The sequence below is a fragment of the Pseudomonas sp. Tul2A7 genome (assembly GCF_054790505.1).
This window is the reverse complement of record NZ_CP186499.1, coordinates 1892657-1950327: the sequence shown is the minus strand read 5'-3', so window position 1 is coordinate 1950327 and position 57671 is coordinate 1892657. Positions and strand designations below refer to the sequence as shown.

At 61.0% G+C, this 57671-nt stretch carries 35 protein-coding genes; 30 read left to right on the top strand and 5 right to left on the bottom strand.

From position 1 onward, the window contains the following. The first annotated feature begins 15 nt into the window (after window positions 1-15). Window positions 16-708, top strand: a complete 693-nt coding sequence (gene lapG / locus ACOYXJ_RS08680; protein ID WP_095122342.1) for a cysteine protease LapG — start codon at window positions 16-18, stop codon at window positions 706-708. A gap of 14 nt (window positions 709-722) precedes the next feature. Further along, on the top strand, window positions 723-2669 hold the full coding sequence (lapD, locus tag ACOYXJ_RS08675) for a cyclic di-GMP receptor LapD (protein WP_460368978.1): 1947 nt from the start codon (window positions 723-725) through the stop codon (window positions 2667-2669). 456 nt (window positions 2670-3125) lie between these two features. Here lapD and ACOYXJ_RS08670 read toward each other — a convergent pair whose 3' ends face one another. Next, window positions 3126-3464: a hypothetical protein gene (locus ACOYXJ_RS08670; RefSeq protein WP_007918987.1), complete on the bottom strand. Its 339-nt coding sequence runs from the start codon at window positions 3462-3464 to the stop codon at window positions 3126-3128. Window positions 3465-3613: 149 nt separating this feature from the next. Further along, window positions 3614-20752, bottom strand: coding sequence for a LapA family giant adhesin (locus ACOYXJ_RS08665; RefSeq protein WP_460368976.1), 17139 nt, complete (start codon window positions 20750-20752; stop codon window positions 3614-3616). 359 nt (window positions 20753-21111) lie between these two features. Between ACOYXJ_RS08665 and ACOYXJ_RS08660 the strand changes: the two genes are divergently transcribed. The 11 genes from ACOYXJ_RS08660 to ACOYXJ_RS08610 all read left to right on the top strand — a co-directional run bounded on the left by ACOYXJ_RS08660 (window position 21112) and on the right by ACOYXJ_RS08610 (window position 36260). After that, window positions 21112-22464 carry a TolC family outer membrane protein gene (locus ACOYXJ_RS08660; RefSeq protein WP_150708662.1) on the top strand — a complete coding sequence of 451 codons (1353 nt, stop codon included), beginning with the start codon at window positions 21112-21114 and terminating at the stop codon, window positions 22462-22464. 34 nt (window positions 22465-22498) lie between these two features. Continuing rightward, entirely contained in the window at window positions 22499-24655 is a 2157-nt protein-coding gene (locus tag ACOYXJ_RS08655; RefSeq protein WP_095122335.1) for a type I secretion system permease/ATPase, read from the top strand. Continuing rightward, window positions 24645-26012, top strand: a complete 1368-nt coding sequence (locus ACOYXJ_RS08650) for an HlyD family type I secretion periplasmic adaptor subunit (protein ID WP_007918311.1) — start codon at window positions 24645-24647, stop codon at window positions 26010-26012. Before ACOYXJ_RS08655 ends, ACOYXJ_RS08650 begins: the two co-directional genes overlap by 11 nt. A 362-nt stretch (window positions 26013-26374) precedes the next feature. Continuing rightward, window positions 26375-27271, top strand: coding sequence for a TauD/TfdA dioxygenase family protein (locus tag ACOYXJ_RS08645; protein WP_460368973.1), 897 nt, complete (start codon window positions 26375-26377; stop codon window positions 27269-27271). Between the two features lie 22 nt (window positions 27272-27293). Continuing rightward, window positions 27294-28154, top strand: coding sequence for an ABC transporter ATP-binding protein (locus tag ACOYXJ_RS08640; RefSeq protein WP_460368971.1), 861 nt, complete (start codon window positions 27294-27296; stop codon window positions 28152-28154). Between the two features lie 20 nt (window positions 28155-28174). Then, the gene (locus ACOYXJ_RS08635) at window positions 28175-29041 is read left to right on the top strand and encodes an ABC transporter permease (RefSeq protein WP_460368969.1); all 867 of its coding nucleotides are present in this window, start codon (window positions 28175-28177) and stop codon (window positions 29039-29041) included. A gap of 202 nt (window positions 29042-29243) precedes the next feature. Continuing rightward, window positions 29244-30161, top strand: a complete 918-nt coding sequence (locus ACOYXJ_RS08630; protein WP_016985559.1) for a LysR family transcriptional regulator — start codon at window positions 29244-29246, stop codon at window positions 30159-30161. 223 nt (window positions 30162-30384) lie between these two features. Then, window positions 30385-31923: an MFS transporter gene (locus tag ACOYXJ_RS08625; RefSeq protein WP_460368967.1), complete on the top strand. Its 1539-nt coding sequence runs from the start codon at window positions 30385-30387 to the stop codon at window positions 31921-31923. Window positions 31924-31949: 26 nt separating this feature from the next. Then, window positions 31950-33020, top strand: coding sequence for an HlyD family secretion protein (locus ACOYXJ_RS08620; protein ID WP_460368965.1), 1071 nt, complete (start codon window positions 31950-31952; stop codon window positions 33018-33020). Beyond that, complete coding sequence (locus ACOYXJ_RS08615) at window positions 33017-34624, top strand: efflux transporter outer membrane subunit (protein WP_460368963.1); 1608 nt, start codon at window positions 33017-33019, stop codon at window positions 34622-34624. Before ACOYXJ_RS08620 ends, ACOYXJ_RS08615 begins: the two co-directional genes overlap by 4 nt. Window positions 34625-34679: 55 nt before the next feature. Then, a complete protein-coding gene (locus tag ACOYXJ_RS08610; RefSeq protein ID WP_460368961.1) occupies window positions 34680-36260 on the top strand; it encodes a glycosyltransferase family 39 protein in 1581 nt (526 codons plus the stop codon). 45 nt (window positions 36261-36305) lie between these two features. On the opposite strand, the gene ACOYXJ_RS08605 is transcribed toward ACOYXJ_RS08610, so the two are convergent. Further along, complete coding sequence (locus tag ACOYXJ_RS08605) at window positions 36306-37064, bottom strand: slipin family protein (protein ID WP_007917711.1); 759 nt, start codon at window positions 37062-37064, stop codon at window positions 36306-36308. 2 nt (window positions 37065-37066) lie between these two features. Next, on the bottom strand, window positions 37067-37597 hold the full coding sequence (locus tag ACOYXJ_RS08600) for an NfeD family protein (RefSeq protein ID WP_460368958.1): 531 nt from the start codon (window positions 37595-37597) through the stop codon (window positions 37067-37069). A 174-nt stretch (window positions 37598-37771) separates the two neighbouring features. Between ACOYXJ_RS08600 and ACOYXJ_RS08595 the strand changes: the two genes are divergently transcribed. The 15 genes from ACOYXJ_RS08595 to pgaD all read left to right on the top strand — a co-directional run bounded on the left by ACOYXJ_RS08595 (window position 37772) and on the right by pgaD (window position 53543). Further along, window positions 37772-38233 carry an aminoacyl-tRNA deacylase gene (locus ACOYXJ_RS08595; protein ID WP_322845474.1) on the top strand — a complete coding sequence of 154 codons (462 nt, stop codon included), beginning with the start codon at window positions 37772-37774 and terminating at the stop codon, window positions 38231-38233. Between the two features lie 128 nt (window positions 38234-38361). After that, on the top strand, window positions 38362-38607 hold the full coding sequence (locus ACOYXJ_RS08590; RefSeq protein WP_460368955.1) for a DUF2789 domain-containing protein: 246 nt from the start codon (window positions 38362-38364) through the stop codon (window positions 38605-38607). Between the two features lie 94 nt (window positions 38608-38701). Continuing rightward, window positions 38702-38947, top strand: coding sequence for a type II toxin-antitoxin system Phd/YefM family antitoxin (locus ACOYXJ_RS08585; RefSeq protein WP_095122322.1), 246 nt, complete (start codon window positions 38702-38704; stop codon window positions 38945-38947). Then, a complete protein-coding gene (locus ACOYXJ_RS08580) occupies window positions 38937-39218 on the top strand; it encodes a type II toxin-antitoxin system RelE family toxin (protein ID WP_095122320.1) in 282 nt (93 codons plus the stop codon). The genes ACOYXJ_RS08585 and ACOYXJ_RS08580 overlap by 11 nt, the downstream gene beginning before the upstream one ends. Before the next feature lie 143 nt (window positions 39219-39361). Next, complete coding sequence (locus ACOYXJ_RS08575) at window positions 39362-39790, top strand: MarR family winged helix-turn-helix transcriptional regulator (RefSeq protein ID WP_150795222.1); 429 nt, start codon at window positions 39362-39364, stop codon at window positions 39788-39790. After that, window positions 39787-41850 (top strand): FUSC family protein, encoded by a 2064-nt coding sequence (locus tag ACOYXJ_RS08570; protein WP_460368952.1) that lies wholly within the window; start codon window positions 39787-39789, stop codon window positions 41848-41850. The genes ACOYXJ_RS08575 and ACOYXJ_RS08570 overlap by 4 nt, the downstream gene beginning before the upstream one ends. Continuing rightward, window positions 41847-42056 (top strand): DUF1656 domain-containing protein, encoded by a 210-nt coding sequence (locus tag ACOYXJ_RS08565; protein ID WP_007917703.1) that lies wholly within the window; start codon window positions 41847-41849, stop codon window positions 42054-42056. Before ACOYXJ_RS08570 ends, ACOYXJ_RS08565 begins: the two co-directional genes overlap by 4 nt. Next, window positions 42053-42955 carry an efflux RND transporter periplasmic adaptor subunit gene (locus ACOYXJ_RS08560; RefSeq protein ID WP_460368950.1) on the top strand — a complete coding sequence of 301 codons (903 nt, stop codon included), beginning with the start codon at window positions 42053-42055 and terminating at the stop codon, window positions 42953-42955. Before ACOYXJ_RS08565 ends, ACOYXJ_RS08560 begins: the two co-directional genes overlap by 4 nt. Then, window positions 42952-44394 carry an efflux transporter outer membrane subunit gene (locus tag ACOYXJ_RS08555; protein WP_460368948.1) on the top strand — a complete coding sequence of 481 codons (1443 nt, stop codon included), beginning with the start codon at window positions 42952-42954 and terminating at the stop codon, window positions 44392-44394. The genes ACOYXJ_RS08560 and ACOYXJ_RS08555 overlap by 4 nt, the downstream gene beginning before the upstream one ends. Before the next feature lie 93 nt (window positions 44395-44487). Then, the gene (locus ACOYXJ_RS08550) at window positions 44488-45123 is read left to right on the top strand and encodes a hypothetical protein (RefSeq protein WP_016987623.1); all 636 of its coding nucleotides are present in this window, start codon (window positions 44488-44490) and stop codon (window positions 45121-45123) included. A 292-nt stretch (window positions 45124-45415) separates the two neighbouring features. Then, complete coding sequence (locus ACOYXJ_RS08545) at window positions 45416-46921, top strand: YdgA family protein (RefSeq protein ID WP_150795219.1); 1506 nt, start codon at window positions 45416-45418, stop codon at window positions 46919-46921. 250 nt (window positions 46922-47171) lie between these two features. Further along, window positions 47172-49652, top strand: coding sequence for a poly-beta-1,6 N-acetyl-D-glucosamine export porin PgaA (pgaA, locus tag ACOYXJ_RS08540; protein ID WP_460368945.1), 2481 nt, complete (start codon window positions 47172-47174; stop codon window positions 49650-49652). Between the two features lie 12 nt (window positions 49653-49664). Beyond that, on the top strand, window positions 49665-51662 hold the full coding sequence (gene pgaB / locus ACOYXJ_RS08535; protein ID WP_460368943.1) for a poly-beta-1,6-N-acetyl-D-glucosamine N-deacetylase PgaB: 1998 nt from the start codon (window positions 49665-49667) through the stop codon (window positions 51660-51662). Between the two features lies 1 nt (window position 51663). Next, window positions 51664-53019, top strand: a complete 1356-nt coding sequence (pgaC, locus tag ACOYXJ_RS08530; protein ID WP_460368941.1) for a poly-beta-1,6-N-acetyl-D-glucosamine synthase — start codon at window positions 51664-51666, stop codon at window positions 53017-53019. Beyond that, on the top strand, window positions 53016-53543 hold the full coding sequence (gene pgaD, locus ACOYXJ_RS08525) for a poly-beta-1,6-N-acetyl-D-glucosamine biosynthesis protein PgaD (protein ID WP_460368939.1): 528 nt from the start codon (window positions 53016-53018) through the stop codon (window positions 53541-53543). The genes pgaC and pgaD overlap by 4 nt, the downstream gene beginning before the upstream one ends. 114 nt (window positions 53544-53657) lie before the next feature. On the opposite strand, the gene ACOYXJ_RS08520 is transcribed toward pgaD, so the two are convergent. After that, window positions 53658-55181: an FAD-dependent oxidoreductase gene (locus ACOYXJ_RS08520; RefSeq protein WP_460368937.1), complete on the bottom strand. Its 1524-nt coding sequence runs from the start codon at window positions 55179-55181 to the stop codon at window positions 53658-53660. A gap of 139 nt (window positions 55182-55320) precedes the next feature. Here ACOYXJ_RS08520 and ACOYXJ_RS08515 point away from each other — a divergent pair, with 139 nt between their 5' ends. Beyond that, complete coding sequence (locus ACOYXJ_RS08515) at window positions 55321-55881, top strand: YbhB/YbcL family Raf kinase inhibitor-like protein (RefSeq protein ID WP_460368935.1); 561 nt, start codon at window positions 55321-55323, stop codon at window positions 55879-55881. A gap of 87 nt (window positions 55882-55968) precedes the next feature. After that, the gene (locus ACOYXJ_RS08510) at window positions 55969-57648 is read left to right on the top strand and encodes a vWA domain-containing protein (protein ID WP_460368932.1); all 1680 of its coding nucleotides are present in this window, start codon (window positions 55969-55971) and stop codon (window positions 57646-57648) included. The last annotated feature ends 23 nt before the right edge of the window (window positions 57649-57671 follow it).

Below are 57671 nucleotides of genomic sequence, written 5' to 3'. Positions count from 1 at the left end.
CTCTGGAAACCTGCTGTGGCGGTATGTTTCGCGATCCCCCGGACACTGCGCTGGCTAGGCTGCGCACTGCTGCTGGCCGGCGTCATGCTGGGCGGTCTGCATGCCGATTGGGATTTTTCCACGATCAGCCGCAAAGCCACGGCTCTCTATGGGCCACTGGGTGCCGGGCAGCAGCGCATCGATGCCTGGCAAAATCTGTTGGCTACACAGAAACAAGTCAACGAGATGGAAAAGCTCAAAGTAGTGAACCTGTTTTTCAACAAACAGGTGCGCTACGTCGAGGACATCGATCTGTGGCACGAAGTCGATTACTGGGAAACGCCCATCGAGGCGCTGTGGAAAGGCGCCGGCGACTGCGAAGACTATGCGATCGCCAAGTATTTCAGCCTGCGCCACCTCGGGGTTTCCAGTGACAAGCTGCGCATCACCTATGTCAAAGCGTTGCGCCAGAACCGCGCGCACATGGTCCTGACTTACTATGCCACCCCCGATGCCATGCCGCTGGTGCTCGACAGCCTGATCGACCCGATCCAGCCGGCGTCGCAGCGAACCGATTTGCTGCCGGTCTACTCTTTCAATGCGGAAGGGTTGTACCTGCCGGGCGCCAAGGGCAACAAGAAGGTCGGTGATACCAAACGCCTGTCACGCTGGCAGGATGTGTTGAAGAAAATGCAGGCCGAAGGTTTCCCGGTCGAGACGACTAACTAGGAGCACGCGCTCAGATGTCTTTGTTCAAACAGCTGTTGATCGCTATCTGTCTGTTCCTGGTGGTCGCCTTCACCGGCAGCTTCATGGTCAGTCTGGAGAGCTCGCGCACCCAGTACGTCAACCAGTTGCGTTCCCACGCGCAGGACGCCGCGACGGCGCTGGCCTTGTCGCTGACGCCGAATATCGACGATCCGGCGATGGTCGAGCTGCTGGTCAGCTCGATTTTCGACAGTGGCTACTACGCGAGCATTCGTGTGGTGGATCTGAAGACTGATCAGACGATTGTTGAGCGCAATGGCATTCCGGCCGTCAGCAATGTGCCGGACTGGTTCGTCAAACTGATCGGTCTGGAACCGGCCGGTGGCGATGCGCTGGTCAGCCGTGGCTGGGAGCAGGCGGCGCGGGTCGAAGTGGTCAGCCATCCGATGTTTGCCGTGGCCAAGCTGTGGCAGAGCGCGTTGGGCAGCCTTGGCTGGCTGCTGATCTGCGGTGCGATCAGTGCAGTCCTCGGTGCGCTGCTGCTGCGCCGGCAGTTGAAGCCACTGGATTACATGGTCAAGCAATCCCACGCCATCGCCCGCCGCGAATTCCTCAGCCTGCCGGATCTGCCGCGCACGCCTGAGTTGCGCCGCGTGGTGCAGGCGATGAATCAGATGGTCGAAAAGCTCAAGGCGCTGTTCCAGGAGCAGGCCGAGCGCAGTGAAAAACTGCGGGCCGAGTCTTATCAGGACAACCTGACGGGGTTGGCCAACCGCCGTTATTTCGAGATGCAGTTGAACAATCGGGTGAGCAACCCGGAGCAGGCCAGCTCCGGTTATCTGCTGCTGTTGCGGGTCAAGGATCTGGCCGGGCTCAACCAGCGTCTCGGTGGCCAGCGCACCGATGAACTGCTGAAAGCAGTTGGCGAACAATTGTCCCGCGAATGCGCCAAGTACCCGGAAACCCAGAATCTCGTCACCCGTATTCGCGGCGGCGAGTTTGCCGTGCTGGCGCCGGGGCTGGTTCGTGAAGAAGCGCTGCAACTGGCGCAGAACCTCGACAATGCCTTGAGCAGTCTGCATGCCACCGGTGCGACCGACGTCGCGGCTGTGGCGTCGATCGGCCTGGCGCCATTCACCCACGGCGATTCGCCGCAACAGGTGCTGACCCTCGGTGATCAGGCGCTGGCGCAAGCCGAAGGGCAGGGCGAGCAGAACTGGGCCTGCATCGATCAGAGCCTGACGGCGGATGTCGGCGACGATCACCACGCCTGGCACCGCTTGCTTGATCAAGCCTTGAGTCAGCAACGTTTCGAGCTGTATTTCCAGCCGGTGGTGGCTGCCGCCGACACGCAACTGGTGCTGCATTACAAAGTGCTCTCGCGCCTGCTCGATGATCAGGGCCAGACGATCCCGGCCGGGCGCTTCCTGCCGTGGCTGGAGCGCTTTGGCTGGACCGCGCGGCTGGATCGGCTGATGCTTGAGCGCGTGCTGGAGCAGATGAAAGAACATGAAGATTCGCTGGCGCTGAACCTGTCTTCGGCGACCCTGGCGGATCCGCAGGCGTTGAATAAAGTCTTCGAGATTTTGCGCGCGCATTCCAACCTCGGCGAGCGCCTTACCCTGGAAATCGGCGAGGAGCAGTTGCCGGAGCAAGCGGTGCTGGAGCAGTTGACCCGGCGCCTGCGTGAACTCGGTTTCTCGCTGAGCCTGCAGCGCTTTGGTGGTCGTTTCAGCATGATCGGCAACCTGGCGCGGCTGGGGCTGGCGTACTTGAAGATCGATGGCAGTTACATTCGTGCGATTGATCAGGAGAGCGACAAGCGCTTGTTCATCGAGGCGATCCAGCGGGCGGCGCACAGCATTGATCTGCCGCTGATTGCCGAGCGGGTCGAGACGGAAGGAGAGTTGTCGGTGATTCGCGAGATGGGCTTGTATGGGGTTCAGGGGCAGTTGTTGGGTGAACCGAAGCCTTGGCGGTGAGTCATCGCAAAAGCAACCCTCACCCTAGCCCTCTCCCAGAGGGAGAGGGGACTGACCGTGGGATATTGATGTAATACGCCGACGTGAAAGAGCTCCGCTGAATCCATAATCGACTTATAGCGCCAGACACCTCGGTCGGCCGCTCTCCCTCCGGGGGAGGGGACTGATGGGGGGATATTCGGGAAGTACGCCGACGTGAGCGATTTGCGCTGAATCCATAATCGCCCCGGTTTTTCAGGTCGATGTATGACGCCAGACACCTCGGTCAGCCCTTCTTCCAGAGGGAGAAGGGCCTGATTGGGGGATATTCGGGAAATACGCCGACGTGAAAGATGTCCGCTGAATCCATAATCGCCCCGGTTTCTCAGGTCGATGTATAACGCCAGACACCTCGGTCGGCCCCCTCTCCCTCGGGGAGAGGGCTGGGGTGAGGGTAGGCTTTTGATACCGGGTGGATCAGATCAACCCGCCCTCATCCTCATCGATCAACTGACTCAACCCGCCCAATGCTTCCCGCGCCTGAGTCCGGTCCATCAGCTTGGCCTGAGCCGCCGGTGGCAGGTCGGTGACACGGATCACGCCTTTCTGGGTCAGCACCTGAATCAGGTCGTCGAGGACCCGAATCATTTCGAAGTCACTCTGCTTGAGCTGTTTCAGGCTGGTTTCCACCACTTCGTTGGCGAACCAGGCCTGGATTTCATGGCTGTCGGCCGGCAGGGTTTCCGTGGCCTCGGCGTAGGCCGCGGCTTCCACGCGAATCAACAGACCTTGCGCATCGCGTTGCACGTAAAACATTGAGCATCCCTCAGAAATGAACCAGCGTCATGCTGTCAGCAGCATAGCCAACTGCGCGCGAGTATGCGGGGCGGCGACGCAATCGTCACCGGTCCGGACCGCACAAACGTGACGGCCGCCCCAGAAGGGCGGCCGTTTTTGTTCACGTATCAGCTGTTGTTGTGGTCGACCTTGATGGTCGGGTCGCTGCCGGCAATCAGGTTGTGAATATTGGCACTCGACCAGTTGTTGCCTTCCAGTTTGATCGTCACATCCGGGGTTGCCGCAGCGGCGTCGCCGGAGTTGAACTTGCCTGCCGAGCTGACTTGCAGCGACGACGTGCCGTCGACCGTGGTGATCTTCAGGAAGTTATCGATGGTGCTACCGGTCTCGCCCTGCAACAAATCACGCAGGTCGATGCGGTCGCCTTCGCTGGCCTTGAAGTCCTTGATCACGTCGTTGCCGGTATCGCCCGCCTTCCAGACGAAGGTGTCGGCACCCGAACCACCGATCAGGATGTCGTTGCCCTGACCGCCGATCAGCGTGTCGTTGCCGGTGCCGCCGAGCAGGATGTCATTGCCTTTGCCGCCATCGAGCCAGTCGTTGCCGCCCGAGCCGAAGAGGATGTCATTGCCCGCGCCACCCAACAGCGTGTCGTTACCGTCATGCGCGCCGGAGACATCGAACGCCTGATAGTGCTCGGTGATGTACTGGTGCACGTTGCTGGTGGTGACTTTGCTGACGTCAACCCCGGTTTCCTTGGCCACGAACGCCTGCATCGCCTGATAACCCTCACCGGCAATGCCGTTGAAGCTCACCAGGTCGCCGAACAGGATGTCGTTGCCGTCGCCACCGCTGACGGTGTCATTGCCCGGCATCGTCGCTTCGGTGTGGCCGATGATCGAGTTGGCCAGGTCCTTCGGATCGATGTTGGTCTGCGGCGTTTTATCCGAATCGTAAGGCTTCAGATCGTTGAGGCTGACATCGTTGTTCAGTCCGATAGCCTCGACGTTCGACAGACCGCTGAGCAAGGCAAAGCCACTGGTCGAGTTACTGGTCGTTGACGAGTTGGTGCTGTTGCCGGTACCCGCCAGACTCGACAACTCATAAGTGCCGTCGCCCTGCGCGTGGATGGTGCCCAGATTAGAGCTGCTCCAGCCCCACCACGAATTGTAGGTTTGCAGGGTTACGGTGCCGGCGCTGTTGATCGTCAACGCGTGGGTGTTGTCGATGTAGGTGCTGAAGGTGTCGCCCGGCTTGTAGTTGCTGGTTTTCACCACATCGTCGAGCTTCACGTTGCCGTACAGCGTCGGGTTGGTCTGCTCGCCGCTCTGGTAGTAGGTCGGCTGGCCGTCGGTGATGAAGTACGTGAGGTTTTTCGCCCCGGTGTTGGCCACAGCGTCAGCGCTCTGGAACCAGTTGGCCGTGGTCTTGAAGACGTCCTCGTAGTTGGTGCCGCCGCCGGAGGCCATCGAGTCCAGTACCGCTTTGAGTTGCGTCAGCGCGTTCGGATCGTTGAGGTTCACCGACACCGACTTGTTGACCTGGGTATCGAAGTCGACGAGGAAGATGTTCACCGTGCCCGAATTGCTGCCGCCCAGGCTCTGCTTGAGGCTGTTGAACACCGAGGTCAGCGAGTCTTTGGCGGCGTTGAGCGACGACGCGCTCATGCTGCCGGAGCTGTCGACCATGAACGCGATGTTGTAGTTGGTGCCCGGCACCACGGTCAGGCCACCGATGTCGGCGACCATGATGTCGTTGCCATCGGTGCCGCTGAAGGTGTCGTCACCCGAAGTCGCGACGATGGCGTTGTAGACCGCCGGCACCACGGTGACCGGAATGGTCGCGGTGCTGCTGGCCGAGCCGCCGACCATCTCGGTGGAGGTCGAGGTCACGGTCAGGTTGAACTGGCCGTTGTAGTACGGCGGCGGGGTCACGGTCAGGCTGCCGAGGTTCCAGCCGGTGACGTTGGCGTCGCCGCTGCTGGCGGTGACGGTGAAGGTATGACCCGCGCCATCGCTGAGCACCGAGCCGACCGGTGCGCCGCTGATCTTCACGCTCAGGGTTTCCGAGCCGTCGGTGTCAGTCAGTGCGGTGGTGATTGCCGACAGTTTCACCGTGGTGCCTTCGGCGCCGGTGTTGAGTTTGTAGCCGTCGTAATAGCCTTCGCCGTTGCTGCCGTGCAGATCGGAGACGGTCACGCCCGAATTCACCAGATCCTTCACGCCGGTGTAGATCGGTACGCCAGCGCTGCTCAGGTCGATCGGCGTGCTGCCGTTGACCGACAGATTGACGTCGTAGCTGCCCGGGCCGCTCTGGTTGTGGTGGTAGATGTCCAGGGTGTAGTAACCGCTGGTGGTCGGGGTGAACGAACCGTTGAGGTTGCCGCCCACGCCCCACGTGGTCGATGCCACATTCTTGCCACCAATAGTCACCAACAGGCTGTCATCACCGATGCCGCTGAAGGTGTAGGTCTTGCCGGCTTCCAGATAGATCAGGCCCGAGGTCTTCGACGCCGTACCGGCGGTTACACTGCCGTCGGACTGCACGTTGTTCACGTTAGTACTGGAGTTCGGCGTGCCGGCGCCGTCGATGACGTTTTTCAACGTGGTCGAATCCGCGCCATTGCCGTTGGTGCCCAGACCCGACAGGCCGGTCCAGACTTCCTTGATCAGCCCGGTGGACTTCACGCTGTTGTCGGCCACGCTCACGGTCGGCGCATCCGCCACTGGCGTGATGTCGATCTTCACGGTGCCGGTGTTGCCCAGCAACTGGCCGTCGGTTGGCTGGAACTTGATCTGCGCGTAGTCCGCCTGGTTGTTGCCCAGACCTGTGCCGCCGTAACCGTTGACGCCCGACTCGTTGGCATCCGGCAGGAAGCGCAGTTTGCCGGCGTCGATGTCAGCCTTGCTGAAGGTCTGGTTGTTGGCGACGTCTTTCCAGGTCGAGCCGTCCAGATACTGCAGTTTGCCTTCGCCCGGCAGCTGGGTGATTTTGATGCCGAGGCTGCTGGCCGGGCTGTCGACATCGGTCACGCCGAAGGTCGACCAGCCGAGTACCAGCGGAGTGTCTTCGGTGCCAGTGACGTTGCTTGGTGCTGCCACCGGAGCGTCGTTGACCGCCACCACGTTGACCGTGGTGGTCGCGGTGTTGGAGTAATTGCCGCCATCAGTCACGGTCACGGTGATGATCCGTGGCACGGTGCTCGGGTTTTCGCTGCCGTTGGTGAAGTTGATGTTCTTGATGGCCTGCATGTAGTCGGCCAGTGTCGCGTTACCGGACAGCGTCAGGGTCACGGTGCCGTTGGTGCTGTTGGCATTGATGGTGATGCCGTTGACGCTGTTGCCCAGGTTCAGCGCATCGCCGTCCTGACGGTTGGTCAGGACCACAGTGGCGCCGGTGAGCATGGTGCTGTCCGGGTCAGTGATGCTGATATCGGTGTCGGCAATCGACACACCCGCGCCCGGGGTGTTTTCGGTGAAGGTCACCTTGTAGTCGGCACCGGTGGCGCCGCTGGAGTTGTTGGCATCGAGGTCGAGCACCGGCGGCGCATCGTTGTCGATGATCGAGGTGCTGACGCTGCCGTTGGTGCCGCTGACCGCGAGGTTCTCGAAGTTGCCGCCGGTGGCGGAATCGATCTTGACCACGAAGTTCTCGGTGCCTTCGGTGATCTTGTCATCGATGGTGGCGACGTTGAACTGCGCGCTGCTCGCACCTGCCGGGATCTTCACGGTGTAAACACCAGTGAAATCCGAACCGTCGGCGGCGGTGCCGCTGTAGACGATTTTCAGGGTCACTTCGGTTTGCGCCGGGTGGTTCAGGCTGACCGTGTAGCTGGCGGTCTGGCCTTCGGTCACCGAGTTGCTGCCAGTGATGCTGACGGTGGTGGTGTCGACGGTGTCGGTGACGTTGGTCACGGCTGGCGTGGTGTTGGTCACCAGATTTTCGAAGCCGCCGCCGCTGGTGCCGGTGATGGTCGCCTGCACGGTGCCGGCGTCTTTGTAGACGTCGTCAGCCGGTGCTGGAACGGTCACGGTGCCAGTGGTTTTGCCGGCGTCGATGGTGATTACCGAGCCGTTGCTCAGGGTTACGGTGACTGGCGAGCCTGCGGCGTTGGTCAGGGTCGCGGTGTAAGTGATCTGACCACCTTCGGCCACGGTGCCGGTCGCGGACAGCGACAGGTTGGTGGTGTCGACGGTGTCGGTGACGGTGGTGCTGACCGGGGTTTTGTCGGCTACGAGGTTTTCGTAGTTGCCGCCCGTCACGTTGGTGATCGAGTTGGTCAGCGGTGCATGGCCGGTCAGCGCATCGTTTGGTGCGGTAGTAGTTGCTGTGCCGGTGGTCTGGCCGACGCCAATGGTGATGGTCTGACCGTTGGCCAGGGTCACGACAACCGGCGAACCGGTGACTGGTGCGCCAACGGTCGCGGTGTAGACAACGTTGCCGCCCTCAGCTGCGGTGGTGGTCGCAGTGAGTTTGACGGTGGTGGTGTCGATCGTGTCGGTAACGCTGGTCACGGCCGGAGCTGTGCTTGGCACCAGGTTTTCGAAGTTGCCACCGGTGGCGGTGCTGATGGTCGCCTGAACGGTGCCGGCGTCTTTGTAAACGTCGTCGGCCGGGGCAGGAACAGTCACGGTGCCGGTGGTTTTGCCAGCGTCGATAGTGATCACGGCACCGTTCGACAGAGTAACGGTCACTGGCGAGCCAGCGGCATTGGTCAGGGTCGCGGTGTAGACGATCGAGCCACCTTCAGCAACCGAACCCGTCGCGCTCAGCGACAGGTTGGTGGTGTCGACGGTGTCAGTGACGTTGGTCGAAACCGGCGTCTTGTCGGCTACGAGATTTTCGTAGTTGCCGCCAGTGACGTTGGTGATCGAGTTGGTCAGCGGTGCATGGCCGGTCAAAGCGTCGTTTGGCGCAGTGGTGGTCGCGGTGCCCGTGGTCTGGCCGACGCCGATTGTGATGGTTTGACCGTTGGCCAGGGTCACGACAACCGGCGAACCGGTGACTGGCGCGCCAACAGTCGCGGTGTAGACAACGTTGCCGCCCTCAGCTGCGGTGGTGGTCGCAGTGAGTTTGACGGTGGTGGTGTCGATGGTGTCGGTGACGCTGGTCACGGCCGGCGTCGTGCTCGGCACCAGGTTTTCGAAGTTGCCACCGGTGGCGTTGCTGATCGTCGCCTGTACGGTGCCGGCGTCTTTGTAAACGTCGTCGGCCGGGGCAGGAACAGTCACGGTGCCGGTGGTTTTGCCAGCGTCGATAGTGATCACGGCACCGTTCGACAGAGTAACGGTCACTGGCGAGCCAGCGGCGTTGGTCAGGGTCGCGGTGTAAGTGATCTGACCACCTTCGGCCACGGAGCCGGTCGCGGACAGCGACAGGTTGGTGGTGTCGACGGTGTCAGTGACGTTGGTCGAAACCGGCGTCTTGTCGGCTACGAGATTTTCGTAGTTGCCGCCAGTGACGTTGGTGATCGAGTTGGTCAGCGGTGCATGACCGGTCAGCGCATCGTTTGGTGCGGTAGTAGCTGCTGTGCCGGTGGTCTGGCCGACGCCAATGGTGATGGTCTGACCGTTGGCCAGGGTCACGACAACCGGCGAACCGGTGACTGGCGCGCCGACAGTCGCGGTGTAGACGACGTTGCCGCCTTCAGCGGCAGTGGCGGTCGCGGTCAGTTTCACGGTGGTGGTGTCGATGGTGTCGGTAACGCTGGTGACCGCCGGAGTCGTGCTCGGCACGAGGTTTTCGAAGTTGCCACCGGTGGCGGTGCTGATGGTCGCCTGCACGGTACCCGCGTCTTTGTAGACGTCATCGGCTGGCGCTGGAACGGTTACGGTGCCAGTGGTTTTACCGGCGTCGATGGTGATCACGGCGCCGTTTGACAAGGTTACGGTCACTGGCGAACCAGCGGCGTTGGTCAGCGTGGCGGTGTAAACAATCGAACCGCCTTCAGCAACCGAACCAGTCGCACTGAGCGACAGATTGGTCGTGTCGACAGTGTCGGTCACGGTAGTGCTGACCGGCGTTTTGTCAGCCACGAGGTTTTCGAAGTTACCGCCGGTCACGTCGGTGATCGCGTTGGTCAGCGGTGCGTGACCGGTCAATACGTCGTTTGGCGCGGTAGTGGTCGCGGTACCGGTGGTCTGGCCAACACCAATGGTGATGGTCTGACCGTTCGACAGGGTTACCACGACTGGCGAGCCCGTCACTGGCGCGCCGACAGTTGCGGTGTAGACGACGTTACCGCCTTCAGCGGCAGTGGCGGTCGCGGTCAGTTTCACCGTGGTGGTGTCGATGGTATCGGTAACGCTGGTGATAGCCGGCGTCGTGCTCGGTACCAGGTTTTCAAAGTTGCCACCGGTGGCGTTGCTGATCGTCGCCTGCACGGTGCCGGCGTCTTTGTAGACGTCATCAGCAGGTGCGGGAACAGTCACGGTGCCAGTGGTTTTACCGGCATCGATGGTGATCACGGCGCCGTTCGACAGGGTTACGGTCACTGGCGAGCCAGCGGCGTTGGTCAAGGTTGCGGTGTAGACGATCGAGCCACCTTCAGCCACCGAACCCGTCGCGCTCAGCGACAGGTTGGTGGTGTCGACGGTGTCGGTCACGTTGGTGCTGACCGGGGTTTTGTCGGCCACGAGGTTTTCGTAGTTACCGCCCGTGACGTTGGTGATCGCGTTGGTCAGCGGCGCGTGACCGGTCAATGCATCGTTTGGCGCTGCGGTGGTTGCGGTGCCCGTGGTCTGGCCTACACCGATGGTGATGGTTTGACCGTTGGCCAACGTCACGACAACTGGCGAGCCGGTTACCGGTGCGCCGACAGTTGCGGTGTAGACGACGTTACCGCCTTCAGCGGCAGTGGCGGTCGCGGTCAGTTTCACCGTGGTGGTGTCGATGGTATCGGTAACGCTGGTGATAGCCGGCGTCGTGCTCGGTACCAGGTTTTCAAAGTTGCCACCGGTGGCGTTGCTGATCGTCGCCTGCACGGTGCCGGCGTCTTTGTAGACGTCATCAGCAGGTGCGGGAACAGTCACGGTGCCAGTGGTTTTACCGGCATCGATGGTGATCACGGCGCCGTTCGACAGGGTTACGGTCACTGGCGAGCCAGCGGCGTTGGTCAAGGTTGCGGTGTAGACGATCGAGCCACCTTCAGCCACCGAACCCGTCGCGCTCAGCGACAGGTTGGTGGTGTCGACGGTGTCGGTCACGGTGGTGCTGACTGGGGTTTTGTCGGCGACGAGATTTTCGTAGTTGCCGCCCGTGACGTTGGTGATCGCGTTGGTCAGCGGCGCGTGACCGGTCAATGCATCGTTTGGCGCTGCGGTGGTTGCGGTGCCCGTGGTCTGGCCTACACCGATGGTGATGGTTTGACCGTTGGCCAACGTCACGACAACTGGCGAGCCGGTTACCGGTGCGCCGACGGTTGCGGTGTAGACGACGTTGCCGCCTTCAGCCGCCGACTCGGTGGCCGTCAGTTTCACGGTGGTGGTGTCGATGGTGTCGGTGACGTTGGTCACGGCCGGTACGGTGCTCGGTACCAGGTTCTCGAAGTTGCCACCGGTCGCGGTCGAAATGGTTGCTTCGACTTTGCCGGCATCTTTGTAAACGTCATCCGCCGGCGCTGCGACGGTCACGGTGCCGGTGGTTTTGCCCGCTTCGATGGTGATTACAGCGCCGTTCGACAGGGTCACGGTGACCGGCGAGCCAGCCGAGTTGGTCAGCGTCGCGGTGTAGACGATCGAGCCCCCTTCAGCAACCGAACCCGTCGCGCTCAGCGACAGGTTGGTGGTGTCGACGGTATCGGTGACCGTGGTCGAAACCGTGGTCTTGTCGGCCACGAGGTTTTCGTAATTGCCGCCAGTAACGCCGGTGATCGAGTTGGTCAGTGGCGCCTGACCGGTCAGTGCATCGTTCGGTGCAGTGGTGGTCACGGTACCGGTGGTTTTGCCGACTTCGATGGTGATGTTCTGGCCGTTGGCCAGGGTCACCACGACTGGCGAGCCGGTCACTGGAGCGCCCACAGTGGCGGTGTAAGTGACGGTGCCGCCTTCGGCCACGGAGGTATCGGCCGTCAGTTTGACGGTCGAGGTGTCGATGGTATCGGTGACTTCGGTCACGGCCGGCACAGTGCTCGGCACCAGGTTTTCGAAGTTGCCACCGGTAGCGGTGGAGATCGTTGCTTCGACTTTGCCGGCGTCTTTGTAGACGTCATCTGCCGGAGCTGGAACGGTCACGGTGCCGGTGGTTTTGCCTGCGTCGATGGTGATCACTGCGCCATTCGACAGGGTCACGGTAACTGGTGAGCCAGCCGCGTTGGTCAGCGTTGCGGTGTAGATGATCGAACCACCTTCCGCAACGGTGCCGGTCGCAGTCAGCGACAGGTTGGTGGTGTCGACGGTATCGGTGACGTTAGTCGAAACCGGAGACTTGTCAGCCACCAGATTCTCGTAGTTACCGCCGCTCACGTTAGTGATCGCGTTGGTCAGCGGAGCGTGACCGGTCAGCGCATCGTTCGGTGCGGTGAAGGTGACAGTGCCGGTGGTTTTGCCAACTTCGATGGTGATGTTCTGGCCGTTGGCCAAAGTCACGGTGACCGGCGAACCGGTGACTGGAGCGCCGACAGTGGCGGTGTAAGTGACGGTGCCGCCTTCAGCGACCGACGTATCAGCCGTCAGTTTGACGGTCGAGGTGTCGATGGTGTCAGTCACTTCGGTCACGGCTGGAACAGTGCTCTGCACCAGGTTTTCGAAGTTGCCACCGGTAGCGGTGGAGATCGTCGCTTCAACCTTGCCAGCGTCTTTGTAGACGTCATCGGCTGGCGCTGGAACGGACACGGTGCCAGTGGTTTTGCCGGCTTCGATGGTAATCACCGCGCCGTTCGACAAAGTCACGGTCACTGGCGAACCAGCCGCGTTGGTCAATGTGGCGGTGTAGATGATCGAGCCGCCCTCAGCCACAGAACCGGTCGCGCTGAGCGACAGGTTGGTGGTGTCGACGGTGTCGGTCACGGTGGTGCTTACCGGCGTTTTATCGGCCACGAGGTTTTCGTAGTTGCCGCCAGTGACACCCGTGATCGCATTGGTGATCGGTGCGTGGCCGGTCAGGGCATCGTTCGGTGCGGTGAAGGTTACGGTGCCGGTGGTTTTACCGACTTCGATGGTGATGTTCTGACCGTTGGCCAGGGTCACCACGACCGGCGAGCCTGTCACAGCCGCCCCGACGGTCGCGGTGTAGGTGACGGTGCCACCTTCAGCGGCGGTCTCGGTCGCCGTCAGTTTGACGGTCGAGGTGTCGATGGTGTCAGTCACTTCGGTGACCGCTGGAACAGTGCTCGGCACCAGATTTTCGAAGTTGCCACCGGTAGCAGTCGAAATGGTCGCTTCGACTTTGCCGGCATCTTTGTAGACGTCATCAGCCGGAGCAGGAACGGTTACGGTGCCAGTGGTTTTACCGGCTTCGATGGTGATTACCGCACCATTCGACAGGGTCACGGTGACTGGCGAGCCAGCCGCGTTGGTCAGCGTCGCGGTGTAGATGATCGAACCGCCTTCAGCCACGGTGCCGGTTGCCGTCAGCGACAGGTTAGTGGTGTCGACGGTGTCGGTGACATTGGTCGAAACCGGGGTCTTGTCGGCGACCAGATTCTCGTAGTTACCACCACTCACCTCAGTGATCGCATTGGTGATCGGCGCGTGGCCGGTCAATGCGTCGTTCGGCGCGGTGGTGGTGGCGGTGCCGGTGGTCTGGCCAACACCAATGGTGATGGTCTGACCGTTGGCCAGGGTCACGACCACAGGCGAACCAGTGACTGGCGCGCCAACGGTCGCGGTGTAAGTCACGCTGCCACCCTCAGCCGCCGACTCGGTCGCGGTGAGTTTGACGGTGGTGGTGTCGATGGTGTCGGTGACGTTGGTCACCGCCGGCACGGTGCTCGGAACCAGGTTCTCGAAGTTGCCGCCGGTTGCATCCTTGATGGTCACTTCGACTTTGCCGGCGTCTTTGTAGACGTCATCGGCTGGAGCAGCGACGGTCACGGTACCCGTGGTTTTACCGGCTTCGATGGTGATCACCGAACCGTTGCTCAGGGTCACGGTTACCGGGGTGCCGGCCGGGTTCGTCAGGGTCGCGGTGTAAACAATCGAGCCGCCTTCAGCCACCGAATCGGTCGCGGTCAGGTTGAGGTTGGTGGTGTCGGTGGTGTCCGACACTGCGGTGTCGGCGGACTTGCCGTCGACCGCGAGTTTTTCGTAGTTGCCACCGGTGGCGCCATCGATGGTCACGCTCAGCGAGCTGCCGCCGGCCAATGGGCTGTTCGGTGCAACGAAGTTCACCGAGCCGGTGGTTTCACCGACGGCAATGGTGATGGTCTGGCCGTTGGACAGAGTCACGACAACTGGCGAGCCAGTCACCGGTGCAGTCACGGTCGCGGTGTAGACCACGGTTTCGCCTTCGGCGACGTTCGCCGTGGCAGTCAGCGACACGGTGGAGGTGTCGATGGTGTCGGTGACGGTGGTGACGGCCGGGGCAGTGCTGGTAACCAGGTTTTCGAAGTCGCCACCGGTCGCGCCTTTGATGGTCGCTTCAACGGTGCCGGCGTCTTTGTAGACGTCGTCTTTCGGTGCGTCGACGGTCACGGTGCCGGTGGTTTCACCAGCCTTGATGGTAATCACCGAGCCGTTGCTCAGGGTCACGGTGACCGGCGAGCCAGCGGCGTTGGTCAAGGTCGCGGTGTAAGTGATCTGGCCGCCTTCGTCCACGGTGCCAGTCGCGGTCAGCGACAGGTTGGTGGTGTCGACAGTGTCGGTCACGGTGGTGCTGACCGGGGTTTTGTCGGCAACAAGGTTTTCGTAATTGCCGCCGGAAACGTCGGTGATCGCGTTGGTCAACGGCGCATGACCGGTCAACGCATCGTTTGGTGCGGTGGTGGTCACGGTGCCGGTGGTTTTACCCACTTCGATGGTGATGTTCTGACCGTTGGCCAGGGTCACCACAACTGGCGAGCCAGTGACTGGCGCACCGACCGTGGCGGTGTAGGTGACGGTGCCACCTTCAGCCGCAGACTCGGTGGCGGTCAGTTTGACCGTCGAGGTGTCGATGGTGTCAGTGACGTCGGTTACGGCTGGCGTGGTGCTCGGAACCAGGTTCTCGAAGTTGCCGCCAGTGGCGTCCTTGATCGTGACTTCGACTTTACCAGCGTCTTTGTAGACGTCGTCGGCAGGTGCAGGAACGGTCACGGTGCCGGTGGTTTTGCCTGCTTCAATGGTGATCACCGAGCCATTGCTCAGGGTCACGGTCACTGGCGTGCCGGCCGGATTGGTCAGTGTTGCGGTGTAAACAATCGAACCACCTTCAGCCACAGTGCCGGTCGCACTCAGCGACAGGTTGGTGGTGTCGACAGTGTCAGTAACGGTGGTTGAAACCGGGGTCTTGTCGGCCACCAGATTCTCGTAGTTACCGCCGCTCACATCAGTGATCGCATTGGTCAGCGGGGTGTGGCCGTTCAACGCATCGTTCGGCGCAGTGGTGGTCACGGTGCCGCTGGTTTTACCCACTTCGATGGTGATGTTCTGACCGTTGGCCAGGGTCACCACAACTGGCGAGCCAGTGACTGGCGCACCGACCGTGGCGGTGTAGGTAACGGTGCCACCTTCAGCCGCAGACTCGGTGGCGGTCAGTTTGACGGTGCTGGTGTCGATGGTGTCGGTAACTTCGGTCACGGCCGGAACAGTGCTCGGTACCAGATTCTCGAAGTTGCCGCCCGTAGCATCCTTGATGGTGACTTCGACTTTGCCGGCGTCTTTGTAGACGTCATCGGCTGGCGCAGCGACAGTCACGGTACCGGTGGTTTTACCGGCCTCGATGGTAATGACCGAGCCGTTCGACAGGGTCACAGTCACCGGCGAGCCAGCCGGGTTGGTCAGCGTCGCGGTGTAGATGATCGAACCGCCCTCGGCGACCGAGTTGGTGGCGCTGAGCGACAGGTCAGTGGTGTCGACGGTGTCAGTGACCGTAGTCGAAACCGGGGTCTTGTCAGCCACCAGGTTTTCGTAGTTCCCGCCGCTCACACCCGTGATCGAATTACCCAGCGACGCCTGACCGGTCAACGCATCGTTCGGCGCGGTGAAGGTCACGGTGCCAGTGGTCTTGCCGACTTCGATGGTGATGCTCTGACCATTGGCCAGGGTCACCACGACCGGCGAACCGGTGACCGGCGCGCCGACAGTGGCGGTATAGGTGACAGTGCCACCTTCAGCCACAGTGGTGTCGGCCGTCAGCTTCACGGTCGAGGTGTCGATGGTGTCAGTTACTTCGGTCACGGCCGGGACAGTGCTCGGCACCAGATTCTCGAAGTTGCCGCCCGTGGCGTCTTTGATGGTGACTTCGACTTTGCCTGAGTCTTTATAGACATCATCGGCAGGCGCCGGAACGGTCACGGTGCCGGTGGTCTTGCCCGCCTCGATGGTGATCACCGAGCCGTTGCTCAGGGTCACGGTGACCGGGCTGCCAGCGGCATTGGTCAGGGTCGCGGTGTAGGTGATCTGGCCGCCTTCAGCCACAGTTCCCGTCGCGCTCAGCGACAGGTTGGTGGTATCAGTGGTGTCGGTGACGGTGGTGCTGACCGGGGTTTTGTCAGCCACTAGGTTTTCGTAATTGCCGCCGGAAACGTCGGTGATCGCATTGATCAACGGTGCATGGCCAGTCAGCGCATCGTTCGGTGCGGTGGTGGTCACGGTGCCGGTGGTTTTGCCGACTTCGATGGTGATGTTCTGGCCGTTGGCCAAGGTCACGACGACAGGCGAACCGGTGACTGGCGCGCCCACGGTAGCGGTGTAGGTAACGGTGCCACCTTCAGCCGTCGACTCGGTAGCGGTCAGTTTGACCGTCGAGGTGTCGATGGTGTCAGTGACGTCGGTTACGGCTGGGGTGGTGCTCGGAACGAGGTTCTCGAAGTTGCCGCCAGTGGCGTCCTTGATGGTCACTTCGACCTTGCCGGCGTCTTTGTAGACGTCATCGGCCGGAGCTGGAACGGAGACAGTGCCGGTGGTTTTGCCGGCTTCAATGGTGATCACCGAACCGTTGCTCAACGTCACGGTCACTGGCGTGCCAGCCGGATTGGTCAGCGTCGCGGTGTAAACGATCGACCCGCCTTCCGCCACGGTGCCGGTCGCAGTCAGCGACAGGTTGGTGGTGTCGACGGTGTCAGTAACAGTGGTCGAAACCGGGGTTTTGTCGGCGACCAGATTCTCGTAGTTACCGCCGCTCACATCAGTGATCGCATTGGTGATCGGCGCGTGGCCGGTCAATGCATCGTTCGGTGCGGTGGTGGTCGCGGTGCCGGTGGTCTGGCCTACGCCAATGGTGATGGTCTGACCGTTAGCCAGGGTCACGACCACAGGCGAACCGGTCACTGGCGCGCCGACGGTTGCGGTGTAAATCACGCTGCCACCTTCAGCCGCCGACTCGGTCGCGGTGAGTTTGACGCTGGTGGTGTCGACGGTGTCAGTGACGTCGGTTACGGCTGGGGTGGTGCTCGGAACTAGGTTCTCGAAGTTGCCGCCAGTGGCGTCCTTGATCGCGACTTCGACCTTGCCGGCGTCTTTGTAGACGTCATCTGCTGGCGCAGGAACCGTCACGGTGCCGGTGGTTTTACCGGCTTCGATGGTGATCACCGAGCCGTTGCTCAAGGTCACGGTCACCGGCGTGCCGGCCGGGTTGGTCAGCGTCGCGGTGTAAACGATCGAACCGCCTTCCGCCACGGTGCCGGTCGCAGTCAGCGACAGGTTGGTGGTGTCGACGGTGTCAGTGACAGTGGTCGAAACCGAGGTTTTGTCGGCGACCAGATTCTCGTAGTTACCGCCGCTCACATCAGTGATTGCGTTGCTCAGCGGGGTGTGGCCGTTCAACGCATCGTTTGGCGCTACGGTGGTTGCGGTGCCCTCGGTCTGGCCAACACCGATAGTGATGGTTTGGCCGTTGGCCAACGTCACGATCACTGGCGAACCGGTCACTGGCGCGCCGACAGTCGCGGTGTAGGTAACGGTGCCACCTTCAGCGGCAGTCTCGGTGGCGGTCAGTTTGACGGTGGTGGTGTCGACGGTATCGGTCACGTCGGTGACGGCTGGAACGGTGCTCGGCACCAGATTCTCGAAGTTGCCGCCAGTCGCATCCTTAATGGTGACTTCGACTTTGCCGGCGTCCTTGTAGACGTCATCGGCTGGAGCTGCGACGGTCACAGTGCCGGTGGTTTTGCCGGCTTCGATGGTGATCACCGAACCGTTCGACAGGGTCACGGTGACCGGGGTGCCGGCCGGATTGGTCAGGGTCGCGGTGTAAGTGATCTGGCCGCCTTCGGCCACGGTACCGGTCGCGCTCAGGGTCAGGTCGGTGGTGTCGGTGGTATCAGTGACAGTGGTGCTGACCGGAGTCTTGTCGGCAACGAGGTCTTCGTAATTGCCGCCGCTCACGCCCGTGATCGCGTTGGTGATCGGCGCGTGGCCGGTCAGCGCATCGTTTGGTGCAGTGGTGGTCACGGTGCCGGTGGTTTTGCCGACTTCGATGGTGATGTTCTGACCATTGGCCAGGGTCACGACCACAGGCGAACCGGTCACCGGAGCGCCAACAGTGGCGGTGTAAGTGACGGTGCCACCTTCAGCCGCCGACTCGGTGGCGGTCAGTTTGACGGTGGTGGTGTCAACGGTATCGGTCACGTCGGTGACGGCTGGAACGGTGCTCGGAACGAGGTTCTCGAAGTTGCCGCCAGTCGCGTCCTTGATGGTGACTTCGACTTTGCCGGCGTCTTTATAGACGTCATCGGCGGGCGCCGGAACGGTCACGGTGCCAGTGGTTTTGCCGGCTTCGATGGTGATCACCGAGCCGTTCGACAGGGTTACGGTGACAGGCGAACCTGCGGCGTTGGTCAGGGTCGCGGTGTAAGTGATCTGGCCACCTTCAGCCACAGAACCGGTCGCGCTCAGCGACAGGTTGGTGGTGTCGGCAACATCGGTAACGCTGGTCGAAACCGGGGTCTTGTCGGCAACCAGATCTTCGTAATTGCCACCCGAAACGCCAGTGATCGAGTTGGTCAGCGGCGCATTGCCGGTCAACGCGTCATTCGGCGCGGTAGTGGTCACGGTGCCGGTGGTTTTGCCGACTTCAATGGTGATGCTCTGGCCGTTGGCCAATGTCACCACAACAGGCGAACCGGTCACCGGCGCACCGACGGTGGCGGTGTAAGTGACGGTGCCACCTTCAGCCACCGAGGTGTCAGCCGTCAGTTTCACGGTCGAGGTATCGATGGTGTCGGTCACTTCGGTCACGGCCGGGACAGTGCTCGGCACCAGATTCTCGAAGTTGCCGCCAGAAGCGTCCTGGATGGTCACCTCTACCTTGCCGGCATCTGTATAGACGTCATCGGCTGGCGCCGGAACGGTCACGGTGCCGGTGGTCTTGCCCGCCTCGATGGTGATCACCGAACCATTGCTCAGGGTCACGGTGACTGGCGTGCCGGCCGGGTTGGTCAGGGTCGCGGTGTAGACAATCGAACCACCTTCGGCCACGGTGCCGGTTGCCGTCAGCGACAGGTTGGTGTCGTCGATCGAATCGGTAATCGTGGTGGTCGCTGGCGTCGTATTCGGCACCAGGTTTTCGAAATTGCCACCGGTGGTCCCGGTAATCGTGGTGCTGACGGTGCTGCCATTGTTGTAAACGTCGTTGGCCGCGGTTGGCACGTTGACGCTGCCGGTAGTCTTGCCGGCGTCAATGGTGATGGTCGAGCCGTTCGACAGGGTGATCGTCACCGGGGTCTGCGCTGCGTTGGTCAGCGTCGCGGTGTAGGTGATCTGGCCGCCTTCGACGACCGTACCGGTAGCGGTGAGGCTGACGCTGGTTGTGTCGATCGAATCGGTAACCGTGGTGGTCGCTGGCGTGGTGTTCGGCACAAGGTTTTCAAAGTTGCCGCCGGTAGCGCCGGTAATGGTGGTGCTGACGGTGCCGCCATTGTTGTAAACGTCATTGGCCGCGGTCGGCACGTTGACGGTGCCGGTGGTTTGGCCGGCTTCAATGGTAATGGTCGAACCGTTCGACAGGGTGACGGTCACCGGGGTTTGCGCCGGGTTGGTCAGGGTCGCGGTGTAGGTGATCTGGCCACCCTCGACCACTGTGCCGGTGGCGGTCAGGGTCAGGTTGGTGGTGTCGATCGAATCGGTGATGGTGGTCACCGCTGGCGTCGGGTTCGGCACCAGGTTTTCGAAGTTGCCACCGCTGGCACCGGTGATGGTGGTGGTGACGGTGCTGCCGTTGTTATAGACGTCGTTGGCCGGTGTCGGCACGTTGACGGTGCCGGTGGTCTGGCCGGCGCCGATGGTGATGGTCGAGCCGTTCGACAGGGTGACGGTCACCGGCGTTTGTGCCGGATTGGTCAGGGTCGCGGTGTAGGTGATCTGGCCGCCTTCGGTGACACTCGGCCCGGCCGTCAGGGTGACGGTGGTGGTGTCGATGGTGTCAGTGACCTGGGTCGTGGCCGGAGTGGTCGGCGGCGTCACGGTGATGCCATTACCGCCGGTGGTGCCGGTGACGGTTACGTCAATCTGGGTCGGGTCGTTATAAACGGTGTCGTTCGGTGCCAGCGGCACGTTGACGGTGCCCGTGGTCGAACCGGCCGGAATCACAATCACCGCGCCGTTGGACAGGGTGATGGTCAGGTCGGTCAGCGGCGCCTGGGTCAGGGTCGCGGTGTACACCAGCACGCCGCCGGCTTCGGTGATGGACGGCGTGGCGCTAAGGCTCAAGGTCGAATCACGCAGGGCGTTGGTGGTGGTGTCGCTGGTCTGGCCGCCGGTGATGTTTTGTGCGGCCTGACCGCCAGCATTGATGCCAGCAGTCGGGAAACCAATGGTCGGGTCAACGCGGCCAGCGGTGGCGTCGAGCATGACGAAACTGTGGCCACCACCGGCGGCACCGCCGGTGCCTGCGGCGCTCGGGCCGGCAGCGGTGGCATCGAGGGCGGTGGTCGGGTCGACACCGGCGGCGATGGCTTGCTGCAGTTCTGCTACCGACGGCGCCGCCTGCGCGGTGGCCTCGGCCAGGTCAGTGCTGGAGTCGGGCGCGTTGGCGCTCCACTGGGTTTCACGGCCCAGATCAAGGGTGCGGCCATCGGCCAATTCCAGCGACACGGCGCCGGAGAGGCCGGTGTCGATCTGGTCGCCAACGAACAGGCGGTCGCCTTCAACGAGTACGCGACGCACGCCCTCTGGGGACACCACGAATACCTGACCGACAATGCTTTTGACGATGGCAACAACACTGCTCATTGAAGACTCTCCGGGGTGTCACGTTCAGTTGACTTCCATGGACCTGATGGCATGGATGCCGATTCAGTCTGGACGTACTTTAAAATTTTGCGAAACAAGTTTGACGCTTACTTTCGTCAATAATTTGGCTATATTCTTTCGCTATTAACTTTATGCCAAACTATTGACCTTCTGGGTGCCATCCTAAACAATCGCCCCACTAATGTCACATTGATATTTCCGCGGCGACCTGTCCTTCAGCGTGTGATCCAGTTCCTGTTTTGAACTTTCCGACATACGGTCAACCCGGTTGCCAATCATCCGACGCAGCGCGACATTCTGCTGTGATTCAAGACAAGAAGTTCTGGAAAATTATTACCATGCGTTTGCCCCTTTTCATGGCTGTACCCTTCGCTCTCGCCGCCTCTTTTGTACAAGCACAATCCTTACCAGAAGCCATGCAGCAGGCACTGGATGTCCATCCGGAAATCCAGGCTGGGGTCAACAGTCGTTTGGCCGCGGATTATCAATTAAGAGCGGCAAAAGGTGGATACCTGCCGAAGGTCGATCTGCTCGGCGGTTATGGCCGTGAAGGCACCGACAGCGTCACCACTCGCGCCAATGGCGGCGGCAACCACTGGGAAACTCTGAACCGCAGCGAGTCAAGTTTACGTCTCTCGCAAATGGTTTTTGACGGTTTTGCGACGTCCAGCGAAGTCGGGCGTCAACAAGCCACCGTTAACTCCCGCGCTTACTCCTTACTGGGCACTTCCGAGCGCACCGCGCTGACTGTCGCCCAGGTCTATCTGGACGTGCTGACCCGCCGCGAATTCGTGCGTCTGGCCGAAGAAAACCTCAAGAGCCACCAGCGCATCTACGACCAGATCCAGTTGCGCACCCAACGCGGCGTTGGCAGCGGTGCCGACCTCGATCAGGCTGAAGCGCGGATGGCCCAGGCCCGCAACAACCTGATCACCGAGCAGACCAACCTCGCCGACTCGGAAACCAACTTCCTCAGCGCCGTCGGCCAGATGCCCGATCAGCTGGAGCGTCCGGCGCCGTTCATGGCGATGATGCCGGCCAACCTCAATGAAGCGCGCCAGCAGATGCTGGAAAACAGTCCGATCCTGCGTTCGGCCGAATCCGACATCGCCGCTGCCGAGAAGCAGTACGAAACCGCCAAGTCGACCTTCTACCCACGTTTCGACGCCGAACTGGGCCGTACCGCCGATAACGATCTCGATGGCCAGAACGGCCACAACAACGAATGGCAAGCCATGCTGCGCATGCGCTTCAACCTCTACTCCGGTGGCAGCAACAAGGCTGATCTGGAATCCAAGTCGTACCTGTCGAACCAGGCGCTGGACATCCGCAACAACGCCCTGCGTCAGTTGAACGAAGAACTCGGTCTGGCCTGGAACGCCCTGAACAACGCCAACGCCCAGGTGCCGATTGCGCAGCAATACGTCGATCACAGCACCTCGGTGCGCACCGCCTACCAGCGTCAGTTCAGCCTCGGCGAACGTACCCTGCTCGATTTGCTCGACAGCGAAAACGAGTTGTTCACCGCTTCGCGGCGTCTGGCGGAAATCAAAAACATTCAGTTATTTACTCAGTACCGAATCAAGGCGACCATGGGCGAGTTGCTCAGAAGCCAGGGAGTGGTCGCACCGTTGGCATCCGTTGTGCAGAACGACGTGAAGCCCAAGGTCCAGCTGCCTGGGATGAATTGAGTTATCCCTTTTCAACTGTCAAAGAGTGTCGAGCGTGGAATCAGAAGTCAGTCGAGTTCAACTCAGTCATGATCCACGCGCGTTGCACGACGATCCGTTACTGGATGGCCTGCTCGCCCTTTGCATGCTTCATCAGAAACCCGCCAGCGCGGCGATGCTGACCACCGGCCTGCCGCTGCCCAAACAACGTCTGAGTGTCGAGTTGCTGCCCCGCGCGGCGGCTCGCGCCGGCCTGCAAGGTCGGGTATTGCAGCGCAAACTGGAAGAAATTCCGGCGATCGCCATGCCGGCCTTGCTGCTGCTCAAGGATGGTCGCAGCGCCGTCCTGCTCGGCTGGCAGGGTGACAACGAAGCGCGGGTGCTGCTCAGCGAAACCGACGGCGGCGAGTCCATCGTCAGTCGCGAACTGCTCGCCGACGATTACACCGGCAAAGTCTTTTTCGCTCAGCCGCAACACAAATTCGACGTCAACCACGGCACGCTGATTCCGCGTGCACGCTCGTGGTTCCGCGACACCCTCAAGCGTTCGCGCTGGCTGTATGCCGACGCCATCGCCGCGAGTTTCCTGATCAACATCATCGCCATGGCCGCGCCGCTGTTCGTGATGAACGTCTACGACCGCGTGGTGCCGAACCAGGCCGAAGCGACCTTGTGGGTGCTGGCGCTGGGTATCACTGGCGCCTATATCTTCGACCTGATTCTCAAGAGCCTGCGCAGCCTGTGCCTGGATCTGGCCGGAAAGAAAACCGACCTGATCATCTCTGCAACGTTGTTCGAACGCATCGTCGGCATGGCGATGAAGTACCGCCCGGCGCGGGTCGGCAGTTTTGCGCAGAACATCCATGAGTTTCAGAGCCTGCGCGACTTCCTCGCCTCGCTGACCCTGACCAGCCTGATCGACCTGCCGTTCACCATCCTCATCTTTATTGTCATCGCCATTCTCGGCGGGCATCTGGTGTGGATTCCGGTGTTGGCGTTCCCGATTGCTCTGCTGATCGGCTACGCCTTGCAGAAGCCGCTGGTGGCGACGATGGAACGCACCATGGCCCTCGGTGCCGAGCGCCAGTCGAGCCTGATCGAAACCCTCGCCGGCCTCGACGCGGTGAAGGTCAACAACGCCGAAAGCGAACGCCAGTATCAGTGGGAACAGACCATCGGCACCCTCAGCCGCCTCGAGCTGCGAGTGAAAATGCTCTCCGGCCTGGCGATGAACATCACCTTGCTGATCCAGCAACTGGCCGGGGTGATCATGATTGTCTTCGGTGTGTACCAGATCATCGCCGGCAACCTGAGCATGGGCGGTCTGATTGCCTGCTACATGCTTAGTGGCCGCGCCCTCAGCCCGCTGGCCTCGTTGTCCGGTCTGCTGACCCGTTACCAGCAGGCACGGGTGACCATGACTTCGGTCGACCAGATGATGGAGCTGCCGCAAGAACGCAACTTCGAAGAGCGCCCGCTGAGCCGCAAGGTTCTGCAAGGTGCGATCGAGTGCCGCCAGCTCAGCTTCACCTATCCGGAACAACAGAACCCGGCGCTGAAAAACATCAATCTGGTGATCCGTCCCGGCGAGAAGATCGGCATCATCGGCCGCAGCGGCTCGGGCAAAAGCTCGCTCGCCAAACTGTTGGTCGGCCTGTATCAGCCGGACGACGGCGCCTTGCTGGTCGACGGTGTGGATATCCGCCAGATCGACGTCAGCGAACTGCGTTACAACATCGGCTACGTGCCGCAAGACATTCAACTGCTGGCCGGCACCCTGCGTGACAACCTCGTCTCCGGCGCACGTTACGTAGAAGACGAACTTGTCCTGCAGGCGGCCGAACTGGCTGGCGTCCACGAATTCGCCCGTCTGCATCCGCAAGGCTATGAGCTGCAAGTCGGCGAGCGTGGACAGAACCTCTCCGGCGGTCAACGACAGAACGTCGCGCTGGCCCGGGCCTTGTTGCTCAACCCACCGATTTTGCTGATGGACGAGCCGACCAGTGCGATGGACAACACCGGTGAAGAACGCCTCAAGCAACGCCTCGCGGCGGTGATTGAAAACAAGACCGTGGTGCTGGTCACGCACCGGGCTTCACTGTTGTCGCTGGTCGATCGTCTGCTGGTGATCGACCGTGGACAGATTCTCGCCGATGGCCCGAAAGCCGCCGTGATGGAAGCGTTGAAGAAGGGGCAGATCAGTGTTGCTTAAGTCGGGTTTCAAGGATTCGATCCGTCGCTACTTCAAAGGCTCGGCATCGCTGCAGGGCCAGCCCCTGCCGGAGGTCAACAAGGCGCTGATCGAAGACGCCCCGCGCGTCGTGCGCCTGACCATCTGGGCGATCATCGGCTTCTTCATCTTCCTGCTGCTGTGGGCCAACTTCGCCGTCATCGACGAGGTGACCAAGGGCGACGGCAAGGCGATTCCGTCGTCGAAGATCCAGAAAATCCAGAACCTTGAGGGCGGGATCATCTCCGAACTGTTCGTCAAGGAAGGCCAGATTGTTGAAGCCGGCGCGCCGTTGATTCGCCTCGACGACACGCGATTTGCCTCCAACGTCGGCGAAACCGAAGCGGATCGCCTGTCGATGCTGCTGCGCGTTGAACGGCTGAGCGCCGAGGTCGATGACCGTCCACTGAATTTTCCCGAGGACGTGCTCAAGGCCGTGCCGGGCCAAGCGAAAAGTGAGGAATCGCTGTACATCAGCCGCCGTCAGCAGTTGCACGACGAGATCGGTGGTTTGCAGGAGCAGTTGATTCAGCGTCAGCAAGAGCTGCGCGAATTCGCCTCCAAGCAAGCGCAGTATCGTCAGCAGCTTGGCTTGCAGCGCCAGGAAATCAACATGTCCGAGCCGCTGGTGGCGCAGGGCGCGGTGTCGCCGGTGGAAGTGCTACGTCTGAAGCGTGCCGAGGTGGAAACCCGTGGTCAACTGGATGCAACGACGCTGGCCATCCCGCGCGCCGAATCGGCGATCAAGGAAGTGCAGCGCAAGATCGACGAAACCCGTGGCAAATTCCGCAGCGAAGCGCTGACCCAACTCAACGAAGCCCGCACCGACCTGAACAAGGCCAGCGCGACCGGCAAGGCCCTGGAAGACCGCGTCAGCCGTACGCTGGTGACATCGCCAGTGCGCGGCATCGTCAACAAGCTGCTGGTCAACACCATCGGCGGCGTTATTCAGCCGGGCAGCGACATGGTCGAAATCGTACCGCTGGATGACACCTTGCTGGTCGAAGCCAAGATCCGTCCGCAGGACATTGCGTTCCTGCATCCGGGGCAGGAAGCAATCGTCAAGTTCACTGCGTACGACTACACCATTTACGGCGGGCTTAAAGCCAAGCTTGAGCAGATCGGTGCCGACACCATCACCGACGAAGACAAGAAAACCACGTACTACATCATCAAGGTGCGCACTGAGCGCAGTCACTTGGGTACCGATGAAAAACCGTTGCTGATCATTCCGGGAATGGTGGCGTCGGTGGACATCATTACCGGCAAGAAGTCGGTGTTGAGCTACCTGCTCAAACCGATCATTCGCGCACGGGCAGAGGCGTTGCACGAGCGTTGATTTTTTAGTGACCTCACTGGCCTCATCGCGAGCAGGCTCACTCCTACAGTTGATCGCGTTCCATCTGGAGAAATGCGGTTACTGTAGGAGTGAGCCTGCTCGCGATAGCGTCAGCTGAAACACCACATCCCTGTCAGTAAGTGACAAAAACCGTCACTCACCACCCAGTCCATTCCTCACCAATCGCCATATCGTTATTCATTAACGGTATTTAATTTCCAATTCTTATATCTATAAAGTCATCCCCCTGCGTACCTGCCGACCAATCGGCGCGCCGCACGACCTGAACCAACACGCAATCCAGCGTGAGTGTCTGATCGACGAGCGCGCCCGTGAGCGTGCCGTGCGTGGGAGATGGAAAGATGTCCGCAGCTACTGCTTCCCCAAGCGCCGCGACCGCCGCGCCGCAATCCTTTGAAATCCGCCCGTTCAGCGGTGCCGTCGGCGCCGAAATCATCGGCCTCGACCTCACCCGGTCGATCAATGATCAGGACTTTGCGCGCGTCCATCGCGCGCACCTGGATCACCACGTCGTGGTGTTCCGCGACCAGCAAATCACCCCGCAACAGCAAATCGACTTCAGCCGCCGCTTCGGCGTGTTGCAGATCCATGTGCTCAAGCAGTTCCTGCTGGCCAACCACCCGGAAATCCTCATCGTTTCCAACATCATCGAAAACGGCCAGAACATCGGCCTCGGTGATGCCGGCAAGTTCTGGCACTCCGACCTCTCTTATAAAGAGCTGCCGAGCCTCGGTTCGATGCTCCACGCGCAGGAGTTGCCGTCCGAGGGCGGTGACACGTTGTTCGCCGATATGCACAAAGCCTGGGACAGCTTGCCCGAAGCGTTGCGCAAAGCAGTCGAAGGCCGCAGCGCTGCGCATTCCTACACCGCCCGCTATAGCGAAACCAAATTCGAAGGTAACTGGCGCCCGACCCTGACCCCGGAGCAACTGGCTCAGGTCGCCGAAGTGGTGCACCCGGTGGTGCGTACGCATCCGGAGAACGGACGCAAGGCGCTGTTCGTCAGCGAAGGCTTCACCACACGCATCGTCGGTCTGCCGGAAGACGAGAGCCAGCAACTGCTGAGCGAGTTGTACGCCCACAGCGTGCTGCCGCAGAACATCTACCGCCATCAGTGGCAGCCCCACGATCTGGTGTTCTGGGACAACCGTTCGCTGATCCATCTCGCCGCCGGCTGCCCGGCGCACCTGCGCCGCAAGCTGTATCGCACGACCATTCAGGGCGACGCGCCTTTCTGATTCGCCGGAGATTGAGCAAATAATGAACGCTCCCTTGCCAGGCCACGCGGCCAGCACTCCGATCGCCCGCAGCGAAGCGCTGTTGGCGGTCGATCATGTCAGCCTCGAATACCGCACGCCGCAACGCGTGGTGCGCGCCACTCACCAGGTCAGTTTTGAAATCGACCCGGCCGATCGCTACGTGCTGCTCGGCCCTTCCGGTTGCGGTAAATCCACTTTGCTCAAAGCAGTCGCCGGCTTCATTCAGCCGTGCGAAGGCGAGATCCGTCTGCAAGGCCAGCGCGTCGACGCGCCGGGGCCGGACCGCATCGTGGTGTTTCAGGAGTTCGATCAACTGCCACCGTGGAAAACCGTCAAACAGAACGTGATGTTTCCGCTGCTTGCCTCGCGCACCCTGAAGAAAAAAGAAGCCGAAGAACGTGCGCTGCACTATCTGGAAAAGGTCGGACTGGCGGCGTTCGCCGATGCCTATCCGCACACCTTGTCCGGCGGTATGAAAGCGCGGGTGGCGATTGCCCGGGCGTTGGCGATGCAGCCGAAAATCCTGCTGATGGACGAACCGTTCGCCGCCCTCGATGCACTGACCCGGCGCAAGATGCAGGAAGAATTGCTGCTGCTCTGGGAAGAAGTGCGTTTCACCCTGTTGTTCGTTACCCACTCGATTGAAGAGGCGTTGGTGGTCGGTAATCGCATCCTGCTGCTGTCGCCGCATCCCGGCCGAGTGCGCGCCGAAGTGCACAGCCATCAATACGATCTGCACAGCCTCGGTGGCGTGGCGTTTCAGGAATCGGCGCGACGCATTCATCGTCTGCTGTTCGACGAAGGCCAGTCGCCGGAAACCGAGCGTGACCACGACTTCAACGATATTCGCATCGCCTATTGAGCGGCCAGGAGGACTACCCGATGAGCCATTCATCATCTGTGCGTGAAGAATTCGAAGTTGTGCTGGAGCCGTTGACCGAAGTGCCGGTCGAGCGTGAACTGTCGCTCGGCACGCGGCTGTGGCAACAGGGCTGGCTGCGTAAAGGCCTGATCCTGATTGTGCTGGCGGTGCTGTGGGAAGTGGTCGCACGGATCCAGAACAATGACCTGATGCTGCCGAGTTTCCTGCAGACCAGCCACGCGCTGTTCGAGGGCCTGCTCAGCGGTGAGTTGCTGGCCAAGGTGTCGATTTCGTTGGTGGTGTTGATCAAGGGTTACCTGATCGGCATCGTTTTGGCGTTCGCCTTGACTACGTTGGCGGTATCGACGCAGTTGGGCCGTGATCTGCTGAGCACGATGACCTCGATGTTCAATCCGTTGCCCGCGATTGCTCTGTTGCCGCTGGCGTTGCTGTGGTTTGGCTTGGGGCAGAACAGCCTGATCTTCGTCTTGGTGCATTCGGTATTGTGGGCGCTGGCGTTGAACACCTATGCCGGATTTCTTGGGGTTTCGGAAACCCTGCGCATGGCGGGTCGCAATTACGGTTTGAAGGGGTTGCGGCTGGTGCTGTTCATCCTGATCCCGGCGGCGCTGCCGTCGATTCTGGCCGGGTTGAAGATCGGCTGGGCATTTGCCTGGCGCACCTTGATCGCGGCGGAACTGGTGTTTGGCGCGACCAGTGGCAAGGGTGGGCTGGGTTGGTACATCTTTCAGAATCGCAATGAGCTGTATACCGACAAGGTGTTTGCCGGGTTGGCGGTGGTGATCTTGATTGGCTTGATGGTGGAGAATCTGGTGTTCGATACGCTGGAGCGGGTGACGGTCAAGCGTTGGGGTATGCAGCGGTAATTCTGTGGCGTTGCGGCTGGCCCCTTCGCGAGCAGGCTCGCTCCCACATTTGATCTCCTGCGGGCACAGGTTTTATGAACGACAGAAGTCCAGTGTGGGAGCGAGCCTGCTCGCGAAGGCGTCTTTGAAGGCGCCGCCAAAGCTGAAAGATGTTTGCTAGCATTGCGCCCAGATCAATCCTGATCAGCCATGAGTGCTCAGCATGCAACTCCCGGACATGAACCTTCTGGTCGCCCTCGACGCCTTGCTCGACGAGGGCAGTGTGGTCGGCGCCGCGCGGCGGATGAACCTCAGCCCGGCCGCCATGAGTCGCACCCTGACGCGAATTCGCGAAGCCATCGGTGATCCGATCCTCGTGCGCGCCGGCCGTGGTCTGGTGCCAACCCCCAAAGCCCTGGAATTACGCGAGCAAGTTCGCGATGTGGTCGAGCAGGCCGCGCTGCTGTTCCGCTCCGCCGACAGCGTGGAACTGGGCACACTGCGCCGCCGTTTCAGCATCCGCGCCAACGACTTTTTCATCGGTGTCTACGGCGGCAAGCTGTTCGACACCCTCGACCAACTGGCGCCGCACTGCGAACTGCGTTTCGTCCCGGAGGGCGACGGCGATGATGAAGCGCTGCGAGAAGGGCGCATTGATCTGAGCGTCAGCAACACTCGGCCCGTCACCCCTGAAGTCAAAGTGCAGAACCTGTTTTCCACGCACTTCGTTGGTTTGGTGCGTGAAGACCATCCATTGCTCGACGGCGAAATCACTGCCGAGCGCTACGCCGGGTTTTCCCACATCAGCATGTCGCGCCGCGGCATCGCTCGCGGCCCTATTGATACCGCGCTGAATGCGCTGGGTCTGGAGCGGCGCGTGGCGGTGATCGCGCCGAGTTTCCATGCGGCGATGTTTGCGCTGCCGGATTCCGACCTGATCCTGCCGGTGCCTAAGGAAGCGCTGCTCAGCGTGCGTCGCCTGGGGTTGAAACTGCGTTCGTTCGACCTGCCGATCCCGTTGCCGACCTTGATGCTGACACAAGCCTGGCACCCGCGTTTCGACAAAGATCCGGCGCACCGCTGGCTGCGCGAAACCCTCAAGGCCTGTTGCGACGAAACGTGGCTGGCTGCCCAGCCTTAATCCCCCAACCAACGCAAAACCCTTGTAGGAGTGAGCCTGCTCGCGATGGCGGTGTGTCATTCAATACATGCATCGACTGACACATCGCCATCGCGAGCAGGCTCACTCCTACAGGGGTTGATCGTTGTGTCTGGTGCACTTATAACCTGCCAATAAGTCAATTTTCGTCATTGCCAAGCCCGACTAAGATGCTCCGGTATTTTTCCCTCCGGAGTGTGTATTCATGACATCCCTGACGGCGGCAGCGCCCATCGCTGCGGCCAGCCCGGCGAAGGCGGCGACGCCACCGGTGTTCGGGGCGCGGATCATCATTGGCCTGGTCGGCGTGCTGCTGGCGGTGCTGGTGTCGGGCCTCAACGAGATGGTCACCAAGGTGGCCCTGGCCGACATCCGTGGCGCGCTGAGCATCGGTTACGACGAAGGCACCTGGCTGGTCGCCAGCTACACCGCCACCTCGGTCGCGGCTATGGCCTTCGCGCCGTGGTGTTCGGTGACCTTCTCGTTGCGCCGCTTCACCCTTTGCGCGATCGGTCTGTTCACGTTGCTCGGCGTGCTGTGTCCATTCGCGCCGAACTACGAAAGTCTGCTGCTGATGCGCATCCTGCAAGGTCTGGCCGGTGGCGCGTTGCCGCCAATGCTGATGACCGTCGCTCTGCGCTTTTTGCCGGCGAATATCAAACTCTACGGTCTGGCAGGCTACGCACTGACGGCGACATTCGGCCCGGGTCTCGGCACGCCGCTGGCCGGTTTGTGGACCGAATACGTCGGTTGGCAGTGGACGTTCTGGCAAATCATCGTGCCTTGTCTGATCGCCATGGCGATGGTCGCGTGGGGTATTCCGCAGGATCCACTGCGCCTGGAACGCCTCAAATCGTTCAACTGGAAGGGCCTGCTGCTGGGCTTTCCGGCGATCTGCATGTTGGTGATCGGTTTGCTGCAAGGCAATCGGCTGGACTGGTTCGAGTCGAGCCTGATCTGCGGATTGCTCGGCGCCGGCTCGCTGCTGCTGGTGGCGTTTCTGATCAACGAGTGGTCGCAGCCGATTCCGTTTTTCAAATTGCAGATGCTCGGTATCCGCAACCTGTCGTTCGCCTTGATGACGTTGGCCGGTGTGCTGGTCGTTCTGCAGGCGGTGGTGTTGATTCCGTCGAGCTATCTGGCGCAGGTGCAGGGTTATCGCCCGGCGCAGACCGCACCGATCATGCTGATCGCCGCATTGCCGCAACTGATTGCGCTGCCGTTGGTGGCCGCGTTGTGCAACCTGCGCTGGGTCGATTGCCGCTGGGTGCTTGGCATGGGTTTGAGCATGTTGACGCTGTCCTGCCTGGGCGGATCGCTGCTGACTTCAGAATGGATTCGCGACAATTTCTACGTCCTGCAATGGCTGCAGATCTTCGGTCAGCCGATGTCGGTGTTGCCGCTGTTGATGTTGTCCACCGGCAGCATCCAGCCGCAGGACGGGCCGTTCGCCTCCGCGTGGTTCAACACGGTGAAGGGCCTGTCGGCCGTGGTCGCTACCGGGGTGATCGAAGCGCTGACCACCGCGCGCCTGCATTTCCATTCGACCATGTTGGTCGACAGCCTCGGCAATTCGCCGCTGGCCGACCGCAGCGATCCGGGTCTTGCCCATCGCCTGCACGAACAAGCCGTGGTGCTGACTTCTTCCGATCTCTATGTGTGCATGGCCGGCGTCGCGGTGGCGTTGATCCTGCTGATTTTCTGGCTGCCGACGCGGATCTTTCCGCCGCGCGCGCCGACCTGATTGCTTCACTGAAACAGAAGGTTTTTATGACGACTCAAGCAAAGCAAAAACTCGCGGTGGCCATCGCCGCCGCACTGGCGGTCGGCGTGCTGGTTTACCTGGCGCTGCCCGGCGTGTTTGGCAAACGTACCCAGCAAAACACCAATGACGCCTTTGTCTCTGCCGACTACACCCTGGTGGTGCCGCGTGTGGCCGGCTTCATCAAAGAAGTGCTGGTGGAAGACAACCAGCAAGTGAAGGCCGGGCAGTTGCTGGCGCTGATCGATGATCGCGATCTGCGCGCCTCAGCCGAAGCGGCGGACGCGCAAACCCTGGTCGCGCGGGCGCAGTTGCAGAACGCCAAAGCGACGCTGGAACGCCAGACGTCGGTGATCGCCCAAGCGCAAGCTTCGGTGGTCTCAGCCAAGGCTGAAATGGCTTTCGCTCAGCAGGAGTTGAATCGCTACAACCATTTGGCGGGCGTTGGCGCTGGCACTGTGCAAAACGCGCAACAGGCGCGCACGCGCATTGATCAGGCCACGGCTCATCTCGACACCGCCACGGCGAAACTGGCGGCAGAGCGCAAGCAAGTCGACATTCTTACCGCTCAACGAGATGCGGCCGAAGGCAGTCTGAAACACGCACAAGCGGCACTGGAAATCGCCAGTTTCGAACTCTCTTACACGCGCATCACCGCGCCGCAGGACGGCATGATCGGCGAACGGGCCGTGCGCGTCGGCGCCTATGTGACGCCGGGCAGTAAGCTGCTGGCGGTGGTGCCGTTGCAGCAGGCGTATGTCGTGGCGAATTTTCAGGAGACGCAATTGACCGATGTGCAGCCGGGGCAGGACGTGCAGGTGCGCGTCGACAGTCTCGGCGGTGAAGCGTTGAGTGGTCGCGTCGAAAGTATCGCCCCGGCAACCGGTGTGACCTTTGCGGCGGTAAAACCGGATAACGCCACAGGCAACTTCACCAAAGTGGTGCAGCGGATTCCGGTGAAAATCATGCTGGAGCCGGGTCAGCCGTTGGCCGAACGGTTGCGGGTGGGCATGTCGGTGGAGGCGAGTATTGATACCGCCAGTTCGGCGACGTCTGTGCGTGAGGTGACTCAGCGATGAGCCGTGTTGACCGAACCGACGCCTTCGCGAGCAGGCTCGCTCCCACAGGGGCTGCGCATTCCAAAATGTGGGAGCGAGCCTGCTCGCGAAGAGGCCAGTGGCAGCAAATCACTCTGAGTGCCTTGCTCGCAGTGAGCCTCACCGCCTGCACCGTAGGCCCTGACTTCCAGAAACCCGAAGCCACACAAATCGCCGACTGGGCCAAACCCGCCAAGTCCGCCCCCAGCCAAGCCGTCAGCGAACCCCTCAACGAACGCTGGTGGGAAGTCTTCCATGACCCGCAACTGTCCGCGCTCACTCAGCGTGCGGTGCAGAGCAACCTCGACCTGCAACTGGCCAGCAGTCGTCTGCAGCAAAGCCGCGCCGCCCGCCAGGTGATCACCGCTGACCGTTATCCGAGCACCGCCGCCACGGGCAGTTACGCGCGCAAACGCAACAGCAGCGAGGGCCTGAACGACCCGTCCGGACACAACGGCGAATCCGCGTTCAACCTGTGGGACGCCGGTTTCTCCGCCTCATGGGAACTGGATTTCTGGGGCCGCGTACGTCGCGAAACAGAAGCCGCCGATGCAAACCTCGAAGTCGCCGAAAACGACCGTCGCGGGGTGTTATTGGCCGTGCTCGCTGACACGGCGCAAAACTACATTCAGCTGCGCGGTGTACAAAACACCCGCGCCGTCACCGAGCAGAACCTCGATGTCGCCCGCCATAGCGTGAAGCTCTCGCAACTGCGTCTGGCTGATGGTGTGGCGACCGATCTCGACGTCGCCGAAGCCGCTGCGCAAGTCGCGGCCATCGAGTCGCGATTGCCGGCGCTGGAGCAACGTCAATCGCAGTTGATCAACGCGATCAGCCTGCTGATGGGCGAACCGCCACAGGCATTGGCCAAGGAGTTATCCACAGACGCCGCCGTGCCGCAGTCGCCGCTGCAAGTCGCCATCGGCCTGCCGTCGCAACTGGCTCAACGCCGCCCGGATATCCGCCAGGCCGAAGCGCGCCTGCATGCTGCTACCGCCAACATCGGCGTGGCCAAAGGCGACTTCTATCCACGCATCACCCTGTCCGGCAACCTCGGCTCGCAAGCCATGCAACTCAGCGACTTTGGCTCGTGGGGTTCACGCGCCTTCGGCATCGGCCCGCAATTCAGTCTGCCGCTGTTCGATGGCGGACGCCTGCGCGGCATGCTGCAACTGCGCGAAGCGCAACAACAGGAAGCGGCGATCGCCTACCAGCAAACCGTACTGCGTGCATGGCACGAAATCGACGATCAACTGACTGCCTACAACGCCAGCCAGCGCCGCCGCGACAGCCTCGCCGAAGCCGTACGGCAGAACCAGATCGCCCTGCGCACCGCGCAACAGCAATACGTCGAAGGCGTGGTCGATTTCGTCAACGTCCTCACCGTGCAAAGCGCGCTGCTGGCGACGCAGGAGCAGTGGGTGGAAAGCTCCACTGGCGTGTCGCTGGCCATGGTCGGGCTGTACAAAGCCTTGGGCGGTGGTTGGGAATCCGTGTATCCAGAGGCGAAAATCGCCGCCGGGTTGCCGGGTGTCGTGAAAGCACAAACCGACATCGACGGTTCTGCCGTGGCTGACCTAAAGTGATGGGCAGGTTGGCGCGTCATACTCTCGTGGCGCTGCGGCGCGGCAAGAGGAAGCGATGGCGGTCAACAGAGTCACGCCAATGGGCGACACGCAAGATCCGTTTGCCGTGCCCGGTTCCTGGTTCGGCAGTCTGCGTTGGGTGCGCTGGGTAAAAAATCACTGGCTGTGGCCAATTCTCGCGCTGGCCGCGTTCGTGCGTTTTTATGATCTGACAGCGGCAGCGATCTGGGGCGATGAAGGTTCCAGTCTGCTGCTGGCGCGCTACTCACTGAGTGAAATCTGGCAGCACGCGGCATTTGATGTGCATCCGCCGCTGTATTTCATGCTGCTGCATGGCTGGGTCGAATTGTTCGGGGACGGCATCTTCGCGGTCCGCGCTCTCAGTGCGCTGGCCGGCATTACGGCGGTCGGGCTGGGCGTGTGGCTGGTGGATCGCCTGGCCACTCGCCGCGCCGCGTTCATCGCCGGATTGTTACTCGCACTGCTACCGACGGCGGTGCGCTACAGCCAGGAAGTGCGCATGTACGCGCTGCTCGGTGCGTTGCTGATTGCCGCAAGCCTGGCGCTGGTCTACTGGATCCGGCGCCCGCAGCGCCAGCGCTATCTGGTGTATTACCTGCTGCTGATGAGCGCCGCGCTCTACACCCACTATTTCGCCGTGCTCGCGGCGCTGTGTCACTGGCTTTATCTGATCGCGATCCGCGTACAGCGCGGTTACCGGTTCCGGCATATCCAGCGCGGGAACTGGTGGCTGGCGAACCTGGCCATTGTCGTGCTGTACCTGCCGTGGCTGCCCAATCTGCTTGATTTGATGCAGCACATGCAGCAGCTCGAGGCCGGTGGCGATGTCGGTTGGGAGCCTGCCGTTACGTTGAGTTCGCTGCCGTCGATGATCTGGTCATGGTTGATTCAGGATGACGGTGAAAGTTTGCCGTGGCTGATTTTCGCGGCGTTGCCGCTGGCGATGTTGGGGCTGGCAGTCATCGCGGTGATGCGCGATCGCAGTGTGTCGCGCGGCAGTATTCTGTTGGCGCTGTACACCGGGCTGCCCCTGCTGTTGGTGTTTGCGGTGTCGTTCATCACGCCGGTATTTATCGAGCGCTACCTGACGGCATTTGCTCTTGGATTACCGATGCTGGCGGCGTTGGCCATTGATCGTTTGTACAGCCGCGTGCGCATGCTTTCACTGGCGGTGCTGGTAGCGCTGGTCGGCGTGGAACTGGTCGGTGTGAACAACAACGCCACGGTCGACAGTCATGATCAACTCGACACGGTAGTGAGCTACGTCAACCAGCACTTCCTGCCTGGTGACCGCATCGTCACCAGCGACATGCTCTGGTACTTGAGCTACGTCTACTACGATCGCACCGGGGCGCAAGTGCGCCTCTTCACCCCACCGAAAGCCGATGGCCAATCGACGCGGCCAAATGAGTACGGGTTCGGCACACTGGTAAAGCGCGATGTCTATCTGGACAGCCTCGCTGAGTTGCCGGGAAATGGTCGAGTGTGGCTGGTCGGCAGCTTCGACGGCCCGGAAGAGTTCTCACCCTTGCCCGCGACCTGGCAGGTCAGCGCCGAAGTCCACGCCGGCGGACTCAAAGCGCGCTTGTTCACCCCAACCCCTCCCGCAGGCTAACTCCAACCCCTGTAGGAATTGCCGCAGGCTACGATCTTTTGACCTTCAGGATTTCCCCGACAAATCCGCCATACCCTTGAGCAATTCAATCGGCAACGGAAAGACAATCGTCGAACTCTTGTCCCCGGCAATCGAACTCAAGGTTTGCATATAGCGCAACTGCATTGCCCCAGGCTGGCGACCGAGCATTTCCGCTGCCTGCATGAGTTTTTCCGAGGCTTGCAGTTCGCCTTCGGCGTGAATCACCTTGGCCCGACGTTCGCGCTCGGCTTCCGCCTGTTTGGCGATGGCGCGGACCATCGATTCGTTGAGATCGACATGCTTGATCTCGACGTTGGCGACCTTGATCCCCCAGGCGTCGGTCTGCGCGTCGAGTACCTGCTGGATGTCGATATTCAACTGTTCGCGCTCGGCCAGCAGTTCATCCAGTTCGTGCTTGCCGAGCACCGCCCGCAGGGTGGTTTGCGCCAGTTGGCTGGTGGCAGAAAGATAATCCTCAACCTGAATAATCGCCTTCTGCGGATCGAGCACGCGGAAATACAGCACGGCGTTGACCTTGACCGAGACGTTATCGCGGGTGATCACATCCTGCGGCGGCACGTCGAGGACCACGGTGCGCAGGTCGACCCGAACCATTTGCTGCACCACCGGAATCAGCAGGATCAGCCCCGGGCCTTTGACTTGCCAGAAACGTCCGAGCTGGAACACCACGCCGCGCTCGTATTCACGCAGGATGCGAAACGTCGAACCGGCCAAGGCAATGACCAGTAACAGCAGCGCAACAAAACCGATTTGCAGACCCATGATCACTCTCCGAGTGGCGCCGCGTCAGTCGCGGCCACTTGCAGCAACAATCCCTTGCGAGCCACCACGCGCACCGATTGCCCGGTGTGCAGCGGCGTGGCGCTGAGCACTTGCCAGCGTTCACCTTGCAGTTGCACCCAGCCATTACGGGCATCGCCCGGTTGCACCGTGGTGATCGCGGTGACACTGCCGAGCAGGCCGGCATCGCCACTGACCGCGTGGCGCGGGCGGGTTTTCAGGGCGCGGATCAGCAGCGCGAGCAACAGCAGGGCACTGATCAGACCGAGGCCGATCATCATTGGCACAGGCAACTCGGCGTTGCTCAGAATCAGCGCACCGATGACGAACATGATGATGCCGCCCAGGCCAATGACGCCGTAATTGGGCAGTGCAGCTTCAGCGATCAGGAACACGATACCCAAGGTGATCAGCCATAAACCGACCGGACTCATCGGCGGCAATGAAGCGTCGGCGGCGAGGGCTGAACCGCTAATCAGCAGGAGCAAGGCAAGCGCACAACATCGGCTGTTCACGTGACCCTCCGCGAGCGTCATGGCTGGTTCTTACAGTCTAGTTGAGGGTTGCGCTGGTTGAATTTTGATCAATGTGCGGATGTGTCCAGTGGGCGGAATTCTCTGCGCCAACCCCTCGCCGAACTAGACTCAAAGACACGGCAACCACCGTTCAGCGCAACACCGAGGTGCATCATGCGTATGGCTAAAAAGGTGCAGAGCAGCCTGAACCGGGCGCACTGCGAGTACGACATCGTCGCTCACCGTCACTCGTCCAGCAGCCTGGAAACCGCACGGGTCGCCGGGGTGCCCGCCGAGCGCGTGGCCAAATCGATCATCCTCGACGACCACCATGGGCATTACCTGATGGCCGTGCTCCCGGCCAGCCGTCACCTGGACCTGAGCAAGGTGCGCACCAGCGGCGAATGGCAACTGACCCGCGAAAGCAATCTGGCGCACATCTTCGACGACTGCGAACGCGGCGCGGTACCGCCGCTGGGTGGCTCCTATGGCCTGGACATGGTCATCGACCCGTTGCTGACGCGGCAGAAGGATATTTATCTGGAGGCGGGCAACCACAACTATCTGCTGCACATGAGCATGCCCGAGTTTCTGAAAATGGTGCCGCATGCCGAGGTGCGGGAGTTGAGTGATTAGGATTTGTGGCGTAGGCACGGCCGCCTTCGCGAGCAGGCTCGCTCCCACAGGTTGATCGCATTCCCCTGTGGGAGCGAGCCTGCTCGCGAATAATCTTCCAAACACCCCATTCATCAAGGAATTGCTCAATGGAAAGCCCAACGCACAGCCTGCCATCCCTGTTCAAACAACTCGGCCTTCCCGACGATCCGGTCAACATCGACAAATTCATCGCCACCCATTCCCCGCTCAAGCCAGAGCTGCACCTGGCTGATGCGTTTTTCTGGACGAAGAGCCAAGCGGAGTTTTTGCGTGACGAGATTCTGGATGACGCCGATTGGGCGGAGGTGGTGGATCAGTTGGATGTGTTGTTGCGTAAGGGACGGGAAGGCTGACTGGACGCCAACCTCTTGTCATTCAATTGAGTGGAACGGTTGTTGAGGATCAAAAAATAGACCAAAATCACGACCTCAATTGAGGTCTTTTATTATGCAAAGCGTTCTGGCCGATATGGCTGTCAGTGTCTCAGAATTAAAGAAAAACCCTTCCGCTGTGCTGAGCGGTGCACATGGCGGTGCCGTGGCTGTTCTTAACCACAATCGCGTTATGGGCTATATGGTGCCAGCGGATGTGTACGAAGCAATGATGGAGCGACTCGATGATCTGGAGCTTGCTGAAATCGTTCGCGCCCGCAGCCATGAGACGCCAATTTCGGTAAGCCTGGATGACCTATAAGCTCGAATTTTTGCCATCCGCTCACAAAGAGTGGAACAAGTTGGGTCATACACTACGAGAACAATTCAAAAAGAAGCTGGGCGAGAGGTTGAAGCTGCCAAGGGTTTCTGCTGATGCTCTACACGGGATGCCGAACTGCTACAAAATCAAACTCAAGGCTTCCGGCTATCGCTTGGTTTATCAGGTGATCGATGAGCGCGTTGTTGTTTCGGTTGTCGCAGTCGGTAAGCGCGAGCGCAGCAGTGTTTACGAGAATGCAAAAAAGCGCTGATTTATCTCTCAGCGGCGGCCCTCTTCGCCCCAGCAGGCAATTTGTTTCAAAACTTGACTGAAATTCCCCTCCAATGCGATATTGATAGTTAGCAAACTAACAGTGTGCATTTTCCTGTGCCGAACGATCTCGACGCTCTCCAGATGAACATCAGCAGTGCCATGGTGGTGGCCGCCAGGCATTGGCGGAAGATCTGCCAGACCACGCTGGTCAACTACGGAATCTCCGAAGCCTGCGCCGTGCCGCTGTTGATGATCGGCCGCTTGGGCGAGGGCGTGCGCCAGGTGCAGGTGGCGCAGGCGGCCGGGATGGAGAGTCCGTCGCTGGTGCGTCTGCTCGATCAGTTGTGCCATTCCGGCTACGTCTGCCGCACCGAAGATGCCCAGGATCGCCGCGCCAAATGCCTGAGCCTGACCGACACCGGGCGTGAACTGGTGCAGGCGGTCGAGATCGAACTGGTGCGCTTGCGTCACGAGGTGCTCGAAGGCATCGAGCAAAGCGATCTGGAAGCTACGCTTCGGGTACTCAGAGCTTTTGAGGCGGCCAATCCGCCTTTGGTGGTCAATTCTTGAACGGTTTTTTCTCCGGCATTCCGCCGGCCCGCGACTGGTTCTACGGGGTGCGGACTTTTGCAGCGTCGATGATCGCGCTGTACATCGCCTTGCTCATGCAAATGCCGCGTCCGTATTGGGCGATGGCCACGGTGTATATCGTCTCCAGCCCGTTTCTCGGCCCGACCAGTTCGAAGGCCTTATACCGCGCCATCGGGACTTTTCTTGGTGCCGCTGCGGCGGTTTTTTTCGTGCCGATGTTCGTGCAGAGTCCGTATGTGCTGGTGGTGGTCATCGCGTTGTGGACGGGCATTTTGCTGTTCCTGTCCCTGCAACTGCGCACGGCCAACAACTACGCATTAATGCTCGCCGGTTACACCCTGCCGCTGATTGCCTTGCCGGTGGTGGATAACCCGCTGGCAGTGTGGGACGTAGCAGAGGCGCGCACCGAAGAGATTTTTCTCGGCATCGCCGTTGCCGCCGTGGTCGGCGCGATGTTCTGGCCGCGTCGTCTGGCACCCGTATTCAACGACGCGGTGAGCAAGTGGTTCGCCGATGCCACGACTTACAGCCTGAAATTCCTCAGCCGCGACGTACAGCCCGAAGAAGTCACCGCCCTGCGCATGGCCATGGTCGCCAACTTCAACAGCCTCGAATTGATGATCGGCCAGTTGCCCCACGAAGGCGCACTACCGCAAACCGTGCGCAACACCAAAGAACTGCGCGGGCGGATGATTCATCTGTTGCCAGTGATCGATGCGCTGGAAGATTCGCTCTATGCGCTTGAGCGCCGCACGCCGGAACTGGTGGAAAAATTCGCACCGCTGCTGGCTGCAACCCGCGAATGGCTCGCTCATCAGGACGCCGATCTCGACCGCTGGCAAGCGCTGAAAGATCAGCTCGAAGCCCTGCAACCGAGTGCCGAAGCACTGCAAGACCGCAAACAACTGCTGTTCTCCAACTCGATTTATCGCCTCGGCGAATTCATCGATTTGTGGCAGGACTGCCGTAGTCTGCAGGACGCGATTCTCTGCGAACGCCAGGACAGCTGGCGCGCTGTCTACCGTCACTGGCGCCTCGGTCGTCTGACGCCGTTCATTGATCGTGGGCTGATGCTCTACTCGGCGGCCTCGACCGTTCTGGCGATCATTACCGCCTCGGTGCTGTGGATTCTGCTCGGCTGGCCGGATGGCGGCAGTGCGGTGATTCTGGCGGCGGTGGCGTGCAGTTTCTTTGCCTCGATGGACGACCCGGCACCGCAGATTTACCGGTTCTTTTTCTGGACCGGGATGTCGGTGCTGTTCGCCAGCCTTTATCTGTTTTTGATTCTGCCCAACCTGCATGACTTCCCGATGCTGGTGCTGGCGTTTTCCATCCCGTTCATTTGCGTCGGCACGCTGACGGTGCAGCCGCGGTTTTTCCTCGGCATGCTGCTGACGCTGGTTAACACCTCCTCATTCATCAGTATTCAGGGGGCTTACGACGCGGACTTTTTTGCCTTCGTGAACTCCAACCTCGCGGGTCCATTAGGGCTGTTGTTCGCGTTTATCTGGACGCTGGTCGCACGCCCGTTCGGCGCCGAACTGGCGGCGAAACGCCTGACCCGCTTCAGTTGGAAAGACATCGTCCACATGACCGAACCGGCCAACCTTGCCGAACACCGCCAATTGGGCGTGCAGTTGCTCGATCGACTGATGCAGCACCTGCCGCGTCTGGCCCTGACCGGGCAGGACACCGGCATTGCCATGCGGGAGGTGCGGGTGGGCCTGAACCTGCTCGATTTGCTCGCCTACACCCCACGGGTGACGGGCGCGCCGAATGCGCTGTTGCAGCAAGTGGTCAGTGAAGTCGGCGAGTATTTTCGCGCCTGCCTCAAGGCTGGCGAACGCTTGCCGGCGCCAGCGCCGTTGCTGATGACCCTCGATCGCACTCGTCGCGCACTCAATGGACACGGCGACGATGAAACCCGTCTGAACCTGTTGCACGCCTTGAGCGGTTTGCGTCTGGCGTTGTTGCCCGGCGTCGAATTCGTCTCCAGTGCCGACGCCGAAGAACCGCTGCCCGATGGAGCGCCCCTATGATCGGTGATCTGGACATCAGCGGCATTTTTCTGCCGACCCTGCTGGTGTTGATGGGCATCACTTATGTGCTGTTTTTGCTGGTGCATGCCGTGCTCACGCGCGTGCACTTTTACCGTCTGGTCTGGCACCGGGCATTGTTCAACGTGGCCCTCTACGCGGTACTGCTGTACGGCGTGGACTCACTCAGTCGATACCTGATGACATGAAAAAACCGTTTTTGACCATCGGTCGCGTGGTACTGACCCTGCTGATCGTGACTTTTGCCGTTGTCCTCGTCTGGCGCATGGTGATGTATTACATGTTCGCGCCATGGACCCGTGACGGCCACATTCGCGCCGACATCATCCAGATCGCCCCGGACGTCTCCGGGTTGATCCAACAGGTTGAAGTGAAAGACAACCAGTTGATCAAACGCGGCCAGGTGCTGTTCAGCATCGACCAGGACCGTTTCAAACTGGCCCTGCGTCAGGCCAAAGCCGCTGTCGCTGACCGCGAAGAAACCTTGGCTCAAGCCCAGCGCGAAGCCAAGCGTAACCGTGGCCTCGGCAATCTGGTGCCGGCCGAGCAACTGGAAGAAAGCCAATCGAAGGTCGCCCGTGCGCAATCGGCACTGGCCGAAGCCATGGTCACGGTGGACAGCGCCCAGCTCAACCTCGACCGCTCAGTGATTCGCAGCCCGGTGGACGGCTACGTCAACGACCGTGCGCCGCGTCCGCAGGAGTTCGTCACCGCCGGGCGTCCGGTGTTGTCGGTGGTCGACAGTAACTCGTTTCACATTGACGGCTATTTCGAAGAGACCAAACTCGACGGCATTCATGTCGGCCAGTCGGTGGACATCCGTGTGATCGGTGACCGCGCCAAACTGCGTGGGCATGTCGAAAGCATCGTTGCCGGTATCGAAGACCGCGACCGCAGCAGCGGCAGCAACTTGCTGCCGAACGTTAACCCGGCATTCAGCTGGGTGCGGCTGGCGCAGCGGATTCCGGTGCGGATTGCCTTTGATGATGTGCCGGCAGATTTCCGCATGATCGCCGGGCGCACTGCCACCGTTTCGATCATCGAAGACTCAAAGGTCAACGATAAAAAGCAGGAGCCCACGCAATGAGCAGGGCGCTGATGATCGCCGGGTTGGGCGTGATGCTGTCGGCCTGTCAGATGGTCGGGCCGGATTATCAGGTGCCTGAGGATGCGGCGGTTCAGCGCAAGGATTTTCAGGGCGAACTGGCCGTGGCTGGAAAACCGGTAGTCTCAGCGCCGGTGCCGGCGGACTGGTGGCGGCTGTATAAAGATGCGCGGCTGGATCAACTGGTGCAGCAGGCCATGGCCTCCAACACCGATTTACGCGTCGCGGCGGCGAACCTGCAACGGGCTCGAGCTCAGGTTGATGAGGCCGAAGCAGCGGGCGGCTGGAGCGCAGGTGTGAAGATGGGCGCGCAGCGTTTGCAAGAGTCTGGTCAGGCATTCTTGCTGCCGGAAAAAGTCCCGGTCGATAACGTCGGCGACATCGGTATCAGCGCCTCGTACCAGTTCGATTTGTGGGGCACTTTGCAACGCGGCATCGAGGGCGCGAAGGCCAACGCCGACGCGACGCAGGCAGCGGCTGATACCGCGCGTATCACCTTGGTGGCGGACGTGGTTCGCGCTTACACGCAAGTCTGCGCGGCCAATGAAGAACGGGAAATCGCCGAGCATTCCCTCGACCTGCAATCGCAAAGCACCACGCTGATCCAGCGTCTGCGTGACGCCGGTCGTGGTGACGAAACCCAGGTCACCCGTTCGCAAACCCAATTCAAATCCCTGCGCGCCGACCTGCCTCGCTATGAAGCGGCGCGTCAGGCCGGCTTGTTCCGTCTGTCGATGCTGCTGGCAAAACCGGTTGATCAGTTGCCCGCCGGCACCGCGACCTGCGCCGAGTTGCCGAAAATCGCCCAATTGGTGCCGGTCGGCGATGGCGCTGCGCTGCTCAAACGTCGCCCGGACATTCGCCAGGCCGAACGTCGTCTGGCCGCGTCGACCGCCGGGATCGGCGTCGCCACGGGCGAGTTGTATCCGGACATCAGTATCGGCGCGACCATCGGCACTGTTGGTCTCATCGATGACTTGGGTGATCCGTCGACCAACCGCTGGGGCTTCGGCCCGTCGCTGAGCTGGAAGGTGCCGACCAACGGCGCCCGCGCGCGAATCCGCGAGGCAGAAGCGGCCACCCAAGGTGCATTGGCGCATTTCGACGGCGTGGTGCTCAACGCCATTCGCGAAACCCAGACCGGCCTGGCCCAGTACAGTGCGCTGCTGCAACGCCGCAATGCGCTGGCCGATGCCGAGCAATCGGCAAAACTGGCCGCCGACCAGACCCACCGCTTCTTCCAGGCCGGTCGCGAGTCGTTCCTCGCTGATCTGCAAGCAACGCGCACCTACACCGATGTCACCGCGCAACTGGCCGCCGCTAACACCCAGGTTGCGATGAGCCAGATCGATTTGTTCCTCGCCTTGGGCGGCGGCTGGGAAAGCGGACGAACGCACGCTCCAACCGCCAGCAAACCCTGAGGCCGTTGCTATGCTTTGAAGTGTTGAAGGGGCGCCCCGTGCAAAGCGCCCCTTCAGCGCACATTGCTAGCGCTGGTCTAGGGGAAACCAATAATGAAAAACCCTTACGCTCTCGGCTTCTGGTGCGCCCTCGCAGCGCTGGTGCTGCTCTCGGCCACCTATTTCTACGGCATCATGCTGGCCCACCAGATCGACAAGGCTATGGTTTTCCTCGACAGCGCCGTCGCGCTGATTGCGGTCATGGCCATCGTCGTGGTCGCCTGGGCGTCGCTCCAGGTGCAGCGGGTGAAGAAACGGCAGCTTGAACAGGGCAAGACCCTGGTGCTGATCTGGGACACCAAAGTCGCCCTGCGTCGGGTCGAAACCGTGTTCGACCGGTATTTCTGGGGCAGTTACTGGCAACCGGGGCGCACCTTCGCCGAAGTCATGGGCGAACTCACCGGCACGCCGCTGGAAAAAAGCCTCGAAGCGCTGAAAAAGCAGTGTCTTGAACTCGACAAGCAGATTGATGGCGAGGGCTGGCACTGGCTCAACAATGCCCGCGAATTGTCCGATGTCGCTACAGCCATGGCCCGCGAGCGCTATCAGCTGGATTTCTGCGATCCGCGCGCGGACGGGCCGGGCGGGGCGGTGATCGATCGGGATTTTGAGGTTCTGGTGTACACCTGGACCGCGCGGCTCAAAAGCTTTGATCATCAACTGGATGAGATTGAGGTTCAGTATTCCTGAATCTCGGCTGAATCATCTGGCCCCTTCGCGAGCAGGCTCGCTCCCACAGGTACAGCGTTGTCCTTGTGGGAGCGAGCCTGCTCGCGAAGGCGGACTGAAAAACACCGAAACTCTTCCTGCTCGACCACTGTCCACAATTCCCATAGACACTCTTTAACCTTTAAACATTGGGCCGTCTTGCGCGCCCGGTGCTAATCTCCACCGCTGAATTCAGCGCAGTCGAGCCGCGACCCGGTCACGGGTTCAGGGAAGACGACCACACTCACAGCCACGGAAATCGATCAGGTCATTCATGAATAAATCAGCAGGCGTGCTCCTCGGAATTGTTGTTGCCATCGGCGCGATCAGCGCAGGCGGGGCCTGGTACACCGGGACCAAGATCGAAGGCGTGCTCAACAACGCCGTCACCAACGCCAACCAAGAGCTGCAAACCGCGATGGCCGGCTCCAACGGCACTGCATCGCTGGAGCTGGTGTCGCTGGAACGCCACACCTTCACCAGCACCGCGCACTACCGCCTCAAAGGTGAAGGCGAGATGTTCGGCGATGCACCGGTCGAACTGCTGTTCGTAGACCACATCGAACATGGCCCGCTGCCGTTCTCGCGTCTGGTTTCGCTGAAATGGCTGCCGGTCATGGCCACCAGCAACTATGAGCTGGAAAAGAATCCAGCCACCGAAAAATGGTTCGCCGCGACCAAGGGCGCCGCGCCGCTCAAAGGCGTGACCAGCATCGGCTATGACGAATCCACCACCAGCACCCTCGATCTGCTGCCGTTCGAAACCGCGCTGGATGAGCAGTCGAGTCTGAAGTTCTCCGGCCTGACCATGAACATTTCTGCCAACGCAAAAGCGCAGAAGGTCAAGGCGGACGGCTACATGGACAACCTGAAACTGGTCACCGTCGCTGAAGATCAGGCGCCGGTGCAGGTCGAACTCAACGGTCTGACCCTGGCCAGCAATCTCGCCAAGAGCAGCTACGGCTACTACACCGGGGAAAACACCCTGGTGCTGACCAACAGCAAAACTACCTTCGGCACCAAGCAATCGGTGCTTGGCGTGAAGAACTTCGAAATGAAGAACCTCACCGAGGAAAACGGCAGCAATGCGTCTGGCCGTGCTGACTACAAGATTGGTGAAGTCAGCCTCAACGACAAGAAAGTCGGCTCGGCGAACATGGCCATGAGCCTGAAAAACCTCGACATCCCGTCGACGATGTCGCTGATGCAGATTTACCAGACCAAACTGCAGCCTTATGAAAAAGCTGCGGCCGAAGCTGCGGCCCAAGGCTTGCCAGCGCCGGAGCTGAACCTGACCGAAGCGGAAAATGCGCAGGTCAAAGCCGATCTGCAAAAGCTGCTGGCCGCCGGCCCACAGTTTGCGCTGGAAAACCTCTCGTTCAACACCGCCAACGGTGAGAGCAAGGCCAATCTGGTCGTTGACCTGACCAAACCGCAATCGATGGATCTGCCGCCGGATCAGTTGGGCAAACAACTGATCGCGTTGCTCGACCTGAATATTCAGGTATCGAAGCCGATGCTGGTCGATCTGCTCAGCGTGCAGGCACAGCTGGATGGTCAGACCGATGCCAAAGCCATCGTCGATCAGTCCAAGGAAGCGGCCGATATGTTCGCGGGCATGGCGGTCGGTTCGCAGTTGGCAGTCGTCGACGGCAGCAACGTCGTGACCAAGTTGCATTACGCCGCCAATCAGGTCGAATTCAACGGCCAGAAGATGACCGTCGAGCAGTTCATCGGCTTCCTGATGAGCAAGTTCGCAGGCGTCACGCAAGTGCAGTGATTCTGCGTTCTTGATAGCAACGCCCGGCCTCCGTATCGCACGGACGCCGGGCGTTTTGCTGTCTGGCGTTCGGGTTTTCGGCTGAACCGCCAGCACGATTCTGAACAATTATTGTGTTCTGGATATTGCTCTGCGCTTGCGTGCAAGACTGCCTGACTAAGCTTGGCCGTTGCATGTGCATTGGCGGCCACCGTTACGAATGGGCAAGGAGGGCATTGCGACCCGGCTGGCCATGTAAGGATGCTGACGAATGCCGCGGATTGATGTTCCCGTATTACATCGTGGTTTACGCCCTTTGTTCCGAGTCGCGCTGTGCAGCCAGTTGCTCTGGCCGGCATTGGCGTTTGCCGACACACCCTACGATCAGATGGTGCGCGACGCCCGTGCCGGGCAAACCACACCTGCGCTAACGGTTTTGCGTCAGGTGCCGCCCGGCCAGTCGACCACCGGGCAGATCAGCGATCATCTGCAAATCGCCAGTTGGGCCGGCCTCGACGCTGAAGTGGTGCAGGTCTATGAAACCCAGGGCCGCGACCGCGTGCTGCCGGTGCAGGCGCTGACCGCCACTGCGCGAGCCTATCGCAATCTCAAACGCTGGGATCAAGCCACTCAGGTCTACAACAAGGCCCTGGCGCTGGAGCCGGATAGCGCCGACCTGCAATTGGGCCTGGCCCTGACTCAGGCGGATGCCGGCAAACCCGACGAAGCGGTGACCCGCGCCAAAGCGCTGGTGGCGGCCAAGCCTGATGATCCTTCCCGTCGTCTGGCGCTGGGCTACGCGTTGACCCGCGCCGGCAAACAGTACGACGCCCTGTTCGAATACGATCAAGCCTTCAAACGCGCCGGCAGCAAACCGGAAGTTGCCCGCGAATATGTGGTCGCTCTGCAAAAGGCGCGTCTGCCGGAACCGGCGTTGCGTCTGGCCAATCAGCGTCCGGGGTTGATCGATCCGGTCACGCTGCGTCGCCTCGAAGGCGATCTGGCTGCCGAGCGCGTGCGTCTCGCCGAACTCGCCACCCGCAGTGAAAAAGAACGCTACGTGATCGCCGATCGCGCGCTGGCCGATTACGACAAACTGCTCGCCACCTGGACGCCGGACGCCAGCGCTCAGGATGACGTGACCCGCTGGCGCATCGACCGCATGGGCGCACTCAAGGCCCGGGCGCGTACCGCCGACGTCATCACCGAATACCAGAAGCTGCAAGCCGAGGGCGTGAAGATTCCGACTTACGCCCTGCGCTGGGTGGCGGCGTCGTATCTGGATCAACGTCAGCCGGAAATCGCCACGGACTTGTATCGCCAAGTGCTGGCGGCGCCGGACGCCGATGTCGGTGATCGACTCGTAGACACCACTGCGCTGTACTACTCGCTGCTGGAAAGCGACCGCGCTGATGAGGCGCGCCAAGTCGCTGAGGACGCCGCCAAGTCCCAGCGTCCGCGTGTCGAACTCAAAGGGCTGCCTATCGGCAACCCCAACGATGAATGGATGGACGCCCAGCAATTGGCCGCTCAGGCCGGCACTTACGGTTCCGACTTGCCTCACGGTGAGGAGCGTTTGCAGACCTTGGTCGATCAAGCGCCGGGTAACGTCGGTTTACGTCTGGCTCAGGCCGATCTGTACCTGGCCCGCCAATGGCCGCGCCGCGCGGAAAACCAGCTCAAGGAAACCGAGAGCATGGTCCCGCGCGATATGGGTCTGGAAGTCGCGCAGGCGCGCACCGCCATGACGCTGCAGGAATGGCGGCAGATGGATGCGCTGACCGACGACGTCGTCGCGCGTTACCCGGACAACCGCCAAGTGCAGCGTCTGGCCCGCGAACGCGAAGTGCATGACATGTCTGAACTGCGCGTCGAAGCCTACGGCGGCAAGGCCAACGGTGGCGGCAGTGGCGATGCCGGAGCCGTCAGCGGCAGCCGCGATTTCGGCATCCAGACCACCCTGTACAGCCCGCCGATCGATGAAGACTGGCGCGTGTTCGCCGGGGCCGGTTATGCCACCGGCGACTTCGCCGAAGGCACCGGTCACCACCGCTTCCAGCGCGTTGGCCTGGAGCGGCGCACCCGCGACATGACCCTCGAAGCTGAAGTGTCCAACCACGATTACGGTTTCGGCGACAAACAAGGCGCGCGTCTGGCGATCGCTCGCGACATCAATGACCACTGGCAGTACGGCGGCAGCCTCGAATACCTGTCGGCCGAGACACCATTGCGCGCGCTCAACAGCGACATCAAGGCCAACGGCGGCAGCGGTTTCATCCGCTGGCGCGCCAACGAAAGCCGCGAGTGGCGCCTGTCGGTCAGCCCGTCGCACTTCAGCGACGGTAACAACCGCGTCGAAGCGTTGCTCACCGGCCGCGAGGGCGTCTACAGCGCGCCGAACGTGCAGGTCGACGCCGGTCTGGAGGTCGGCACCAGCCACAACTCCAAGTCCGATGACGTGCCGTACTTCAACCCGAAATCCGACTTCAGCGTGATGCCGCTGGTCAACGTCAATCACGTGCTCTACCACCGCTACGAAACCTCGTGGAGCCAGCAGTTCCAGGCCGGCGCGGGTACGTACAGCCAACGTGATCACGGCACTGGCGGCATGGCCCTGCTCGGTTACGGCCAGCGTTATGCCTGGAACGACGTGTTCGAGGTGGGCGGTTTGCTCAGTGTGATCAACCGGCCCTACGACGGTGATCGGGAGACCGATCTGCGTCTGCTCGTCGACCTCACTTTCCGCTTCTAGAAGAGTTTGAAGATGCCTTTGATTTCGCGATTCATCCTTCTGCTGGGAGCGCTGCTGGTCAGCGCCTGCGCCCAGCAAGCTCCGGCCTTCGCGCCGCCGTCCGAGCGTCCGCTGGCGGCCAGCGAAAAACCCTGGCCGAAAAACCACGTGCTCGGTATTGCCTATCACGACGTTGAAGACCGCGATCCTGATCAGGCCGTAGTTGCGGTGCGCACCGAGCGCCTGATCGAGCAACTCGCCTGGCTGCGTGAGAACGGCTACAAACCGGTCACGGTCGACCAGATCATGGCCGCACGCAAGGGCGGCCCGGAGCTGCCGGCGAAAGCGATCCTGCTCAGCTTCGACGATGGTTATTCGAGCTTCTACACCCGCGTACTGCCGGTGTTGCGCGCCTATAACTGGCATGCGCTGCTGGCGCCGGTCGGCAGCTGGATCGACACGCCGCTCAATCAACCGGTGGACTTCGCCGGTGCCCCGCGCGCACGTTCCGACTTCCTGACCTGGGATCAGATTCGCGAAATCTCGCAATCGGGTCTGGTGGAAATCGCCGCGCACACCGACGCCAACCACAAAGGCATTCTGGCCAATCCGCAGGGCAACCTGCAGCCTGCTGCCGCGACGCGGCGCTACGATCCGCTGACCAAGCGTTATGAATCCGAGGCCGAATTCCAGGCACGGATTCGCACCGACGTGAACAACATCGCGGAAAAAATCCGCAAGGTTACCGGCAAGAAACCGCGCGTCTGGGTCTGGCCGTATGGCGCGGCGGACGGCACATCGCTGACCGTGGTTGGTGAGCAGGGCTATGAAATGGCCCTGACCCTGGACGACGGTCTCGACGCCCTCGACAACCTGATGAGCAGCCCGCGTTTCCTCGTCGCCTCCGACCCTGACGGCGAGCACTTCGCCAACAGCATCGTTGGCGTGCAGTCGGATCTGCCCATGCGTGTGGTGCATGTCGATCTGGACAACGTCTACGACCCGGACCCGGCGCAACAAGACATCAACCTCGGCAAACTGGTGCAGCGCATGGCGGACATGGGTGCCAACACGGTGTTCCTGCAAGCCTTCGCCGATCCCAAGGGCGATGGTCTGGTGCGCTCGCTGTACTTCCCGAACCGCCACTTGCCGGTACGTGCGGACATCTTCGACCGGGTTGCCTGGCAACTGCGCACCCGTGCCCATGTGAAGGTGTTTGCGTGGATGCCGGTGCTGAGTTTCGGCCTCGATTCGAAACTGCCTCGCGTTACCCGCTGGGACCCGAAAACCGGCACTACTGCAGTGGACCCGAATCAGTATCAGCGCCTGTCGCCTTTCGATCCCGAGGTGCGGCAGATCATCGGTGAAATCTACGAGGACGTGGCGCGCCTGACCTCGGTCGACGGCATCCTCTATCACGACGATGCGCTGCTGTCGGACTTTGAAGATGCCAGCCCTGCAGCCTTGAAAGCCTACGTCGCCCAAGGTTTGCCGGGTTCGATAGCCGCGCTGCGCGATGACCCGGCAGCGATGCAGCGCTGGACGCGCTTCAAGAGCAAATACCTCATCGACTTCACCAACGAGCTGACCGCCAAAGTCCGCGCCATTCGTGGCCCGCAGGTGCAGACCGCACGCAATATTTTCGCCGAGCCGATGCTCAATCCACACAGCGAAGAGTGGTACGCACAGAACCTCGATGACTTCCTCGTGACCTACGACTGGACAGCGCCGATGGCCATGCCGCTGATGGAAAAACAGACCCAGGCAGAGTCCGGCCCATGGCTGGAAGCGCTGGTGGCCACGGTCAAGAAACGCCCCGGCGCGCTGGATCGCACGGTGTTCGAGTTGCAGGCGCGGGACTGGACGAAAAAGGATCAGGCCGACATCGACGGTGCGCATCTGGCGAACTGGATGGGCCGTCTCAAGCGTCAGGGCGCGACCAGTTTCGGCTACTACCCGGACAACTTCCTCGACAACCTGCCGGACCTGAAAACCGTAAGGCCTGCGCTCTCCAACAAATGGAATCCATAACATGCTGGATAGACTGTTAGCCCTGCTTGTTCTGGCGCTCGTCCTCGGCGTGCCGCTGGGCCTGATCTTCCTGGTCACCGGGCAGTTCCTGATGGACTTCGTGTTCTTCTACCCACTGTTCATGTCCGGGTTGTGGATCGCCGGTGGCCTGTATTTCTGGCTGCACTGGGAACGTCACTGGCCGTGGCAGGACGACACCCTGCCGCCGCCACTGGAAGGCGAGCCGCTGATCTCGATCCTGATCCCTTGCTACAACGAAGGCGAAAATGCCGCCGATACCATCCACGCGGCGCTGGCCCAGCATTACCCGAACATCGAAGTCATCGCGATCAACGACGGCTCCAAGGACAACACCGCCGAAGTGCTCGATGCGCTGGCCAAGGAAGATCCGCGTCTGCGCGTGCTGCATCTGGCGGAAAACCAGGGCAAGGCTGTCGCGCTGCGCATGGGGGCGATCGCTGCGCGCAGTGAGTATCTGGTGTGCATCGATGGTGATGCGCTGCTGGCACCGAATACGGCGGCCTATCTGGTCGCACCGATGCTGGATAACGCACGTCTCGGTGCGGTGACCGGTAACCCACGGATACGCACACGCTCGACGCTGGTCGGACGGGTGCAGGTGGGTGAGTTCTCGTCGATCATCGGGCTCATTAAGCGTACGCAACGGGTGTTCGGGCGGATCTTTACTGTGTCCGGCGTGATCGTCGCGTTCCGCCGTACCGCGCTGAACCGCGTCGGTTATTGGAGCCCGGACATGATCACCGAAGACATCGACATCAGCTGGAAGCTGCAACTCGATCACTGGAGCATCTTCTACGAGCCACGCGCGCTGTGCTGGATTCTGATGCCGGAAACCCTCGGCGGGCTATGGAAGCAACGACTGCGCTGGGCTCAGGGCGGCGCCGAAGTGTTGTTCAAGAACATCCGTGGCATCTGGCAGTACCGCCATCGTTACCTGTGGCCGCTGCTGTTCGAATACTGCCTGTCGACCGGTTGGGCGTTCACCTTCCTCTTGTCGGTGATTTTCTGGGGCGTCGGCAAATTCGTGGTCATGCCGGAAGCCATCGCGGTGGATCACCTGATGCCGCCGGCATTTACCGGGTTGCTGCTGGCCTTCGTCTGCCTCGTGCAGTTCGCGGTCAGCATCGTCATCGACCGGCGCTATGAGCCGGGATTGGGCCGCACGATGTTCTGGGTGGTCTGGTATCCGTTGGTGTTCTGGCTTATCAGCCTGCTGACCACGCTGGTCAGCTTCCCCAAAGTGCTGTTCGGCCAACATCAGAAACGTGCGCGTTGGGTCAGTCCTGATCGGGGCATCAAACCGATCGGCGATGACGAAGAGGAGGTCATCAAATGAAAATCATCCGGACTCGCCAGCGGCCCTTTCTGGTAGTGATCGATGTCATCCTCACCGTGGTGGCCTGGGTTGGCCTGCTGTTTCTGCTGATCCGTGGCTTGTGGCCGCTGGTCGAAACTCACGCGGGCGGGCCGCTGATCGATAAATCGGCGTTCGACGCGCTGGGTACCCTGCAGATTTATCTGTGGATTGCCTTGGTCAACGCGGTGATTCTGATTTCCTGGGCGCGTTATCAGCAGCGCAAAAGTCGCAGTTTCGCCCAGCGTCGGCTGCCGTCGCCGGTGATTGACGATGAAGGCCTGAGCAAGAGTTTCAAACTCTGCGATGACCGCTTTCAGAAGTTGCGCACATCTGGGGTGATGACCATTCATAACGATCAGGAAGGCGACATCAGCCATGTGGTGACGCATTTCTGGCCGGTGCAGCAGGAAGAATTGCCACCGCCGCTGGCACCGCTGGAGCACCCACGGGTGATCTTTCTGCATGCCGAGGATGACGACAATCGCGAACCCCTTCCCCGTTAATTGATCGTTCCCATGCTCCGCGTGGGAATGCCTCTTGGGACGCTCTGCGTCCAGTGACGCGGAGCGTCACGGGCTGCATTCCCACGCAGGAGCATAGGAACGATCAATCGGCCGCTAATCGCGGATCAGTTCCCAAGCCTCTTCCATCGGCAGCGGTTGCTTCATGCGCTCGGTGAGTAACGCCATCGCTCTTTCTTTCTCGCAAGCCACGGCGGCAACTACCACACCGTTTCTACCGAACAGACCAATAAATGGCGGATGTTCAGGCTCGCCGAGAAACTCCACTTCATCCCAGTGCTCAGCGTGGCCGAGGTAGTCGTAATTCTTGCCGAAGTGCCAGGTCCAGAAAAACGGCACGTCGAGGTAATGCTCCTCGCCACCCAGCATATTGGTAGCCGCGATTCGCGCATGCTGCTGGGCCAGGCGCCAGTGCTCGATGCGTTGCGGCTGGCCGTGGAGCGGAAACGTAGCGATATCGCCGATGGCCCACAGATTTTCGCTCACACGCAGGCCGTCATCGACGCGCAATGACTGATCCTTTTCCCTCGGCAGTGACGCGAAAGCTTCGGTGGCCGGGTGCACGCCGACCCCGGCCAGCACCAGATCCGCCGAAAGACGCAGGCCATTGTCCAGCAATACGGCCTCGACTATGCCATCGCCGATGATTTCGGTGGCTGCGTGCTCGGTGATGAATTTCACCCCGTTCTTTTCGTGCAACGCGCGAATCGCTTTGCCCACGGCTTCGCCGAACTGGGCAGCGAAAGGAATCGCGTGGCGAGCCAGCACCGTGACGTCGAGGCCATACTGGCGCAGGGCCGAGGCGCACTCGAGGGCGATGAAGCTGTCGCCGATGATCACCGCGCGTTGCTCGGGTTTAGCGGCATTCATTATTTGCTCTGCCTGGGCTTTGGAGCGCAGGACGAAGACCTGGGGGAGGTCTGCGCCGGGCAATTCCAATGGATTGGGTTCACCGCCGGTGGCGAGCACGGCCGCGTCATAGCGCAGGGACTGACCGTCACTCAGATGCAACGTCTGGTTTGCAGTATCCAGCGAGGTGATTTGGTTTTCCAGTCGCTCGATGCGCTGCTCTTTATAGAAGGTTTCATCTCGCAGCGGCGGCGCTTCCTCGGGTGGCATTTCCCCGGCGAGGACAAATTTGCTCAGCACCGTGCGGTCGTAACCGGCATCGGCCTCGCGGTCAATCATCACGATCCGGCCACCGAAACCTTTTTCCCGCAACGCCGCCGCGCACGCCGTACCTGCCGCGCCGGCGCCGACGATCACGAACGTACGCGAATCGTCGGCCGCTGGCGTATGCGGATCCGCCAACGGTTGATCATCGACCCAAACCTCTTCGCCGCGCAGTTCCAGCGGATAACGCTTGAGGCTGTCGAGGGCCGGTGGCTCACACAGTGCGCCGTCTTCTACGCGAAAAGCAGCCTTGTGCCACGGGCAGATCAGGCGTCCGTGACACACCGCGCCCTCAGCCAACGGCGCGCCGGCATGTGGGCATTCGCCCTGAAAGGCGCGTAGCTGCTCACCGACGCGCAGCAGCACAATCTTGCAGTCGCCGATTTCAACTTGCAGGCCACGGTCTTCAGGGACATCGGCGATACGGGCGACACGGTGCAGGGACATGATCGGCTTCCTCGCGGGCATTTCTCTTGTGAGTTTGCGTCGTAGTGCGAGGTTCAGCCATTTGCCACTGCCACGGCACGAACGGTACAGCTATAGTTTGCAGGCCGACGACGGCCCCACTGCACAAGGTGCTCCCGGAATGACCCGATTGACCTCTCTCAACCCATGGCTGGCGGCCCTCGCCGTCACCCTTTGCGTGCAGTTTCCGGCGCAGGCCCAGGAGCGTTTCACCCTGAGCATTCCGGGTGTTTCCGATAACCGCCTGTTCACCTCGGCCGCGGCCAGCGATGCGCCCGGTTGCGGCGGCAAGAACCAGTCACCGGCCCTGAGCTGGAATGCAGGTCCTGCCGGCACCCTGAGCTATGCGATCGTCATGCACGACCCGGACGGCCAGAAAGGCCTGGGCGTCGATCACTGGATTCACTACGGCATCAAATCCACTACACGGCAGATTGCAGCGGGCGTCGGCGCCAAATCCGCATTCGAAGGTGTCGGCGGCACCAACAGCAAGGGCAACACCCACTACATGGGGCCGTGCCCGCCCGTGGGCGACAGTGCGCACCACTACATCATCCAGATCTACGCGCTGGATCTGGCGCCGGATGCCTTGCCGGCCGGTCTGACTCGTGCCGAGCTGATGGAAAAAATCAAAGGTCACGTGCTGCGTAACAGCAGTGCGGTGCGGCGTTATCACCGCTGAAAATATTTTCAGCGGCGTTTAACCCGAACTGAAAGGGCTGCCCGTCTCAGTGGATGAATGATCAATTTCATCCCGAGGTCAGCCCCCATGTCTCATCCTCTCTTGCGTCCTGTTGCGGTTGCTGTGCTGCTGGCGCTCGCCGGTTGCGGTGCTTCGTCCACACCCGATTCCGCTGCTGTGCCAGCGCCGATGCAGCCCGAAGTGCTGGTTCAGCAGGAAGCGGTCATGGCTGACACCTCAATGGCCAAACGCGCGCTGTACAAGATGCCCAATGCGGGCAGTGCGCCGATGCCGTTGAGTGAAAGTTATCCACAGGGCTATCGCGATACGCAGCGCGAGCAGTATCAGGCGCTGGCCGACAACCCGATCCATAGCGTCGTCGAAACCCCGGTTTCAACGTTCAGTGCTGACGTCGACACGGGCGCTTATGCCAACGTCCGTCGCCTGCTCAATCAAGGCCGATTGCCGCCGGAAGGCGCGGTGCGGCTGGAGGAAATGGTCAATTACTTCCCCTATGACTACGCGCTGCCCAGCGACGGCTCGCCGTTTGGCGTGACCACAGAATTGGCTGCGTCACCGTGGAACCCGCACACTCGCTTGTTGCGCATCGGCATCAAGGCCTCCGACCGCGCGGTGGCGCAGTTGGCCCCGGCCAATCTGGTATTTCTGGTTGACGTGTCCGGCTCGATGGATCGTCGCGAAGGCCTGCCGATGGTCAAAAGCACGCTGAAATTACTGGTCGATCAATTGCGCGATCAGGATCGCGTGTCATTGGTGGTGTATGCCGGCGAATCCAGAGTGGTGCTTGAACCGACTTCCGGGCGCGAGAAAGCGAAAATTCGTACAGCCATTGAGCAATTGACTGCCGGCGGTTCCACCGCTGGTGCCTCCGGTATCGAACTGGCCTACCAAATGGCGCAGCAGGCCTTCATTCCCAAAGGCATCAACCGCATCCTCCTGGCCACCGATGGCGACTTCAATGTCGGCGTCAGCGACTTCGACAGCCTCAAACAAATGGCTGTGGATAAACGCAAAACCGGGATTTCGCTGACAGCCCTGGGTTTTGGTGTGGATAACTACAATGAACACTTGATGGAGCAACTGGCCGACGCCGGCGACGGTAACTACGCCTACATCGACAACCTGCGCGAGGCACGCAAAGTGTTGGTGGATCAGTTGAGTTCGACGCTTGCCGTGGTGGCGCAAAACGTCAAACTGCAGGTGGAATTCAACCCGGCGCAGGTCAGCGAATATCGCCTGCTCGGCTACGAAAACCGTGCGTTGAAGCGTGAGGATTTCAGCAATGACAAGGTCGATGCCGGCGAAATCGGCGCAGGGCACACGGTAACCGCACTGTATGAAATTGTTCCGGCAGGCGAGAAGGGCTGGCTGGAGCCGCTGCGTTACGGCAAATCGAGTGCGGCTGTATCCGAGAAGAGCGGGGAATTGGCGATGCTGCGTGTGCGTTATCAACAGCCTGAAGGTGGGAAAAGTCTGCTGATCGAGCGGCCGATCGCCAACCAAGTCGCAACCGCCAGCGAAGATCTGCGTTTTGCCGCCGCCGTGGCCGCATTCTCCCAGCAACTCAAGGACGGTCGCTACACCGGCGACTTCAGCCTGAAAGACACCGAGGCATTGGCCCGTGGCGCTCGCGGCGATGATCGCTTCGGTCTGCGCAACGAGTTCGTGCAACTGGTCGAACTGGCGCAGAGCTTGCGCAGTTCAACCGCATCGAACGCGTTGGCCACTGAACAACGGATCGAATAAGTGAGTCGTCTGAAAGGCTTCAT

Excerpts from the sequence above, each read along its gene's own strand:
- lapD (WP_460368978.1), top strand. The coding sequence starts at position 723 with ATGTCTTTGTTCAAACAGCTGTTGATCGCTATCTGTCTGTTCCTGGTG.
- ACOYXJ_RS08670 (WP_007918987.1), bottom strand. The coding sequence starts at position 3,464 with ATGTTTTACGTGCAACGCGATGCGCAAGGTCTGTTGATTCGCGTGGAA.
- ACOYXJ_RS08665 (WP_460368976.1), bottom strand. The coding sequence starts at position 20,752 with ATGAGCAGTGTTGTTGCCATCGTCAAAAGCATTGTCGGTCAGGTATTC.
- ACOYXJ_RS08660 (WP_150708662.1), top strand. The coding sequence starts at position 21,112 with ATGCGTTTGCCCCTTTTCATGGCTGTACCCTTCGCTCTCGCCGCCTCT.
- ACOYXJ_RS08645 (WP_460368973.1), top strand. The coding sequence starts at position 26,375 with ATGTCCGCAGCTACTGCTTCCCCAAGCGCCGCGACCGCCGCGCCGCAA.
- ACOYXJ_RS08640 (WP_460368971.1), top strand. The coding sequence starts at position 27,294 with ATGAACGCTCCCTTGCCAGGCCACGCGGCCAGCACTCCGATCGCCCGC.
- ACOYXJ_RS08635 (WP_460368969.1), top strand. The coding sequence starts at position 28,175 with ATGAGCCATTCATCATCTGTGCGTGAAGAATTCGAAGTTGTGCTGGAG.
- ACOYXJ_RS08630 (WP_016985559.1), top strand. The coding sequence starts at position 29,244 with ATGCAACTCCCGGACATGAACCTTCTGGTCGCCCTCGACGCCTTGCTC.
- ACOYXJ_RS08625 (WP_460368967.1), top strand. The coding sequence starts at position 30,385 with ATGACATCCCTGACGGCGGCAGCGCCCATCGCTGCGGCCAGCCCGGCG.
- ACOYXJ_RS08620 (WP_460368965.1), top strand. The coding sequence starts at position 31,950 with ATGACGACTCAAGCAAAGCAAAAACTCGCGGTGGCCATCGCCGCCGCA.
- ACOYXJ_RS08615 (WP_460368963.1), top strand. The coding sequence starts at position 33,017 with ATGAGCCGTGTTGACCGAACCGACGCCTTCGCGAGCAGGCTCGCTCCC.
- ACOYXJ_RS08610 (WP_460368961.1), top strand. The coding sequence starts at position 34,680 with ATGGCGGTCAACAGAGTCACGCCAATGGGCGACACGCAAGATCCGTTT.
- ACOYXJ_RS08605 (WP_007917711.1), bottom strand. The coding sequence starts at position 37,064 with ATGGGTCTGCAAATCGGTTTTGTTGCGCTGCTGTTACTGGTCATTGCC.
- ACOYXJ_RS08595 (WP_322845474.1), top strand. The coding sequence starts at position 37,772 with ATGCGTATGGCTAAAAAGGTGCAGAGCAGCCTGAACCGGGCGCACTGC.
- ACOYXJ_RS08590 (WP_460368955.1), top strand. The coding sequence starts at position 38,362 with ATGGAAAGCCCAACGCACAGCCTGCCATCCCTGTTCAAACAACTCGGC.
- ACOYXJ_RS08585 (WP_095122322.1), top strand. The coding sequence starts at position 38,702 with ATGCAAAGCGTTCTGGCCGATATGGCTGTCAGTGTCTCAGAATTAAAG.
- ACOYXJ_RS08580 (WP_095122320.1), top strand. The coding sequence starts at position 38,937 with ATGACCTATAAGCTCGAATTTTTGCCATCCGCTCACAAAGAGTGGAAC.
- ACOYXJ_RS08575 (WP_150795222.1), top strand. The coding sequence starts at position 39,362 with ATGAACATCAGCAGTGCCATGGTGGTGGCCGCCAGGCATTGGCGGAAG.
- ACOYXJ_RS08565 (WP_007917703.1), top strand. The coding sequence starts at position 41,847 with ATGATCGGTGATCTGGACATCAGCGGCATTTTTCTGCCGACCCTGCTG.
- ACOYXJ_RS08560 (WP_460368950.1), top strand. The coding sequence starts at position 42,053 with ATGAAAAAACCGTTTTTGACCATCGGTCGCGTGGTACTGACCCTGCTG.
- ACOYXJ_RS08555 (WP_460368948.1), top strand. The coding sequence starts at position 42,952 with ATGAGCAGGGCGCTGATGATCGCCGGGTTGGGCGTGATGCTGTCGGCC.
- ACOYXJ_RS08550 (WP_016987623.1), top strand. The coding sequence starts at position 44,488 with ATGAAAAACCCTTACGCTCTCGGCTTCTGGTGCGCCCTCGCAGCGCTG.
- ACOYXJ_RS08545 (WP_150795219.1), top strand. The coding sequence starts at position 45,416 with ATGAATAAATCAGCAGGCGTGCTCCTCGGAATTGTTGTTGCCATCGGC.
- pgaA (WP_460368945.1), top strand. The coding sequence starts at position 47,172 with ATGCCGCGGATTGATGTTCCCGTATTACATCGTGGTTTACGCCCTTTG.
- pgaB (WP_460368943.1), top strand. The coding sequence starts at position 49,665 with ATGCCTTTGATTTCGCGATTCATCCTTCTGCTGGGAGCGCTGCTGGTC.
- pgaC (WP_460368941.1), top strand. The coding sequence starts at position 51,664 with ATGCTGGATAGACTGTTAGCCCTGCTTGTTCTGGCGCTCGTCCTCGGC.
- pgaD (WP_460368939.1), top strand. The coding sequence starts at position 53,016 with ATGAAAATCATCCGGACTCGCCAGCGGCCCTTTCTGGTAGTGATCGAT.
- ACOYXJ_RS08520 (WP_460368937.1), bottom strand. The coding sequence starts at position 55,181 with ATGTCCCTGCACCGTGTCGCCCGTATCGCCGATGTCCCTGAAGACCGT.
- ACOYXJ_RS08515 (WP_460368935.1), top strand. The coding sequence starts at position 55,321 with ATGACCCGATTGACCTCTCTCAACCCATGGCTGGCGGCCCTCGCCGTC.
- ACOYXJ_RS08510 (WP_460368932.1), top strand. The coding sequence starts at position 55,969 with ATGTCTCATCCTCTCTTGCGTCCTGTTGCGGTTGCTGTGCTGCTGGCG.